Below are 55,644 nucleotides of genomic sequence, written 5' to 3'. Positions count from 1 at the left end.
TGGTGACAGGCCAGGTGACCATCTTGAAATAGCCGTCAAGATCCTGCTTCTCCTTGGCCTCCTTGAAATCAATCCCGCCATCAGCTTTCTGGGCAGGCATGGGATTGCCATCCTTGTCAGTGGCAAAAAGCACGTTGGGGTTGTCGAGATATTGAGGATCCTTCGGACTCACGTTGAAAGCGGAATACTTGCTGACTTGGGACGCCTTGCTGGTCGTGGTAGTCGCCGTATTGGGGGACGGTTGCTGGCCTGTCACCAGGACCGGCTCGGGAGTCAGCTCATTGACAGGCACCCACTCGCTATCCTTCAGAGCCACCCACTGGTAATAATACGAATTGGTCTCAGAACATATGCCATCAGGATTGTCATTAGTACTGCCACGCGGATTCAGCCAGTACACGAAGAAAGACCGTGCCGGAGCTGTTCCCGGAGCAGTGCCGGCGATTGGCCCAGTAGCATTGCTCTTATAGTCAGGAAAACCGTAATCGGTTACCATGCCCCAGTTAGCCTGATTGTTTTGGTAGAGATTTGGGTTGCTGTCCCAACCAACCCAAGAATACGGGCCGCTGCACTTCATATCCGCTTTGCTATCCAGGCAGTAACCCATATACACTTTCATCTGTTTGTCCTGGGACATGCTCGCTGTGATATTTGAATATCTATCCTGAGCCTGTAAATCACTCATGGAAGCCGGATCAAAGCTTGTGCAGTTATCGGTAGTCCAGGACCAGGAAGAATTGCCACAAGACAGGGCCTTGTTCTGGTCACCAACGATGGCAAAGACATTCAAGGGCTCGGGGTGACCGCCAACAGCAAATTTTGCGGGATCTGTAGACGTATCCTTAATGTTCATATCACCCTCGATGGATATGGTCAGGTAGTCATACAAACCAGAATTGATAATCTTATGAACGGTGAAGAACTCAGCCTGGTTCCTGGCCCAGGCTAAGGCACCATCATAAGCGTAGGCATTTTTATTGCTGTCTACGTAATCATCCGGGGTGATAGTGTTCATATACCGCACGCGCCTGTAATAGTCAGGGTTTTCGGAACCAACAAACTGATATATGAAAGATAAATTGCATTGTGACGGATTTTTGGTGTCAGTCCCACCAACACCGACACAATCCGGCTTAAATTCATTGTGCTTCACGCGCAGGATGAAGTCCATGCGCAGCTCATCCTGGTAGGCATCGATCCTGTCGTTGAAGGCCATCATCCTATAGAGCAGGGGTTTTCTGCTGGCCGTTTCGTCCTGTCCATCGATGGCATTGGCCCGATTGGCCGAAAGGGCGCTCAGCCCAAACGGAATAACCATGGCCAGCGTCGCCAGAAGGGTTACCAGAACGGCAATTATCGGACGGCTCACACGCTGTGAACCCTTAGCGTCCCGTTCTTGTAATCGCTTCAATCCAATACCCCCAAATCAAGATATAATTATTCGCCAGAGCAGCTCTACTTTGCTTTTTCATTTGTCCCCAACTGTTTAGACTCTATCATAGAGATAAAAAAATAGCATCTTCGCCTTTTCCATACATGCTCCAGGAGCACTGGAATTGCAAGCATTATCAAGGATTCCCATAGGGTGTTTCACGAAGGGCATTTCACAACCGTTTACGGTCTTCATCTGGCTGGTCTAATTGGACGGGGAGGCCACCTTGTCATGGAAAGGCAGACAGTTCGACGCTGCCAAGCGGCTCTCCCGCCAGCTGTCCTTCAGATGTCTGGGCTCGAGTCCCATCTCGCGCACAGGAAACACAAGCAGGGCCTGCCCTCATCCCCCGAATTCCGCGGAGATGAGCACAGGCCCTGCCTTATGCCGCCCGAAAATCAGTATCGGCTCTCCTGCCTATTCCTCAGGCAGGCCACAAAGCCAGCCAGACCCAGTATCAACATCAGCAGGATCCTGAGCACGGAAAGCGGCCATCCTCCGGCGAAGGGCAGGGATGAGGTGGAGGGCCGGAATTCCAGTGCGTGTGACACCGCAGCCGACTCGTTTCCACCTCGGAAGTTGCTGCTTTGAGTATCAGCGCTTTCGGCATCATCGGAAGAAACCTGAGCGGTGAATTTTCCCTGGTTTATCCCCTCAGGCGGAGTCGCCTGCCATGAACCCTGGTCTCCCACGGCGACATCTGTGCTGCTGTTGCCGGGCCAGGTTATATGGACCAGAGTCCCTTTGGTCTCAGGAACCCTGATGTTTCCGTTGACATACTTATAGGCCTTGCCTGCTACCTGGAAGATATCGTACCGCTCCAAGGTCAGCGTGGTCGGCGTCATGTCGACCGTCCGGTTGATGGAAGCCGGGTCCGAAGGGACATTCAGAGGGTTGATCATCTTGACCTGGAAGGTATACTTTTGCGTTTCGTCGTCGCCGTTGTAACCGGTGAATCTGTCAGCCGATATGGTCAAGGTCCAGGACCAGGTGGAAGCCGCCGTCTTCGTGAGATTCAACGTGAGTCCCGAGGCGGAATCCGCGGCGGAAGAAGCAGTGCCGACCGCCGCATCCCGTTGGAAGGTGTTGGCCGGAGTGGTCAGCAGGGGCGTCCAGTCCGAGGCAGCATTCTGCTTCATGGAAATGGCCAGCCTGGAATCAGTCATCCCCAGCCCACCCGAGGACCAGGCCATATTTATAGGCGAAACAGTGCCTTTGAAGGTGACGACCGAGTTCGCCGGTAAAATCCCGTTTTTCGTATGGGGGACTGTCACAGAGAGCTTGCCGTCCGGAGCATTCTCGTTGGAGACGAAATAGGCTGTCCCTATGTTCGAGAAGAAGGAGGTCAAGCCGAACCCGGAGGCGGACTCAGTCACCCAGGCATGATAGCGCCTGTAACCGTTGTACTTGTTGCCCGGATCCGGCGACGGATACTGCTTATTGGTGTCCTGTATCTGCCAGGAGCCTCCCTGCTTGCTCTTGGGATCGACCTTGCATACGGTCTCTCCCAGCTTGAACCCCCAGGAGTCCGAGCTTTTCACCAGATCGTCACTGCTCTTGCTCTGCCCCTCCTTGAAAGGATTGCCAGGATCCTCTCCGAACAAGGTAACCGTGTTGGGATGTGTGTCATCTTTGGAGGGAGTGCACTCACCGCTGACCACCGGATCAAGCTTGCCAGTATAGACGCTTCCCGAGGCATTCAAGGAGCCATCAGCATTATTCTGGATATTGGTGATGGTCGGATCGTCGGGACGAGGCACATCATACTTATAGAAGGCAGTATCGATAGCCCATCCTGCATCCAGATTCGTGTTTTTCTGGGCTGTAGACATATCGTCTGTTATCCCAACAAGGCTATCCTGTTGAGGGTCATATATCTTAGTGGTGACTTCAGGAGTGCTTGCCGTCGGCTTGCACTGGGTGCCATCGGCATTAGTAGTGACAGGCCAAGTAACTAGTTTGAAATAACCGTCAAGATCCTGCTTCTCCTTGGCCTCTTTGAAATCAATCCCGCCATCAGCCTTCTGGGCAGGCATAGGCTGGCCATCCTTATCAGTCGCAAAAAGCACGTTGGTGGTATTCGCATACTTTGGGTCAGTCGGATCGACGTTGTAAGCCGTATTGTCATTGACCTGATATTGAAGACCCCAGGAATTGGTCAAGCCGTTTACTGCTGGCTTCTGACCAGTTACGAGCACCGGTTTAGGCGTCAGCGCATCGACAGGCACCCATTGGCTATTCTTCTGCGCCACCCATTGGTAGTAATAGGAGTTGGTCGTGGAACATATTCCACCAGCGCTGTTATTTCCACGCAAATTGAACCAGTATACAAAGAAGGACTTGGGGGGCGCTACTCCTGGAACCGGATTGGCTCCTATAGGAAATCCATAATCCGTTACCATGCCCCAATTGGCCTGGTGACCACCATAAAGAGGGGGATTACCATTCCAGCCAACCCAAGAAGCAGGTCCGCTGCACTGAGGGTGGGGACTGTTACCTAGGCAGTTGCCCATGTAAAGCTTGATGCCCTTACCCTGGTCTGCAGTGATATTGGCGACCCTGTCTTGGACGTTGCTGCCGATAGAGCTCGGATCGAAGGATGTGCAGTCATTCGTAGTGTAGTCCCATGGAGAACCTCCACACGAGAGCGTATTGTTTTGTTGACCAACAATTGCGAAGACGTTCAAAGGCTCCGGATAACCGCCAGTCACATAATATTTCGGATCCAAGGAGGTATCCATGTAGGACAAATCACCCTCTATGGATACAGCCAGGAAATCATATAAACCAGAGTTGATCACTTTATGAACCGTAAAGAACTGCTCCTCATTTTCCGCCCATTGCTCAGCACCGCCAGTGGGGTCGTTGGGATTTGTTGAAATAGTATTCAGGTACCGAATCCGGGTATAGTGGGACGGACTTTGCGCTCCTTCATATTGATATGCGAAAGACAGATTGCACTTTACTGAATCATAGGGAGAAGTATCACGCATCGGAACGCATTGCGGATTGAAATCGTTGTGCTTCACGCGCAGGATGAAGTCCATCCGCAGCTCATCCTGGTATGAATCAATCTTGTCGTTATAGGCCAGCATCTTATAGAGCAGAGGCTTCCTGCTGGCCGTCCCGCCCTGCCCATCGATGGCATTGGCCTGATTGGCCGAAAGCGCGCTCAGCCCTAGCGGAACAACCATGGCCAGCGTCGCCAAAAGGGTTATCAAAACAGCCACTATAGGGCGATCCACATGCCGTGGACCCTCATTGACCCCTTCTTGCAATCGGTTCAACACGCTACCCCCCACACCTCAATGCAACCATCTCCAGAATCAGATGGACTGCACGCTTGATTGGTCCCCGGTGCAGGCCACGAAACCCTGGAGCACAAGTACCGTATCCTCACTTATGGCATCTTCTTGTCCCCTTTACATGCTTTAAGAGTACCGAGACTGAAAGCGTGATCTGGGATTCAGAAAGGGTGTTTCGCGACCGTCCTTAGTCTTGACTAAGAACAGTCTGAGTTAGGGGTGCGGGTGACTGGCAACGGCAGGGCCCCACTCATCCTCTCAACTTCATGGGGCGGGGGCGGATCCTGTCTGATGCTGCCGGGGTCAGTGCCGGCTTTCCTGCCTGTTCCTCAGGCAGGCCACGAAGCCGGCCAGGCCGAGGGCTATCAGCAGCAGGATTTTGAGCACGGAAAGCGGCCATCCGCCAGTAAGAGGCAAAGCCGAGTTGGAAGGACGGAACTCCAACTCATGCGACACCGAGGCCGACTGGTTCCCGCCCTGGAACCGGCCCTGGGCGTCAGGGCTCTCGGCATCGTCGGAAAGCACCTGAGCAGAGAACTGCCCCTGGTTGATGCCCTCAGGAGGAACCGCCTGCCACGAACCCTGGTCCCCCACAACGACATCCGTACCACTGCCGCCGGGCCAGGTCACATGCACCAGGGTGCCTTTGGTCTCGGGAACCTTCCTGTCCCCGTCCACATACTTATAGGCTTTCCCCGCCACCTGGAAGACGTCGTACCGCTCCAAGGTCAACGCGGTGGGTGTCATATCGACCTTCCGCTCGATGGATGCCGGGTCCGAACGGATGTTCATCGGGTTGACCATTTCAATGCGGAAATCATACAGTTGTGTCTCGTCGCTGCCGTCGTAGCCGGTGAACCTGTCAGCAGGGATGTTCAGCGTCCAAGACCACGTGGAAGCCGCCGTCTTGGTCAAGCCCAGCGTAAGGCCCGTTGCGGAATCCGCGACGGAAGACGTGGTGCCGGCTGCTGCATCCCGCTGGAAGGTGTTGGCCGGAGTGGTCAGCAGACTGGTCCAATCAGAGGCAGTGTTCTGCTTCATGGAAACGACCATCCTCGAATCCGTCATCCCCAGCCCTCCCGAAGACCAGGCCGTATATATAGGCGACACCTCACCCTTGAACACGACGACCGAATCCGCCGGCAGGCTCCCGTTGACCGTATGAGGCACCGTGACCGAGAACTTGCTGGCATCCGGGACGTTCTCACTCGAAACGAAATAGGCCGTCCCGATGTTCGAGAAGTAGGAGGTCAAACCGAATCCGGAGATGGACTCGATCACCCAGGCATGATAACGCCTGTAGCCGCTGTACTTGTTGCCAGAATCCGGCGACGGATACAGCTTGTTCGTGTCCTGTATCCGCCAGGAACCCCCCTGCTTGCTCTTGGGATCGACCTGGCACTCAGCCTCGCCCAGCCTGAACCCCCACGTGTCCGTCCCTTTCACCAGGTCATCGCCATTCGTGCCCTGCCCCTCCACAATCGGATTGGCTGGGTCCTCGCCGTAGAGAACAACCTTGTTGGGACGCGCGGCATCCTTGGAAGGCGTACACTCACCACTGACCACCGGATCAAGCTTCGACGTATACACACTGCCCGAAGCATCCAAACCGGCATCAGCATCGTTTTCGATCTTCGTAATCGTCGGATCATCAGGACGAGGCACATCGTACTTATAGAAGGCACTATTGATCGTCCAGCCCGCTGAAATATTCCGTTCTATATCCGAGCTGTTCATGCCGTCACGTATACCGACGAGGCCCTTCTGATCAGGGTTGTACACTTCAGGGCTGACGGTACAAGCGCTGCCGTCCCGGTTCGTGGTGACAGGCCAGGTGACCATCTTGAAATAGCCGTCAAGATCCTGCTTCTCCTTGGCCTCCTTGAAATCAATCCCGCCATCAGCCTTCTGGGCAGGCATGGGCTGGCCGTTCTTGTCAGTGGCAAACATCTCATTGGGATTATCCGGCTGTTTGGGCAAGTTGAAAGCCGAATACTTACTGACTTGGGCCGCCTTGCTGGTCGTGGTAGTCGCCGTATTGGGGGACGGCTGCTGGCCTGTCACCAGGACCGGCTCAGGGGTCAGCTCATTAACTGGCACCCACTCGCTATCCTTCAGAGCCACCCACTGGTAATAGTAGGAATTGGTCTCAGAACATATGCCATCAGGGTTAGCTTTGGTACTGCCGCGCACATTGAGCCAGTACACGAAGAACGACCGTGCCGGAGCTGTGCCCGGATCAGTGCCGGCGATTGGCCCAGTAGCATTGCTCTTGTAGTCAGGAAAACCGTAATCGGTTACCATGCCCCAGTTAGCCTGATTGCCTCCGTAGAGATTTGGGTTGCTGTTCCAACCAACCCAAGAATACGGGCCGCTGCACTGAAGATCAGCACCCGTGCCAAGGCATTCTTGCATATATAGGGTGAAGTTCTTGTCGTTCGCCGCTAAAGTTGAAGTAATGTTGGATACCCTGTCCGGCGCATTGATCATGGTGTCAGGGTCAAAATTGCGACAATTATCGATTCCGCTAGACCAACTCCACGAGTTGCTAGGGCGCAGGCAGGACAGTGCATCGTCCTGTTTACCAACGACTGCGTAGATATTCACCGGCTCGTTGGCACCACCAGGTTGGTAATATGACGCATCAGCAGAATTCTTCAGCGCCAGATCACCCTCAATGGAAATGGTCAGATAGTCATATAAACCGGAGTTTATTATGGTGTGCACGGTGAAATACTCATCTTGATTTTGCGCCCACTTGTAGGCTCCGGACCAGGGCTGATCCGAGGATGATGCTGAGGCTATGGTGTTCAGATACTTTATTCTGCGATAAAAGGAAGTGTCATCTGACCCCTTGTACTGATAGACAAAGGCCAGATTGCAATTGCCCTTGGTATCGGCACCAGAAGTGGCGTCGGCGCAAGAAGGGTCAAACTCGTTGTGTTTTACCCGCAGGATGAAGTCCATGCGCAGCTCATCCTGATAGGAATCAATCTTGTTGTTGTAGCCCAACATCCTATAGAGCAGCGGCTTCCTGCTGGCCGTCTCGTCCTGCCCATCGATGGCATTGGCCTGACCGGCCGAAAGCGCGCTCAGCCCCAGCGGAACAACCATGGCCAGCGTCGCCAGAAGGGTTACCAGAACGGCAATTATCGGACGGTTCACACCTTGTGAACCCTTAGCGCCCCGTTCTTGCAAACGCTTCAATACAATACCCCCCAAACCACAATGAAATCATGCTCCAGAACAAATCAAGTCTGCTTTTGACCTACCCCCAATTAAGGCAACTGCACATAGAGCACAACAATGCATATAAATTTTCTTTGCCTTTCCAAGGCTACAGAAATCAAGGGCATAATCTGGGATTCAGGTGGGGTGTTTTGCGTCCGTTCAAGTTCTTGACCACGGCAGGGCCAGTACACAGCTGCGAGAGGCAAAATGTTGTCGTCTTCCGACCGGTCTGGATTGGGGGCGAACACTGCCTTGGCAACGGCAGCAACACGGGAATTAAAAAAACAGGGCCCGCGCTCATCTCCATGAAATTGGAAGGATGAGGGCGGGCCCTGTCTTATACGACCGAGGTCAGTGCCGGCTTTCCTGCCTGTTCCTCAGGCAGGCCACGAAGCCCACCAGGCCTAGGGCTATCAGCAGCAGGATCCTGAGCACGGAAAGCGGCCATCCCCCGGTAAGCGGCAAGGAGGAGGTCGAAGGCCGGAAGTCCAGCTCATGCGACACCGAGGCTGACTGGTTCCCGCCCTGGAACCTGCCCTGCGCGTCAGAGCCCTCGGCATCATCCGAAAGCACCTGAGCAGAGAACTGCCCCTGATTGACGCCCTCAGGCGGAGTTGCCTGCCACGAACCCTGATCCCCCACTGCGACATCAGTGCTGCTATTGGTCTTGCCGGGCCAGGTTATATGGACCAGGGTGCCTTTGGTCTCAGGAATCTTCCTGTCCCCGTCCACATACTTGTAGGCCCTGCCGGCCACCTGGAAGACGTCATGGCGGTCAATGGTCAGTGTGGTGGGCGTCATGTCGATTTTCCGCTCGATGGATGCCGGGCCCGAACGGAGGTTCATCGGGTTGATCATCTCAACATGGAAAGTATAGGTCTGCGTTTCGTCGTCACCGTTGTAACCGGTGAACTTGTCAGCAGGTATGTTCAGCGACCAGGACCAGGTGGAAGCCGCCGTCTTGGTCAGGCTCAGCGTGAGACCTGATGTGGGGTCAGTGACGGAAGGAGCAGCGCCGGCCGCCGCATCCCTCTGGAAGGTGTTGGCCGGAGTGGTCAGCAAGGGCGTCCAGTCCGAGGCAGCATTCTGCTTCATCGAAACGACCATCCTCGAATCAGTCATCCCCAACTTCCCCGAGGACCAGGCCGTATACACAGGCGACACCTCACCCTTGAACGTGACCACCGAACCTGTCGGCAGGCTCCCGTTGACCGTATGGGGCACCGTGACCGAGAACTTGCTCGCATCCGGGACGTTCTCGCCCGAGACGAAATAAGCCGTGCCAATATTCGAGAAGTAGGAGGTCAAGCCGAACCCTGACGTGGACTCAACCACCCAGGCATGATAACGCCTGTAGCCGTTGTACTTATTGCCGGGGTCCGGCGACGGATACTGCTTATTGGTGTCCTGTATCCACCAGGACCCTCCCTGCTTGCTGCCAGTGTCGGTCTCGCAAACAACTTCCCCCAGCCTGAACCCCCACGTGTCCGAGCTTTTCACCAAGTCATCGCCATTTGTGCCCTGCCCATCCGCAATCGGATTGGTGGGATCCTCTCCATATAGAACAACCGTATTGGGATGCTTCTCATCCTTGGAAGGCGTGCACTCACCACTGATTATCGGGTCAAGCTTCGACGTATACACGCTCCCAGAAGCATCCAAGCCGGCATCCGCATCATTCTCGATCTTGGTGATTGTCGGATCATCAGGACGGGGCACATCATACTTATAAAAAGCAGTATCAATCGTCCAACCCGCAGAGAGATTCGTATCCTTTTGCGCGGCGGACATACTATCGTCAATCCCCACAAGACCAGCGCTCTTGGGGCTGTACACCTCAGGGCTGACGGCTGTACATTCCGTGCCATCAGAATTTCTGGTGTCAGGCCAGGTCACCAGCTTGAAATAGCCGTCAAGATCCTGCTTCTCCTTGGCCTCCTTGAAATCAATCCCGCCATCAGCCTTCTGAGCAGGCATGGGATTGCCATCCTTATCAGTCGCAAAAAGCACGTTGGTGGTATTCGCATACTTTGGGTCAGTCGGATTGACGTTATAAGCGGCATTGGTATTGACCATGCCCTGCAGTCCGTAGGTGGTAGTCAAAGTGTTGGGACTCGGCTGCTGGCCTGTCACCAGGACCGGCTCAGGAGTCAGCTCCTTAACTGGCACCCACTGGCTGTCCTTAAGAGCCACCCACTGATAGTAATAGGAACTGGTCTCAGAACATATGCCATTGGTTTTGTTGCCTGGACCACGCAAGTTCATCCAATACACGAAGAAAGACCGTGCCGGAGCCGTGCCCGGGGCTGTGGCATTTATTTTTCCAACCTTACCATCGCTATAAGCCGGAAAACCATAATCGGTCACCATACCCCAGTTGGCCTGGTACATGTTATAAAGTTGTGGCCAATAGTCCCATCCAACCCAAGAATATGGGCCACTGCATTTCAGGTCGTCTCCTCCGCTACCCAAGCAGTCACCCATATACACTTTCATCTGTTTATCCTTCGATAAACTCGCGGTGATATTTGAAGATCTATCCTGCAAGTTACTCATGGAGGCTGGATCGAAAGTTGAGCAGGTGGCGGTACCCCATGCCCACGAAGAGCTACCACAGGACAGGGCATCATTCTGTTCACCGACAATAGCAAAGACATTCAAAGGCTCAGGGTGACCACCAGCCACGAACTTTGCAGGATCTGTAGACTTATCCGCAATGTTCATGTCGCCTTCGATGGATACGGCCAAGTAGTCATATAAACCTGAATTGATTATCTTATGAACCGTAAAACGCTCCACATGATTCCCAGCCCATGATACAGCTCCATCATATGTATGCCCGTTTTTGTTATTTTCAAGATAATTATCTGGAGTTATACTATTTATATACCTTATCCGATAGTAATCTGCAGGGTTATCAGAACCTACATACTGATATATAAAAGATAAATTACATTTCGCCTTGCCACCGGTGTCCGACTTGCCGAGGTCGACGCAATCCGGCTTGAACTCGTTATGTTTCACGCGCAGGATGAAGTCCATGCGCAGCTCATCCTGCCAGGAATCAATCTTGTCGTTGAAGGCCAACATCCTATAGAGCAGAGGCTTCCTGCTCGCCGTCTCGTCCTGTCCATCAACGGCATTGGCCTGACTGGCCGACAGAGCGCTCAACCCTAGCGGAACAACCATGGCCAGAGTCGCCAGAAGGGTTATCAGAACAGCGATGATCGAACGGTTCACGTGCAGTGATCCCTTGTTGTTCCGTTCTTGCAATCGCTTCAATACGAAACCCCCAAATCCCGATGGAATCATCTGCTAGAACAGATCGACTTTACTTTTAACTTGTCCCCAATACCGCCGACTGTATCATAGAGATAAAAAAATCGCACCTTCGCGTTTCTTTGCATGATTCAAGTGCGACCGGCACTCAGAGCATGATCGTCGATGTGTCGCGACCGTTCACCTTACGGAATCCATAAGGATTTATCAGCCTCTAATATGGCCGTCCCCCAGCACCCAGCCGATGAGAATCGGCATGATGGCCGCCAAGGCCTTGCCCCTGTGCGAAATGGCGTTCTTTTCATCCGAAGTCATTTCCGCCGAAGTCAGCGGCTGCTGGTCGCTGGCACGCCGAGGCTGATCAAGGGGCACGAAGATCGGGTCGTAGCCGAACCCATTGTCCCCCCGTGCCTGGCGGATGATGCTTCCGGGCATCTCGCCGACTCTGGTCACTTGACGTCCACGGACGGCATACCCTGGCACATCCGGAACGACCAGGGCGGCAGCACAGACAAACCGCCCTCCCCTCTGTTCGTCGGGAATGTCGTTCAGCTGGTTCAGTAAGAGCTCCAAGTTGGCCTGGTCGTCACCGTGGCGGCCGCTCCACCGTGCCGAAAGGATCCCCGGGGCGGCACCCATCACATCAACGACCAGCCCCGAGTCGTCCGCCAGCGCGGGCAGACCTGATTCACGAGCAGCCTGCCCAGCCTTGATAAGGGCGTTCTCCTGAAAGGTGGTGCCGGTCTCTACCGGATCGGACAGCCCCAGTTGCCCCGCCGAAACCAGCTCGATCCTCTGCCCCTCATCGGCCAGGAAACCGTCGAGTATGCGACGAAGCTCACCTAGTTTGCCCTCGTTGTGCGTGGCCACAACCACTTTTCTGGCATACCCCATACCGGTCCTCCTCGCTGAAATGCCTGTTCCGGACGTCAGTCGGATGCCAGAGCCTTGCGCTGAGCGGCCTGAAGCTCCTTGTTCCCCTTGGATGCCAGGTCCAGCAAGAGGCCGAGCTCCTGACGGCTGAAGGGGCGATGCTCCGCCGTCCCCTGTATCTCGATGAAATCGCCGGCTCCGGTCATCGACACGTTCATATCGGTCATGGCCCTGCTGTCCTCCAAATAGGGAAGGTCGAGCATGGGCTTGCCATCGATGATGCCCACCGAGACGGCCGAGACGCAATCCTTGGTCACCTTGTCGGCACTGCGGATGTGATGGTGGTCCTGGGCCCATCGGAGGGCATCGACCATGGCCACATAGGCACCGGTGACCGAAGCTGTACGGGTGCCGCCGTCGGCCTGAAGCACATCGCAGTCAAGCTGGATCTGATTCTCGCCCAGGGCCTTCATATCCACCACACCGCGCAGGCAACGGCCTATCAGCCGGCTGATCTCCTGGGTGCGGCCGCCGACCTTTCCCCGGACAGACTCGCGTGCAGTCCGGTCACTGGTGGCCCTGGGAAGCATGGCATACTCGGCAGTGACCCAACCCAATCCGGAGTCCTTGCGCCAACGGGGCAGCGTCGGCGTGAAGGAGGCCGTGCACATGACCCGGGTCTTGCCGCACTCGATCAGCACCGATCCCTCGGGGGCCTCCGTCCAATGCCTGGTGATGACGACCGGCCGCAACTCATCAGCCGCCCTGCCGTCAGGCCGCAGCACGGCACCCTCCTGGAGCATGTCCTTGATAGCAACCATCAGTGATGATCCTTTCCCGTTCCGCCCAGGCTCCCCTGGTCTGATCCCATTATTCCGTCAGCCGTCTACCGATCAATGGTCAGTGGTGTCTTGGCTGGCAGGATGCGATCGATCAGGAAGATGACCAGTGACAGGGCGAAGAAGACGACCAGATACTCAGCCAGATTGACCACAAGCTGGGCCCAGCCCAGATGCCCGAGGTCCAAGAAGGCATAGGGATAAGGGTTGCCGTCCGGCTGCGGTCCCGAATGAGGCCAGATGGCGGCCCTGATCAGCACAAAGGCTACATAGAAGGGGAAATAGATCAGCCAAGTCAGCACATTGTGCCAGCGGAAGCGACGATGAGGGTCGAACAAGAGGAAGTCCACCGTTGCCATGATTGGGCTGATGACGTGAATCATCCATGTGGTCCGGATGCCCAGGACCAGTTTGTAGTCCGTGCTGTTCAGCCCCAGGACCAGGATGGCCACCAGCCCGGTGATGACGATGTAGAGCGTCAGGCAGCCCTTGAGCCAGGAGGGGGGCTGGATGCCCTTGAGCAGGGTGGCCGCTCCGGCCCAGAGCATGACCAGACCCAGGGCGATATTGGTCTGGAAGGTAAAATAGACCCACTTATTGCCGATCCCAAGCAGCCAGGCCTCGAAGGTGCCGCCCAGGCAGAAGAAGGCGATCAGCAACCGGTAGATGCCCACGACGAATCTCATGCGGACCAGCTTAGCCCGACCTTGCGAGGACAGGGCGAGCCAGTAGGTCGGCAGAGGATTAGACTGGGGGCCAACCAAGGGCTTTTCCACCCACAAAGGGGAAGATATGAACGCCGAAAACAGTAGTAGGGTCACCGGAACCTCTACGGCTCTGATGACCGACATGTATGAATACACCATGCTGGATGCCGCCCTACAGGACGGTACGGCCGGGCGACGATCCGTCTTCGAGGTCTACACCCGACACCTGCCGGCGGGGCGCCGCTACGGAGTGGTGGCCGGCACCGGACGGATTCTGGATGCGCTGGCGGATTTCCACCCCAGCGAGGATGAACTTCGCTTCCTGTCCGACCGCCACATCGTCAGCCCGACCACCATCGACTGGCTGGAGCACTTCCGCTTCACAGGAACCATCCGCGGCTACAGGGAGGGCGAGATATTCTTCCCCGACTCCCCCATCCTGCAGGTCGAAGGCGGCTTCGGCGAGTGCACCCTGCTGGAGACCCTGATCCTGTCCATACTCAACTACGACTCCGCCGTGGCCTCGGCCGCCTCCCGTATGGTCACCGCGGCCAAGGGCAGGCCCTGCATGGACATGGGCGCGCGCCGGGCCAACGAATATGCGGCCGTGGCGGCGGCCAGAGCGGCCATAGTCGGCGGATTCCAAGGGACCTCAAACCTGCTGGCGGCCAAGCGATACGGCTTCAAGGCCATCGGAACCGCAGCCCACTCCTTCACCCTCCTGCATGACAATGAACGTGAGGCCTTCCAGGGGCAGATCCAGGCCTTGGGCAAGGGGACCACCCTGCTGACCGACACCTACTCCATCGAGGAGGCCGTCAGAACGGCCGTCGAGGTGGCCGGACCAGAGCTGGGCGGGGTCCGCATCGACTCCGGAGACCTGGGCTCGCTGGCCCAGCAGGTCCGCGCCCAGCTGGACTCCCTGGGAGCCACCAAGGCCACCATCACCGTCACCAACGATCTGGATGAATACGCCATCGCCTCCCTGCAGGACGCCCCGGTGGACTCCTACGGGGTGGGCACCATGCTGGTCACCGGTTCGGGAGCCCCCACCTGCGCCATGGTCTACAAGCTGACCGAGCGCGAGAACTCCGACGGGATCATGCAGGCCGTCGCCAAGAAGTCGGTGGGCAAGGCCTCGGTGCCGGGACGCAAGCTGGCCTACCGCTCCTATCACAACGGGGTGGCCGATGCCGAGCACGTCATCTCGGGCGCCGAGGAGGCGCTGGCAGCCTATACGCCTGAACAGGACTGGAGGGATCTGCTGGTCACCTACGTGGACCATGGCCAGAGCATGCCGGAGTTCCAAGGTGGACAGGCGGTCCTGGATGCCCGGGAGCACCGGGCCAAGGCCCTCGAGGAGATGCCCATCAACGCTCTGAGCCTGATGAAGGGTGAGCCGGTCCTGCCCACCCTGGTTAGGAGCATCTGATGAATATGCAAGGCGAAACCTACCAGCCCGACCCGAACCGATATGATTCCACAACCTACCGGCGCTGCGGCGACAGCGGCCTGAAACTGCCGCCAATCTGCCTGGGCTGCTGGCACAATTTCGGCGACACCACGCCACTGGACCGTATGCAGAAACTGTGCACTACGGCCTTCGACCACGGCATCACCCACTTCGACCTGGCCGATAACTACGGCCCCGGACCGGGCGCCGCCGAGCGCAACATGGGGATCATCCTGCGCCGATGCTTCAGCCACCACCGCCAGGAGCTGGTCATCTCCACCAAGGCCGGTTATGAAATGTGGCCCGGCCCTTACGGAAATCTCGGCTCACGCAAGCATCTGCTGTCCGGACTGGACCAGAGCCTGAAACGGCTGGGACTTGACTATGTGGACATCTTCTACCACCACCGCCCCGACCCGGATACGCCTCTTGAAGAGACCATGGGTGCCCTGGCCCAGGCGGTCACCAGCGGCAAGGCCCTCTATCTGGGACTGTCCAACTACGACGGACCCACCATGGCACGGGCTGCGGCGATCCTGACCGAGATGCACGTCCCCTTCGTCATCAACCAGAACCGCTACTCCATCTTCGACAGAACCATCGAGGACAACGGTCTCAAGCAGGCAGTGATGAAAGAGAAGAAGGGACTGATCACCTTCAGCCCGCTGGCCCAGGGGCTGTTGACCGACCGCTACCTGCATGGGATTCCCGAAGACAGCCGGATTCGGGCCGACGGTCGCTTCCTCAAGGAGTCCGCCCTGACCCCCCAGCGGCTGAAGCAGATTCAGGATCTGAACGAGCTGGCCCGCCAACGCGGCCAGAGTCTGGCAGAGATGGCCCTGGCATGGCTGCTCAGGGACCCCGCCGTCACCTCAGTGCTCATCGGCGCCTCCAAGCCAGAGCAGATCCTGGACAATCTCAAGGCCGTCCAGTCGGCCGATTTCAGCCAGGAAGAGCTGGGGATGATCGACCGGATCGCCTTGGGCAAGCAGTCCTGAAGCAGCCTGGACCGCTCAGTGACGTTCAGTGGTTGCCGCCGGTCATTTGTTCATAGATACGCTTGCAGTCCGGGCAGACCGGGTACTGGGAGGGGTCGTGCTTGGGCACCCAGACCTTGCCGCAGAGGGCCACGACAGGCCGGCCGGTCAGCTTGGATTCGGCGATGCGCTCACGGGAGACGTAGTGGGCGAACCGGTCGGCATCGCCCTGGTCGTTCAGCCGGGTCTTCTCAGCGGTCTCGGTGTCCGGACGGTCCAGCACGGCCGTGCCAGTGCCCTGGTCGGGGTTCTGCTCCCGCTCCGGATCCTCCATGCGAATGCTCTTGCTTGCAGTCATGACATCCATGGTACGGCGGTGAGCTACACGTTCGCTCCCTATGACGCGCTACGCTGAGAATCATGACTATCGCTGTATGCCCTGGCTCATACGATCCGGTCACCTCCGGCCACATGGATGTGATCGAACGCTGCGCCTGCTTCTTCGAGACGGTCCACGTGGTTGTGGCCGTCAACGCCGCCAAGACCCCCATGTTCAGCGAACAGGAGCGGGTGGCCATGATCCGCCAGGCCCTGGACGAGGACGGATACCCGAACATCACCGTAGCCTCCACCGATGGCCTGATCACCGACTACTGCCGTAAGGTAGGCGCATCGGTCATCGTCAAGGGACTGAGGCAGAACGGGGACTATGAGGCCGAGCTGGGCATGGCCCTGGTCAATCGCAAGCTGTCCGGGGTGGAAACGCTCTTCCTGCCAGCCGATCCGGTGAGGGAGCACATCTCCAGCACCATCGTCAAGGACGTGGCCAGACATGGCGGGGACATCACCGGCATGGTCCCCGACAGCGTCGTGGACGCACTGATAGGCACATTGCACAGGGACACACCGCACACGGAAAAGAGTCAAAGATGAACGAGCAGACCCAGGAAAGGGACGATGGCGAGCCTATCGACGACTCGACCAGAGCCAGCGCTCCCAAGCCCGCAGTCGACATGAAGGACCTGCCCGACCTGCAGGAGGATCGAAGCGAGAGCGGGAACCCCCGATCGGAATTCACCACCGTCTATGACATCATCGACCGGATCCAGGCCATGCTGGATGAGGCCAAGGCCCCGCTTTTCAGCCCGGGACTGGTCAAGGTGGACAGAGACGAGCTGGCCGACGACCTCAACGAGCTCAAGAAAATGCTGCCGGTGCAACTGGAGCGGGCCTCGGCGCTCATGAGGGAGGCGGAGCGTCGGCTGAACACGGCGCAGACCCAGGCCAACGCCACCGTATCCGACGCCCAGAGCCGGGCTGCAGACATCGTCAAGGAGGCCGGCGAGCAGGCCCGCTTCCTGGCCGGCCAGGAGAATGTAGTGGCCATAGCCCGACAGAAGGCCCAGACCATCATCGACACGGCCCAGGCCCAGGCAGACCGTCTGGTCCAGGGGGCCGATGGGTATGCCGCCCAGGTCATGGGCGAGCTTGACACCCAGCTGGGCAAGATGAGCCAGGATGTGCGTGCCGGCCTGGAGGTTCTCCACCAGCGTGAGCAGGAGGCAGCGCGTAGCATGAACGCGTCAGTCTCGGACCAGGGAAAGGAGACGCAGGGATGAGCAGACCGGAGGATTCCCCCTGGGCGGTGTCAGTGGCCCAGGTGTCGACGCGGGCAGGGCAGAGCACCCGGGTGGACCGCGATTTTCCAGCCCCGGAAGGCATTGGCGACCAGGTGGTAGGCATCCCGGCAGGAACACCCGTGCATGTGAAGGGCGACATCGACTCGCTGGTGGACGGACTTTTATTGCAGGCCCACATCAGCGTGCCCCTGAAGACCGAGTGCACCCGCTGCCTCAGGCCTGTGGATACCAGCATCCAGGACGATCCGGTGGTCTTCTTCCCCTACAAGGAGCCCGAGCCGGAGCCGACCCATGGCAAGGAGGAGATCCTGGCCGAACAGGAGGAGGCCAGCGGCCAGACCTATCCTCTGGCCAGCGGGGGCGCCTTCATGGATCTGGAGGCCCTCTTGCGCGACACACTTGTGGAAGCCCTCCCCCTGCAGCCCCTGTGCCGACCCGACTGCCGGGGCCTGTGCCCCCAGTGTGGCATGGATCTGAATGACCATCCCGATCACCACCACGAGATAATGGACGACCGCTGGGCTGCCCTTGAGGGACTCAAGCAGCGTCTGGAGCAGGAGGAGAACCCCGGCAGCGACGGCCGAACTGGCGAATGACCGGAGGTTGCGGTAGACTGCTCTACGCTTAAGCTCGAAGTATTCGATCGAAACAGAGGACAATATGGCACTGCCAAAGTACAAGACCTCGCGCGCCAACACCCATTCGCGGCGCGCCAACTGGAAGACCCAGGCCGCCGCTACGGTGACCTGCCCCAACTGCGGAGCTCCTGCGCTGCCGCACATGGCATGCCCCAGCTGCGGCATGTACCGTGGGCGCGTCTACCGCGACGCCATTCGCTCGCAGTTCAGCAAGTGAGCCGATAAGCGTTCGACACGCAATGAGAGAACCCCGGCCATCGACGGGTGGCAGGGGTTTTTCCGTATCATCGGACGGCAAGGCCGAGAAAGCAAGGGGGGCCATGCAGACAGGGCACTCCAGGAAGGATCAGGAAGACCATATGCGGCAGGAGGAACAGGGGCAGGCGGATCCCGGCAACCAGGCGGCTGAGGAGCTCTTCCAGGCCTTGGGTGGCAGAATCAGCCCGGAGCTGCTGGTACACGCCCTGACCCATCGCTCCTTTGCCCATGAGCACCCGGGCATGCCCAACAACGAAAGGCTGGAGTTCCTGGGTGATGCGGTTCTGGAACTGGTGGCCACCGAGACCCTATACAAGGTTCATCCGGACATGACCGAGGGCCAGCTGGCCAAGATGCGGGCCAAGGCGGTCTCTGAGGAGGCCCTGTCGGCCATCGCCCGGCAAAAGCTGCACCTGGGGAAGTATATTCTTCTGGGGCGGGGAGAGAGCGAGAACGGCGGGGCCGACAAGGACTCCATACTCTGTGACACCGTCGAATCGCTGATCGGGTCGGTCTTCGTGGAGCACGGCATCGAGGGGGCCAGGACCACGGTCCATACCCTTCTTGACGATACCCTGGCCGAGGTGGCCACCGAGGGGCCGGCACTGGATTGGAAGACCTCGATCACCGTCAAGGCCCACAAGCTGGGCTTGGGCGAACCCCGGTACGCCATGGCGGTCTCCGGGCCGGAATACGCCCAGGTCTTTACCGCCGAGCTGCGCCTGGAGGACGGCGGGACCGTAATCGGCAAGGGCCAGGCCAGCAGCAAGCGGAAGGCCCAGCTGGCTGCTGCCGCCCAGGGGTGGAAGCGGCTGGACGACCAGGATCTGCTTGCAACCCTGCGCGCCGAGCAATCAGCCTGAAGTTCCTGTCGGAATTCCGGTATGCGGTACTTCGCCAACGCCCCGACCAGACCCCTGTTTAGACTATGGGCATAACCCGGAGACACGCCGTCACGAACGGCACAGGTGCCTCCTCCTGATCGGGATTCGTCCGCCCACCCCGCCGACGCTCCGACAGGTTCGTATTTCGACATGCACGGCCGCAGGTCGGCGCGCAGTCTGGAGGTCGAGAGGAAACATGAGTCTGCCGACACCTCTGCAAGCATTCAGCTCGGTACCCAAGAACTGGGACCATGACGACAAGGATGTCCCCGCCCAAGGCGAACCCATGACGGGAGCCCAGGCGCTGATTCGGTCCCTGGAGGATCTGGGGGTCACCCAGGTCTTCGGTGTTCCAGGAGGGGCCATTCTGCCCGCCTACGACGCCATCGACGAGCAGGTCCGCTTCAACTTCACACTGACCCGCCACGAGCAGGCCGCCGGCCATGCAGCCGAGGGCTACGCCGTCTCCACGGGCAAGGTCGGAGTCTGCCTGGTGACCTCCGGCCCCGGGGCCACCAACATGGTCACCCCCATAGCCGATGCCATGATGGACTCGGTTCCCCTGGTGGTGGTGACCGGTCAGGTGGGTGTGGACTCCATCGGCACCGACGCCTTCCAGGAGGCCGACATCGTGGGCATCACCTACCCGGTGGCCAAACACTCCTATCTGGTGACCAAGGCCCAGGACATCCCCCGGGTCATGACCGAGGCCTACCACATCGCCCGTTCGGGAAGGCCCGGCCCGGTGGTGGTGGACCTGAGCAAGACGGCCCAGAACGGCAAAATGCTTTACTCCTGGCCCCAGGAGATGATCCTGCCCGGCTACAACCCGGTGACGCGGGCCCACGGGCACGTCCTGGACGATGCCGCCCGGCTCCTGGTCCAGTCACACAGGCCCGTTCTCTATGTGGGTGGCGGCGCAGTCCGATCCGACGCGCGTCGGCAGGTCCAGGAACTCGTGCGAGCCACAGGTGCCCCCATGGTCACCACCCTGCCTGCGCGGGGCATCGTACCCGACTCCGATCCAGCAGTTCTGGGAATGCCCGGAATGCACGGCACGGTGGCCGCCAACGGGGCCATCCAGCACTCCGACCTGCTGGTGGCCGTGGGCACACGCTTCGACGACAGGGTGACCGGCAGCCTGGAGGACTTCGCACCGGTGGCCCGGGTCATCCACATCGACATCGACCCGGCCGAGATCGGCAAGAACCGGCAGGCGGACGTACCCATAGTCGGAGACGTGGGTCAGGTGCTGGACGATCTGATCCCGGCGCTCAAGGCGGCCCAGCGCACCTGGGGCAAGCCCGACCTCAAGCCCTGGTGGCGGCTGATCGACGGCTGGCGGCACGACTACCCAACCACCTTTGAGCCCAGCCCGGACGGCACCCTGGCCCCCCAGTGGGTGGTACAGACCCTGAGCAACAAGGCCGATCCGGATACCATCTGGGTATCCGGCGTGGGTCAGCACCAGATGTGGGCCAGCCAGTTCATCGACTTCGAGCGCACCCGTTCCTGGGTCTCCTCCTGCGGGCTGGGAACCATGGGCTACGGTCTGCCCGCCGCCATCGGCACGGCAATCGGCACCAGGGAAGAGGAAGATCCGCGGCCCGTCTGGCTGATCGACGGGGACGGATCCTTCCAGATGACCTCCGAGGAGCTGGCCACGGCCGGGCAGGCGGGACTGCCCATCCGCATCGCCATACTCAACAACTCGGTCTACGGCATGGTCCGTCAGTGGCAGACCCTCTTCTATGGCAGCCACTACTCCCAGACCAACCTGGAGGACGGCGGCGCCAAGCCCACAGACGGCAACGGCATCCCCGACTTCGTCAAGCTGGCCGAGGCCTATGGCTGCCTGGGACTGCGGGCCTATACCCAGGAGCAGGCCCTGGAGGCCATCGATAAGGCCAACGCGGTGACCGACCGGCCGGTCCTGATCGACTTCCGCGTCTGGAAGGATGCCATGGTATGGCCCATGGTCCCGGCAGGCGCTTCCAACGACACCATCATCTACAAGCCGGGCGTGCAGCCCCTGGCCGGCATCCGTCCGGAGCAGGAACAGCCCGAGCCGCGCGAGCAGACCGGAGCCGACCGTGCAGCCATGGCCAGCGACGCCGCCGGTCGGATGAACAAGTAGGAAAGGGGCACCACATGGCCAATTATCCAGCATCCAAGCCCGGTTCCGAACGGCACACCCTTTCCGTCCTGGTCGAGAACCGCCCCGGCGTCCTGGCCAGGGTGGCCGGCCTGTTCGCCCGGCGCGCCTTCAACATCAACTCCCTGTCCGTCTCGTCCACTGAGCGGGACGACATCTCCCGGATCACGGTCACTGCAGACGTGGAGGCCGTCCCCCTGGAGCAGATCATCAAGCAGCTCAACAAGCTCCTGCACGTGCTCAAGATCGTCGAGCTCAAGGGCGACGAGGCCGTGGAGCGCGAGTTGGTCATGATCAAGGTCAAGGCCAACGAACGCAACCGTTCCGACGTGCTGGAGATCGTCAAACTCTTCCGCGTGCGCGTGGTCGACGTCCACCCTGAGTCCCTGACCATCGAGGCCACCGGGGCCGAAGGCAAATTGGAGGCCCTGCTGCGGCTGCTGCGGCCCTTCGGCATCATCGAGCTGGTCCGGTCGGGCGCCGTGGCCGTCACCCGGGGTCCCCGGGCCCTGAGTGAGAAGGTGCTGGGCTCCCAGATCACCGATCGCTGATTCCCGGGACTTCCATCCAAGGCTGGCGGTAGATTGGGGAATCATGCCCATCTATGATCTCGGTCTGGAACACGTCGCTCTGTCATTCGCCACCAAAACCATCTTTACGGATGTGACTCAGGGCATCTTCGAGGGTGACCGGATCGGCATCGTGGGCCGGAACGGCGACGGCAAGTCCACCCTGCTGCACCTGCTGAAGGGCACCCAGGAACCCGATCAGGGCCGGGTGACCATGCGCAATGGACTCACTTTCGGCATGCTGGACCAGCGTGATCCCCTGAAGGACGAGGACACGGTCCGCAAGGCAGCTTTGGAGAACCGACAGGACTACGAGTGGGCTGCCGACCCCAGATCCCGCGAAATCGTCGAGTCCCTCCTGGGCGGCATGGAGCTGGAGGCCAAGGTGGGCACCCTGTCGGGCGGTCAGCGCCGCAGGGTGGACCTGGCACGGCTGCTGCTGCGGGACTGGGACATCCTGGCCCTGGATGAGCCTACCAATCACCTGGACCTGCTCACCATCCACTGGCTGGCCGAGCACCTGAAGAACCGCTGGGCCAAGAATTCCGGAGCCCTCCTGCTGGTCACCCACGACCGCTGGTTCCTGGACGAGGTCTGCAGCTCCATGTGGGAGGTGCATGACGGAACCATCGACCCCTTCGAGGGCGGCTACAGCGCCTACATGCTCCAGCGGGTCGAGCGCGAGCGCCAGGCGGATCTGGCCGAGACCAAGCGCCGCAACCTGGCCCGCAAGGAACTGGCTTGGCTGACCCGGGGCGCCCGGGCCCGCTCGACCAAGCAGAAGTTCCATGTCAAGGCCGCGCAGGAACTGATCGCCGACGTACCCCCCATGCGCAACAGCCTGGAGCTCAAGCGGATGGCCACCTCCCGCCTGGGCAAGCAGGTGGTGGATCTGGTCGACGTGACCAAGATCTATCCGGAGGCCGACTCTGATGCCGATGGGAACAAGAACGACCGGGTCCCCTCCCCTCATGCCGAGCGCCCTCTGATGGGCTCGGTGACCGTGGCCGTTGATCCCGACAAGGATGGCGAAGACGACCAGGACCGTCCGGGCACTGCAGCGGCCGACACCCTGACCATCAGCGGACACAAGGTCCTGGACGATGTGACCTGGCTGATCGGCCCTGGCGACCGGTTTGGCATCGTAGGCGCCAACGGAGCGGGCAAGTCCACCCTGCTGGGTCTGATTGACGGCAGTGTGTCCCCCACGGCAGGACATGTCAAGGTGGGCAAGACGGTCCGCTTTGCGGTGCTGACCCAGCGTCTGGATGAATTGGAGAAACTGGGCCGCTATCGCATCAAGGAGGTCCTCAGCCGTTACAAGCCCACCTATCTGGTGGAGGGCAAGGAGGTGTCCCCCAGCCAGCTGATGGAGCGCCTGGGCTTTGAAAGCTCCCAGTTGATGACCAGGATCAGCGACCTGTCTGGCGGACAGAAGCGCCGCATGCAGCTCCTGCTCATCCTGCTGGACGAACCCAACGTGCTGATCATGGACGAGCCGGGCAACGACCTGGATACCGACATGCTGGCCGTCATGGAGGACATGCTGGACTCATGGCCGGGCACCCTGATCGTGGTCTCCCACGATCGCTACCTGCTGGAGCGGGTGACCGACCAGCAGTTCGCACTGATCAACGGCAAGGTGGTTCATCTGCCCGGCGGTGTTCAGGACTACCTGGATATGGTCGATTCGGACGACCGGAAGGCTGCCGATGCACCGGGCCGGGCATCAGCCAAGGAGACCGGGAATCCCGATCAGGCCAAGGCCGAACGTGTTGCCAGGCGAAATCTGAACAAGCAGGCCTCCGCCATCGAACGCAAGCTGTCCAAGCTGGCCGATCAGCGCAAGGATCTTGAACGACAGATGGCTGAGCACGATCCCGGCGATTACCAGGGTCTCAACGAGCTCAACAGCAAGCTCAAGGAGCTTACCGGGCAGTCGGACCAGCTGGAGGAGGAGTGGCTGACCATCGGGGAGGAGCTGGAGTAGTCTCAGGCGGCAGCCAGCTGGGCGGCCTGGGTCGAGCACCGGGCCGCAAAGGCAGAGAAGATTGCGTCGGCCAGGGGTTGCATCTGCGGCAACCCTTTGATGAATTCCTCGCGCATTTTAGCGATCTTGGACTTCTTCATCGTGCCGACCATGCTCGGCACCTGCATCCACTCCTCGAAGATGGGTGCCGTAACCTCCAGGTGGAATTGCAAGCCTAGAGCTGACCCAAGCCGAAAAGCCTGAACCTTGGTTGCCTGGGAGCGGGCCAGGAGCTTGGCCCCAGGCGGCAGGGTGACCTGGTCGGCATGCCAGTGCAGCACATCCGTGTTCTTGCTCCACATGGCCACGTCGTCGTCCTGCCCCACCCAGCGGATGGGCCCCATGCCGTATTCGGGCTCCTGGTCCCGCATCAGGGTGCCTCCCAGGGCCCGCGCCAGAATCTGATGACCCAGGCAGATCCCCAGAATGGGCTTGTTGGCAGCCATTGCCGCCTTGGCCAGCTTGGTCTCCGCCTTGAGTCCGGGGTGATGCTCATAATCGTCAGCCGACATGGGCCCGCCCATGATGACCAGTCCCGCTAACTCACGCGAGCGCGGCAGCCTGGGCTTCTTCTCGTCCACGATATTGGTGATCTCGGTGTCCAGCCCGCACTCCTGGAGGTTGTCGAGAATGCGACCCGGCTTCTCCCAATCAACATGCTGGAGCACCAGCACCCTAGGTTTCGCCATGATTCCATTCTTGCACACATGCCGTCGGACCAGGTCCGTAGGCTCGGCATTTCCCCTGGGACGGTCAGCAAGCCTTGATAGGCTCAGTGATATGGATACGAGTTCGCAACCGCATGATTCCAAGGCTTCAGTCGGCCTGGCCGCAGCTGGTCTGCGTCTGTATGACACGGCTGATCACCAGGTGACCCCCTTCAGACCCATCGAACCGGGCAAGGTCGGCATCTACGTGTGCGGGGCCACGGTGCAGAGCTCGCCCCACATTGGCCATATCAGGACCACACTGGCCTTCGACGTGATCCGACGCTGGCTGCTCAGGCTGGGATACCAGGTGACCCTGATCAGGAACGTGACTGACATCGACGACAAGATCCTGACCAAGGCCGCGGCCAACGGCCAGCGCTGGTGGGAGCGGGCCTACATCTACGAACGCGAATTCACCCATGCCTATGAGACCATGGGGGTTCTGCCACCCACTTACGAACCCAGGGCCACCGGACACATCCCCGAGATGATCGACCTCATACAGCGCATTATCGACCATGGCCACGCCTATGTGGTGCCGGACGAGCAGGGCCGTCCATCAGGCAACGTCTACTTCGATGTGGCCTCCTGGCCTGAGTATGGTGCCCTGACCCACCAGCAGACCGGCACACAGCCGACCGACGAACAAGCCGCCGCCAACGACCGGCTGGGACCCAGCATCGACACCGATGAGCAGACTGCCGACACCGATGAGGAGCCCGGCAAGCACGACCCCCGCGACTTTGCACTTTGGAAGGCGCCCAAGCCCACCGATCCGCCCACGGCTCGCTGGCAAACCCCCTTCGGCACAGGTCGGCCAGGCTGGCATCTGGAATGCTCGGCCATGAGCCACCGCTATCTGGGTGCGGAGTTCGACATCCACGGAGGTGGCCTGGACCTGCGATTCCCCCACCACGAGAACGAGATGGCCCAGTCGCACGCGGCCGGCTGGGGATTCGCCCATCGCTGGATGCACACGGCCTGGGTGACCCAGAAGGGCGAGAAGATGAGCAAGTCCCTGGGCAACGGGCTGTCCGTGGACCAGGTCCTGTCGCAGCATCCGGCCTGGGTGGTGCGCTACGCCCTGGTCTCTGTGCAGTACCGATCCATGCTGGAATGGTCCGACCAGTCCCTGCAGGAGGCCCAGGGCGCCTACGAACGCATCAGCAACTTCGTGGACCGGGCCGGACGAATCCTGGGAGCACAGCCCGAGCGTGACCGAGTGGCTGGACTGGGCGCGGACGATCTGCCAGAAGACTTTGTGCAGGCCATGAATGACGACATCAACGTCTCCGGCGGTCTGGCTGCCCTCTATGCGCTGATCCGTCAAGCCAACGCGGCCATGGATGCCCATTCTGAAACACTGGACCGGAACTGGCTGGCCAATACCCTGCTCCAGGTCAGAGCAATGCTGGATGTCTTCGGACTTGATCCACTCGACCCCCACTGGGCCAGGGCGGCAGCCGACCATGACGATCGGGCCATGGACACCCTGGATGCCTTGGTAGGCCAACAGCTGCAGGAACGCGAACAGGCGCGAAAGAATCATGACTTCGCCCGTGCCGATGCCATCCGGGACCAGCTAACGGCGGCCGGCGTGGCCGTTGCGGACACACCCGCTGGCAGTACCTGGGATCTGAGCCGCTGAACCCATGTCCGACATACGCGACGTCGCCAGAAGGGCCGGGGTCTCGGTCAGTACAGTATCTTATGCCTTCTCCGGCAAGCGCCCCGTCTCTCCGGAAACCTACCAGCGGATCATGCAGGCCGCCGACGAACTGGACTACGCCCCGGATGCCGGCGCCCGGATGCTGCGGGCCAAGCGCAACCAGATCGTCGCCCTGAGCGCCCCCCTGCGCCCCGGACAGAACCGGGCCTCCTACGCGGATTACTTCATCGAAATGGCCAGCTGCGAGCATGCTCGCGGTTACGACTCCCTGCTGCTGACCGCTGAGAATGGTGTTGAAGACATTCGGCGGGTCACCCGTAGCAATCTGGCTGACGGGGTGGTCCTGATGGATCTGGTGGACGATGACATCCGTGCCGCCCAGGCCGCCTCATATGGACGCCCCTGCGTGGCCCTGGGAGTGCCTCGGCAGCACGCGGCCTGCGCCTGTGTGGATTTGGACTTTGATCTGATGGGCCGCATGGCGGTGGAGGCCATGGCCCGAGCGGGGCGCAGACGCCTGCTCTTTCTGGAGGACCTGGAGGGCGAATACCGGCGCGGGTCCGGCTTCCGCCTTATCCTGCTACGCAGTCTCAAGACCTGGGCCCGTCGCCTGGGCATGGATCTGCAGCTTCAGCCGGGACCTGCCGGCAGCGATCTGGCCTACACCCAGCAGGTGCTGGACGTCATCCATCACGGCCGCATCGATGGCCTGATTGGTCAGATCCGCCCCTCCCTGCTGGACACTGTGGTGGTCCGCATGCGCTCGGACGGCATGAGCATTCCCGATGACGTGGCCGTTCTGTCCTGCGCTGCTGGCAAGGTCAGCCCTACTCTTGAGCTTCAAGGCATCTCTGAGATGCCCCTTACACCCCGTTCACTGTGTGCCAAGGCTGCGGATCTGCTGACCCAGGCTGTGGAGGAGGGGGCTTCCCTGGCCGGTCGGGTCCAACTGGAGCGACCCAGGCTGATCGACCGCTCCTCCATCAGCCGATAGACTCAACGGGGCCGACGATCCCGCTCCCCTGTCTCCAGCACATTGTGCGGGAAGGGCTGATGGGGCTCCTGCTGGTACCAGTAGGCCACGCTGGCCAGGTCGTCCTGACGCTCGAAGTAACCCTGTTCGTCCACACCTATCTGTTGCAAGGTCACCTTGATGTCGCTGCTGAAAATAATGGGGTCGGGGATGTGCCAACGGTAGAACCCCCTGGTCACCGGGGTATCAGCATCCCAGTACTGGGATTCGCGGTTGTCCAACTGCCGGGAATGGAAGGGAAATCCCATGTATGCCCCGCTGTAGGTGACCTCGTGCATCCGGCCATCAGGATCCTGCCCGGCAAAGCTCCAGGCACCGCCGAAGTAATCCTCGCTGCCTGTGGAGCACCAGGTGGGATAGTCCTTGTCCCCGTCCAGGTAGACCTTGACCTCGCCCTCGCCCCACCAGCGGCTCTCCAAAGCGGTCAGAGCCAGATAGGTGCCCACGTAGGAGCCCCGGCCATGCACCCCATCCAGGATCACGTAGTCCTGACCCAGTTCGGTGACACGCTGACGGCGCCACTGGGCATGGAAGGTCATGACCTCCTCGGGCAGCTCGTCCTTCTCCACGTAGTCGATCTGGTAGAAGAAGGCCTCGATGGGTTCGTTGTGCCGGTTGCGCAGGACGATCCGGGCCCCGTCGTGGAAGGGCATGGGCCAGTAGCAGTTGAAACCCCGGCGCGGGTAGACGGCCACAGGCACGGACTCCACCCTGCAGGCCTGGGCGTGGCCGCAGCAGAAGAAGTCGCCCAGAGGCACGCAGACGGAGGGTGTCTGCTCGCCATCCCAGTAGCATTCCAGGATCAGATTGCGCAGGACGTTGGGCCCGGTGGGCGAGGTGGCATCGGTCACGGTCATCCAGATATGGCGGATCTCGCCCGCGCCGGACAGGTCGGCCAGGACCATGTCCTGCCCGGGAGGAATGTTCCTGAGGCAGGGGGTCCCCTTTCTGGATGGACCGAGATTGCTGGCCGTCATGGCTGCACTGCCCTTGCCTCCCCGAGGATTCTCGGCGTTGATGCAGCGGGTGCGGTCTGCGGATGGGCGGGTCAGCGCCTCAAGACCGTTGGTGATGTTCGGCATGGTCATACCCATGGTTGTGATTGCCTTTCGTATTCGGGCCGCCCGCTCCCCTCCTCTGCCTTCTTGCAGCAGGCGGCCATGTTCAGTGTACTTATGCAGCGGCGATTACTTGACGGCGCCCGCCACTATCCCCTGCGAGAGCTTCCTCTGGAAGAAGATGAAGAAGATGATGGTGGGGATGATACTGAGCAGGGAGGCGGAGGCCAGGTCGGTGGCAGCCATGGTGTGCTGCCCCTGCATGGTCGCCAGGGCCAGCGGGATGGTCTGCGTCTTCTCGCTCATCAGGAAGGCCATGGGAATCATGTACTCGTTCCAGGTCCAGATGAAGAAGAAGACGAAGAGGACGCTGATGGTCGACCAGGACACCGGCAGCACGATCTTGCGCAGAATCTGCCAGCGCGAGGCCCCGTCGACGGTGGCCGCCTCCAGGATGGCCTGGGGGAAGGTCCCGTAGACCGAGGAGAGCAGGTAGGTGCCGTAGGCGCTCTGGATGATGGTGAAGATGATGATGATGGACCACTGTGAGTTATAGAAGCCCATCCACTTGAACATGACGTAGAGCGGGTAGAGCAGGGCCTCTTGGGGAACCATGTTGGCCAGCATGATGAACAGGAGGATGACCGTGTTGCCCTTGACCCTGCCGATGCCCAGGGCGAAGGAGTTGAGGACCGAGAGCAGGACCCCGACCACGGCAACCACCAGGGAAATCAACAGGGAGTTGCCCAGCTTGAGCGGGAAATTGCTCTTGTTCCAGAAGGAGATGATGCCGTCCATGCTGAAGTGGGCGGGCACGGACAAGGGGCCCGTGGCGTTGTAGTCTGCCGTGGTCTTGAATGCGTTCAGGACCAGGATCAGCAGGGGGAAGAGCATGATTACGGCTCCTGCAATCAGCAGGACCAGACCGACCCAGTTCCCCCAGGTGCGGATTCTATGGGCGTGCCGGGAGGACACCCGGGCGTCGGCTTGCAGTGTGGCTTGATTATTCATGATGTGCTTCCTAGCCTTCCTCAGGCGATGCTTTTTTGCACGCGCTTCTGCACGATGGTGAAGACGATGGAGAAGATGACGATGACCACGGTCAGGGATGTCGAGATGGCGGCACCGTAACCCACCTGCTGCACCTGGAAGAACTGGTTGTAGGAGTAGTAGGAGGGAACCATGGTGGATGTTCCGGGCCCACCCTTGGTCAGCAGATAGACCGGGGCGAAGGTCTTCAGTGCGCCGATGGTGGAGGTGAGGATGACCACCAGCAGCTCGGGAATGATCGAGGGCAGGGTGATGACGCGGAACTTCTGCCACCAGTTGGCCCCGTCCAGACTGGCCGCCTCGTAGAGCTCGGGGTCCACCCGCTGCAGTCCGGACATGAAGATGACGATGGGGTAGCCCAGCTGGATCCAGATCAGGATGACCATGAGGATGGGCAGGGCCGTGGTGGTCGAACCCAGCCAGTTGTGGGCCAGGCCGCCCAGGCCGATCTTGGTCAGCAGGTCGTTGACCGCTCCGTCTTCAGGCCGGAAGATCCAGCCCATGATGATGGTGGCCACGGCCACAGGCAGAACCTGGGGCAGGTAGTAGAGTGCCCGCAGGGTCGAAGAGGTGTGGGGGCCGAACTTCTTCTGGATCACGTCGGTCAGGGCCGAGGAAATCAGCAGGCCCAGGACCGTGGGAATGATGACGATGGCCACGATGATCCAGAGGGTGTGCCCGAAGGAGACCCAGAAGGTCGAGTCGCCCATGAGCCGTCGCCAGTTGCGCAGACCCACCCATTTGGTCGGCCCCACCCCCCTCCAGCGGGTGAAGCTCAGATAGATGTTCCAGAAGATGGGCACGATGACGATGGCCACGATGCCTATCAGGCCGGGAATCAGGTAAGGAACGAACCGCGAGGGCGCACTGCCCGGGATGCGGGACTGCGCCTTCTTCCTGCTATGTGTGTCAGACATGCTTGTACTCTCCTTGGCGGATTGACGCAGCTCAGTCGTCATCCAGATCGAGCTGGGCGACGCCGTCGTCGTAGTTCTTATGCAGGGTGTCCAGAACCTGGTCGGGGCTCTTGGTGCCGTTGACCAGCTCTTGGAAGGCGGCCGGCATGGCGTCGGTCAGGTTGGGCGCAGGGTAGTCGGGATAGTAGCTCATCCGGCTGGCGTCCGAGGCTTTGGTGTACTCCTTGACCAGATCACGGCTCTTGGGGTTGGTGATGGCTGCCGTATCGGCCGCCACCGGCACGCCGCCTTTGTTGCCGATGTAGTTCTGGACCTCCTTGGACAGGACCACGTCGATATAGCGGGCCGCGGCATCCTTGCGCCGGGACTTCTGCGGGATGACCAACAGGTTGCCCGCGCAGCCCTCGACCATCTTGGCCCCTGGGAAGATAGAGGCAGTCCAGTCGAAGTTCTTCACCTGTTCCATGAAGCGGGTCTGGTTCCAGGTGCCGGTCTGGTAGATGGGATAGGTCCCCTTGATGAATGCCGTGGTCGTGTCCTCGGCCTTCATGCCGGTGGCGTTCTTGGAGATGTATCCCTTGTCGATCCAGTCACGGATGGTGTTGGTTGCGAAGGTCAGCGGCTTGCTTCGCCAGTTGACCGGATGCTTGTAGAGCTGCCAGTCGTCGACGAATTTGGCATCGGCCTTGGTCATGGCCAGCTGCCACCAGAGCCAAAGCACCCCGTATTCCTGGGCATCGGCCGCTATGGGCGTGACCCCGTGGCTCTTGAAGGCCTTGAGGGCTGCCACGAATTGGTCAAAGGTTTGCGGGATGGGTATCTTGTACTTGTCAAAGAGATCCTTGTTGTAGTAGACCCGCTGCATCTCCGCATAGGAGGAAACCCCGTACCAGGTATCCCCGTCCATGACGCCGCGCTTGTCGTACTTGCCCACTGCCGCCGCCTGGCCGCGCACCTTCTTGTCCCAGCCGTACTTCTGCACATAGGGCTTCAGGTCGGTCAGCAGCTGCAGGGTGGACAGGACCCCGGCCGAGCCGTTGCCGCGATTGGACTCCATGACGTCCGGGGCGTCGTCCGAGTTGAGGAACTGGCTGCCATTCTGGGCAATCTGAGTGAAAGACTTGACCTCGAAATCCACCTTGATGCCGGTCTGTCGGGTAAAGATATCGGCAGCCTTCAGCCAACCCTGGGCCTGCCCGCTGCTGGGCTCCTCGTAGTACCAGATCTTGATGCTGGACGGATGGGCTTCCTGGGGGGCATCGCCCCCAGATCCGCAGGCCGCCAGCGGCAGGATCGACATGGCCAGGGCCAAGGCCGCCCCGATCCCTCTTCTGATCTTCATGATGGCTCCTAACTTCCTTGCATCCTTGCATCCAGTTACCGCGATTCGACTTGTCGAAAGGTTTCGACTCCGGGCGGACTGCAGGGCACTGACCATCTCCGTCGATGCACCCGAGATGTCGAATCGTTTCGACTCAGTATAGAAGACGGTCATGGGTCATGTCAACAGGGCACGCAGAAGAAGACCGCCTCAAAACCAAAAATCCCTTCTACATCGCCCGATGGCTTCGAACAATGTAGAAGGGATTGGAAGCGCAGCGATCAGGGGCGCCGCAGGCCCCAGGAGCTGGTCACCTTCGACTCGACGAGATCCGGCGGATGGTCTTGTTCCTGGCTATATAGGTGACAAAGGCCAGGCCGTAGGCGATCAGCGAAAGCCAATCCGCAGTGGCCAAGGAAAAGACCATGCAGAAGATCATCCAATACTGCACCCCCCGAACAATCGTCGAGGGCCGCATGGCCCGCAGAGCCACAATGAAGGAGACCGCCCCAAGAATGAGCAACAGAAAACCGTAGGACTGGGCCACGGTGGCCGCGCCGTTGACTGTGGCCATATCGTCGGCCAGACGTCCGGCCCGGCCGAGGATGGCATAGCCCTCGTCCTTGAACCAGGGCGAGTAGATGAACATGGTGACCGAGGCCATGATCACGTTGATGGCTGCCGCCACCAGGAGGATGATCTTCTCGGTCCTTCTGCTCGTTACGTCCTTGCCCGCCGGATGGTCGCTACGGTTTTCCTTTGCCATTGTTGCCGCCTTTCCTGATTCAGCCCTTGAGGCCCGAGGTGATGTTCAGCGACTGCAGGAAGTAGCGCTGGGCGAACACGAAGAGCAGCAGGGTGGGGATGATGGCCAGGCAGGTGGCCGCGCAAAGCGTGCCCATCTGGTTGTACTGCATCATCTGGTTGCCCAGCAGCTGCAGGCCGGCCGTGACCGGGGTCTTCTTGATGTCGTTGAAGACCAGGGTGGGCCAGAGGAAGTCGTTCCAGGCACCGGTGAAGGCGAACAGGAAGATCACGATCAGGATTGGGCGGATGGAGGGCAGCATGATGCTGCGGAAGATGCGGAAGTCGCCGGCGCCGTCAATCTCGGCGGCCTCGTCGATCTCCTTGGGGATCCCCTTCATGAAGTTGCGCACCAGGAAGATGTTGGCCACGTTCCCCAAGCCGGGGATGATGCAGGACCAGTAGGAGTTGATCCAGCCGAAGGTGGCCACGATGCGGTAGGAGGGAATCATGTTGACCACACCCGGGAACATCGAGATGAGCAGAAGGACGAAGAAGAGCGTGTCCCTGCCCTTGAAGTTGATGCGGGAGTAGCCATACCCTGCCAGAGCCACCACGCAGACCGCCAGGATGCCGTGCGACAGCGAGATGATCAGCGAGTTGCCCAGCCAGTTGAAGACCGGGTAGGAGGCCGAGGCCTGCAGGAGGGTCAGGTAGTTGACGGTGACCCAGTGCGCGGGCAGGAAGTTGTAGGCGTTCTTCAGGAACTCCTGGGGTGACTTGAATGACGTCGTTATGGTGTAGACCACGGGAATGATCCAGACCACAGCCAGGACGATCAGCACCGCATAGATGGCCACCAGCGAAGGCTTGAGCACCTTGTGGTGGTTTTCGGGCACGTTTTCGCCGCCGGGAACCGTTGCGCTGGGGCCAGGAGCCTTGAGCCCCTTGCCCAGGGATGACATATCAAGGGTTGCCGAACTCATTGTCAGTCCTCCTTGTTCATGAAGAATATCTGGACCAGGGAGATCAGCATGAGGATGATCCCCAGCAGCAGGGCCATTGCGGAGGCCATGCCGGCGGCCGAAGGCCCCTGCGGGAAGGCCAGGTTCCTGATGTCCATCAGCAACACCTGCGAAGTGTAGGCAGGACCGCCGCCGGTCAGCATTTGTGGCTGACCCCAGACGTTGAAGGCACCGCCCGTGGTCATGATGGTCGTATAGAAGAGCGGCAGCTTGATGGCTGGCAGGGTGATGCTGAAGAACTGCCGGATGGGTCCGGCGCCGTCCACCGAGGCCGCCTCGTACAGATCCTGGCTTACCCCGGACAGGGCCGACCGGTAGATGATCAGGTTGCCGCCGATGCCTCCCCAGAGGCTGAGGACGAAGATGGCGATCCAGGCCCAGGGCTGCTTGCCCAGCCAGTTGATGTCCCACCGGAAAGTGGTGTTGAGCAGGCCGAACTGGGAGTTGAAGACCAGCCGCCAGACCAGGGCTCCTGCGGCCACGGAGATCAGCCCGGGCACGTAGAAGATGGCCTGGAACAGCCCCACTCCCTTCAGGTGCTTGGTCTGCAGGGCCCAAGCCAGCAGCAGGGGGACGATGATGGTCAGGGGCACGCTGATCAGCACGAAGATGATCGTATGCCACATGTCCCTCCAGAAGATGGAGTAGAAGTAGGTGGACTTGTCGAAGATCAGCTTGAAGTTGTCCAGGCCGACCCAGGTGGGGGAACCGACCAGGTTCCACCTGGTGAAGGCCAGGTAGATGCCGAAGAAGATCGGGATGACTCCGAAGATGGCGAAGACCACCATGTGCGGGGCGATGTAGGGGAAGGCATGCCAGAAGGACTTCTGCCCCAGCGGACGACGCTTGCCCCGTCCACCCATGACTGCGGTTGTGCCGTGTGCGCTCATGATTGCTCCTGAATCTGGATCTGGCCCTGGGTCATCAGATCAAGCGTCTTCAGACCTTCCTCCAGGGAGATGTTCCGATAGACGATGTCCATGAAGGATCCCCATCCGGCTGTGGCATAGCCGCCATAGATGTAGTTGGATGTCTTGATCCATTGCCGTTCACGCTTGTCGTTGGTGAAGGAGGCCTGGATGAGCTTCTGGTAATCCGGGTTGTTCAGGTCACGGTAGGCCGGCGATATGGATCCCACGTCCGACCACATCATCCAATGCTTGTAGACGAAGTCCACAAAGTCGGCGGCCGCTTTGACCTTGGCCTCGGGCCGGTTCTTGTCCTTGAGCTGGAGCCAGTTCTGCTGGTACAGGAAGTTGGAGGGATGCTCGGTGCCGTACTGGAGGGTGTTGATCTCGCCAACCTTGTCCTTGCCCAGGGTGGAGGACATGTTGCCCTGCGCCCAGGTGCCCAGCATGCCGAAGACCGCATGACCGGAGGCGAAGACCTGCTCGCCGTCGCTGTCGATGGGCGAGAGCATGCCCTGGTCGTTGAGGTCGCGCAGTGCCTTGAGCGGCTTGCGCCAGCCTGGACCGGTCATGTCCTTGACACCATCCTCGATGTTGGTGCCGGTGCTGTATAGCAGGGACATCATGGCCCAGGGCAGGTTGCCCAGGCAGAGCCCGTAGACGTCCTTGGGCAGCTTGCCCTTCATGGAGGCGATCTCATCGGTGGTGACCAGCCGGTCGTCCAGGATATAGTCCAGGCCGTACTTGTGGATCAGATCCTTGTTGTAATAGATGGCCATCTGGAACATGTACAGGGGGATGCCGTAGGACTTGCCCTTGACCACGGTGTTCTGCCAGGCCTGCGGCAGGAAGCTCGATTCCTTGAGCTCCGGGTGGTACTTGGTCCACACCGTCGAGGGGTTGAGCAGCCCCTGGCTCTGCAGTACCGAAGTGGAGAACGAGTCGTTGATGACCAGATCGGGGATATTCTTCCCGGTCTGCATGACGCTGTAGATCTTGGTGGTCAGATCCCCGCCGTTCATGGGTTGGAAGACCACCTTGTACTCGGGGCTCTGTGCATTGAAGGCCTTGATGATTTTCTGCATGGCCGGGCCGTCATCGCCGGTCAAACCATTCCAGAAGTAGATTTCCTTGGCGGATTGATCGCCGCCGCCACAGCCTGCGGTCGAGACCACCATGCCACATATGGCCGCCAGGCTCAGCAACAGCCTGAGCCAACGCCGCGCAAACAGGGGCATGTGGGTTCCACCTCCCCCGTGTCTTTCTTCCTTGAAGACACTCACAATCCCTCTTGCTCCTCTCGATGGGACCGGCACACCCGTATGCCGGCAACCCTGCATCGTTTCTTCGGAACCCGTCGGCCCCCGGGCATCGAACATCGACACCCTGCGAGCCGGACCGACCGGTTCATAGTGATTTGCAACGTTGCAAATTCAGGGTAGCATGCATTCTGCAACCGAACAAAATCGTTGTTCCATATCAGAACCATCCAGGTAGGCCTTACTGAATCAACAGCCAATCTCCCGGCTGACAGGTAGACTTGGGGCACTATGGCAGCATTTTCATCTTTGACCGATCGGCTCTCCCAGGCCTTCACCCACCTGCGCTCCAAGGGGAAGCTGACCGAGGCCGACATCGACGGCACAATCCGCGAGATCCGCCGCGCCCTTCTGGATGCCGATGTCTCCCTGGACGTTGTGCGCTCCTTTACCGGACGCATCCGGGAACGCGCCCTGGGCGAGGAGGTCTCCAAGGCTCTGAACCCGGCCCAGCAGGTGGTCTCCATCGTCTATGACGAACTGACCGACATCCTGGGCGCGGGAGTGGATCGACCGCTCAATTTCGCAAAGAACCCGCCCACGGTCATCATGCTGGCCGGCCTGCAGGGTGCAGGCAAGACCACACTGGCCGGCAAGCTGGGCTACTGGCTCAAGGACGCCGGCCACACCCCCCTGCTGGTGGCGGCCGACCTGCAGAGGCCCAACGCGGTCACCCAGCTCCAGGTGGTCGGCGAGCGCGCCGAAGTGCCGGTATATGCACCCGAGCCGGGCGTGCAGACCAGCGGATCCGAGCTGGCGGCCCCCGGACAGGTCACGGGCGATCCCGTCAAGGTGGCGGCCGACTCGATCAGGGTGGCCAAGGACAAACTCTACGACGTGGTCATCATTGATACGGCCGGACGACTGGGTGTGGATCAGGAGCTGATGGAGCAGGCCCGCAATATCCGCGACGCCGTCCACCCCGACGAGATCCTCTTCGTCATCGATGCCATGATCGGCCAGGACGCGGTCGCCACAGCCAAGGCCTTCGACCAGGGTGTGGACTTCACCGGCGTGGTCCTGTCCAAACTGGACGGCGATGCCCGCGGCGGCGCTGCCCTGTCGGTGGCCTCGGTGACCGGCAAGCCCATCCTTTTCGACTCCAACGGTGAGGGACTCAAGGACTTCGAGGTCTTCCACCCTGACCGGATGGCCTCCCGCATTCTGGACATGGGCGACATCCTGACCCTGATCGAGCAGGCCCAACGCCAATTCGACGAGGAGGAGGCCCGCAAGGCCGCCGGGAAGATGTCCGAGGGCAGCTTTGGTCTGGACGACTTTCTGGAGCAGCTCCAGCAGGTTCGCAAGCTGGGCTCCTTCAAGAGCATCCTGGGCATGATCCCAGGCATGGCCCAGCACCGTAAGGAACTTGAGCAGTTCGACGAAAAGGAGGTGGATCGGACCCAGGCCATCATCCAGTCGATGACTCCCCAGGAACGACGCGACCCCAGCATCATCGACGGCTCACGACGGGCCCGGATCGCCTATGGCGCCGGCACCACGGTCTCGGCCGTCAACGGCCTGCTGCAGCGGTTCGAGCAAGCGGCCAAGATGATGAAGCGGATGACCAATGGCAGCCGTTCGATCCCAGGCATGGGCGGCATGGGCGCCGGCGGCGGCAAGAAGGGCAAAAAGGGCAAGAAAGGCCGCAAGGGTTCCCGTTCAGGCAATCCCATGAAGCGGGAGGCCGAAGAGAAGGCTTTACGCGAGCGCCTGTCCGGCAAGGGCAAATCCTCCGGCGGTTCGGCCTTCGCCAAGCGCCCCGAGACTCCGCAGATGCCCGAGGGCCTGCCGGACCTGCCCCCCAACCTCGGCGGCGGACTGGGCGGTCTCTTCGGCGGCCGCTGACCCCTCACTCCTGCAGGAGACAATGCCACGTGAACACCCTTCTCTGGATTCTCCTCGGGCTCATCGCCTTGTGGATGGCCCTGCGCTTCCTGCCAGCCGGAGCTGACCGGCACCGCCCCCTGGTGGAGCTGATCGCCCTGATCGACCTGCTGACCGCTCCCCTGTTGGTCATACTCTTGTGGACGGTCTTCGCGCGCGCCTGGCCCCAATGCCTGCTGGCACTGATAGAACTCACTCTGGTCAGCTGCCAGCGCCTACGCTACCGGCTGCCTCCAGCAGACCGGACCAGCCATTCATCATCCGACCATGGACTGAGCGTCATGACTCTGAACTGCCGCTTCGGCCGGGCCGATCCTGAAGAGGTCGTGCGTTGCGTGCGCGCCTATGGGGTAGAAGTGCTGGCCCTGCAGGAGGTAAAGGGGAAGCTGCTGGAATCGCTTCAGGCTGCGGGCCTGAATCAGCTCCTGCCCTATCTGACGCAGGGGGTTGCGAGCCCTGACGACAACGGCGGCCACAACGTTATTTTCTCGGCCAAGCAACCCGTCAAAGCCTCGCCATCGGCCCTGGTCCTTCCGGCGGCTGCAGTCCCCCTGGTCGAGCTCAAGACCAGCTCTGGACCGATCCGAGTGGCCAGCGTCCATCCCAAATCACCCCAACGAGGCGCCAGACAGTGGGGCATGGGCATCGCCGCCCTGGCCAGGCTGACCCATCCGCCCGTGCCCACCATCGTCATGGGCGATTGCAACGCCACCCTGCAACATCCGACCTTCCGGGCCATGCTGGCCAAATCCGGGCTGCATGACGCTTCTTTGCATCTGAAAGCCGGCAGCCATCCGACCTTCCCCTCCGTAAGCGCGCTGCCCCCGTTAATTGAAATCGACCATATTCTTACGGACGGTGGCCTGGTCCCGCAGTCCATGCATGCCCTCCGGATTCCTGGCAGCGACCACCGGGCTCTGGTGGCCCGGCTGACTCTGCCGCGTCGGCTCTGAGCACCATACAGGTTCACCACCCGCCATATCCCCCGGTTGAGGTATACTTTTGCTGTTATTCATGTCCGGAGGAGCCCTCTCATTCCGACGGTCGTGAGGAACACGCCAGGAGCGCCACCATGCCCCACATGGAGACGCCGCCGGGCACACCAAGTACCAAGGAGAGCCGTTTTGGCAACCAGAATTCGTCTGAAGAGAATGGGCAAGAAGTTCTACCCCTTCTACCGCGTGGTCGTGGTCGATTCCCGCAAGAAGCGCGATGGCAAGGTCATCGAGGAGATCGGCACCTACGATCCCAACACCCAGCCCTCTTCAATCAAGATCGACTCCGAGCGCGCCCAGTACTGGCTGGGTGTGGGCGCTCAGCCCAGCGACCCTGTCTTCAATCTTCTGAAGATCACCGGCGACTGGCAGAAGTTCAAGGATCTGCCCGGCAAGGAAGGCACCCTTAAGGTGCCGCAGGCCGAGGTCGATGCACAGGCCCGCATCGAGCAGGCACAGAACGAAGCCCAGAAGCTCAAGGCCGCCAAGTCCGAGGCTGACGCCAAGGCCAAGGCTGAGGCGGAGAAGGAAGCCCCCAAGGCCGATGAGTCGGCGGATGCCGCCCAGGCCGAGCAGGCTGCTGAGTAAGGCACATTCACCAAGGATTGGAAGGACCGGCTATCATGCTTGCACAGGCCGTTGAGCACCTGATCAGGAACATCGTGGACTTTCCCGATGACGTGTCGGTCAAGTCCCACGAGAACTCTCGCGGAGAGCTGTTGCGGGTGCGGGTCAACCCCGAGGACATCGGCCGCGTGATCGGCAGGGGCGGCAGGACCGCCAACGCCATCCGCACCGTGATCCAGGCGCTGGCCGACCACAAGGTGCGCGTCGACATCATGGACGTGCGCCGGTGAGCCCCAGCCGGTCCACCAATCACGACCCGCAGGGTCCGGACCCTCAGCAGCAAAGGTTGCTGAGGGTCTGCCGTATCGGCCGCGCCCAGGGACTCAAGGGCGAGGTCAACGTGTATGCCTACACCGATGAGCCCGAGCGGCGCTTCGCCCCCGACACCCAGTTGCAGACCAAGGACGGGCAGGTTTTCACGGTGGTCTCATCCCGCCGCTTCAAGCAGCGTTGGATCGTCCTCTTCAAAGGGGTGGAAGACAGGAACGCATCCGAAGCGCTGAACGGCATCGAACTGTATGTCCGGGCTGATCCAGCCGAGGAGCTGGCACAGGAGGATGCCTGGTATCCCGAGGATCTGATCGGGCTCGAGGTTCGCATGGCCCCGGGCAACTCTCTGGGTGAACCATCCGGACGAGTGGTCGGCCAAGTCAGCGACGTGCTGGACGGTGTAGCCCAGCAGCAGCTGCAGATTCGCATGGCCGCCGAAGAAGGCGAAGAGGAAGCGGAAGGGCTGATACCCTTCGTCGAAGCCCTGGTGCCCCAGGTTGATATTGAAAAGGGGTACGTGGCCATTGATCCACCTGGAGGACTCCTGCCCGGACTGGGCTGAACCTATCTTTTAGCACAACCGTATGTGGGGAGTCAGCGGCTCGGAAAGGACACTGACTCCCCACTTACGGGAAATGCGCCCTGCCTAAGCAGGAAATCTTATTGAGCTACATGTCTTCGACCACAAGATATGTCATATCCAGGGGGCCATGCACGCCCACCACAATCACCATCTCGATGTCGCCCGTGTTGGAGGGGCCGGTGATGAAGTTGATGTTGGAGGTCTTGAGCTCGCCTGAGACCAGAGCCGGGTCGTAGTAGTCCATGGCCTGCCGGGTTCGGGGCAGGATCTTGGACTTGCGGATGATGCTCAGGTAGTGCACCGGCAGGAAGTGGAAGGCACGGCCCTGACCCGGGGTGGTAGCCACGGTGATGGTGCCGGACTCGGCCAGCAGGAAGTCCGCAAAGGCGATGGCCGTTCCGGACTCGTCGGCGGTCCTGATGTTCTCCTCGCGACTGGCCCCCGGCTTCCAGAAAGTGGCGGGCGGGTTCAGGCCGTCCCTCCACTCCTCAAGACCGAAGTCCGCAAACAGGTCGGAGGTGGGCAGCATCACGTGGTCGCTGTCGTCCTTGCGCGAGTCGATGAACTCATCCAAGGCGGTGGGCAGACCAGCCTTGGTGCAGGTGCGGAAGTCCACATGGACGGCCTCGCTGCTCTTCCGGGCGATCTCCAGCAGCTCGTCCTGGGTATGACCCGACAGGGTGGTCTCCGGCAGATCGTTGACCGGCACCAGAGGATGATCCTTGAGCTGGTGGCGGGGCCGACCGCTCTTCTTGGCCAGATAGTCCAGGAATACCTCACGATCGGTCATGCCTGCTGCTCCTTCTTGTGATGAGCGAACCAACTGCGGAAGTTCTCCCCGTGCTTGGGCGGATCCGGCAGATCACGTACCTTGGTCCATCCGCCGAAGACGAAGGGCATCCATTCCACATGCCGATCACTGGCGAAGAGGTTCTTGGCCGTCTCCGGCTGCTGCTTGGATATGGGGGTCAGCATGGCGTGATCCACACCCAGGGCAGTGCGGAAGAGCGAGGAGTGGCCGGTTCCCAGACCCATGACCCTCATGACCGTGTCGTCGATCAGATTGGCTTGGGACTGGTCATCCATCATGATCCGCCGGTGCTCGATCATGAGCTGATGCAGGGGAATCTTGACCGGACAGGTGGCCGTGCATGCCGCACACAGGCTGCAGGCGTAGGGCAGGTCCCCGAAGTCGTCGTAACCCCCGTCCAACACCGGCGAGAGCACCGAGCCCACAGGGCCCGGATAGATGGATCCATAGCCGTGGCCGCCGATGTGCCGGTAGATGGGGCAGACGTTCAGGCAGGAGGCGCAGCGGATGCACTGGAGGATGGGCTCAAAAACCGTTCCCAGCGCGTTTGAACGGCCGTTGTCCAGAATGACCACATAGACATCGTCCGGTCCATCCGACTCCTGGTCTGTGCGTGGCGCAGTGTAGGTCAGGTAGGAGGTCAGCTTCTGGCCGACAGCGGACCGGGCCAGCATGTTGTCCATGGTCTCGGCCTCCTTCATGGTCGGCACCAGACGCTCCATGCCCATGACCACCACCTGGGTCTTGGGGATGCACATGGCCAGGTCGGCGTTGCCCTCGTTGGTCACCAGGTTGATCATGCCCGTGTCGGCCACGGCGAAGTTGCAGCCGGTGATGCCCATGTCCGCCTCAAGGAAGTGCTTGCGCAGAACCTTGCGCGAGAACCGAGCCATGTGCTGGGGGTCGTTGTCACCCTTGTAGCCCAGCTTCTTTTCGAAAACCTGCCGAACCTGCTCGCGGTTCTTGTGCAGGGCGGGGAAGACCAGATGCGTGGGCTGGTCCCAGTCGTCCTCCTCCAGGATGAACTCGGCCAGGTCGGTCTCCAGCACCTCCAGGCCGGGCACAGTCATCAGCGTGGGGTCCAGGTTGATCTCACTGGTCACCATGGACTTGCTCTTGACGACGTGCTTGGCCTTCTTTTCGATGGCAATCTGCTTGATGTACTGGGCAGCCTCATCGTCGGTCTGAGCGAAGAAGACATGACCGCCGCGCTTCTCCACGTTGTCGGAGAACTCCTCCAGATAGTCAGGCAGGTAGCGGATGACGTGCTGGCGAATCTGCTCGCCCAGGTCGCGCCACTGTTCCCAGTTACCCAGTTCCTGACGGGCGGCCTCCCGCTTGACCCACTGGGCGTCCTGGGCCTTGGCCACCGCCTGCTGGGCGAATTTGTCCTGCTCGGACTCCTTGACCCTGGTCAGGAAGGGAGCCTTGCTGGTCCGCAGATATTGCGCGGCCTTCTTGCCATTGACCATGCTGCTCATACCAGAGCCCCCTCTTCCTTGGCAGCCCTGACCGAGCCCACGGCCCCATCGCCGGCAGAGCGGCCTTCCACATACTTGACGCGGCTCATGTCCACCTTGTGATTGAGCACCTCAGCCAGGTGCATGATGGTGATCTTCTCACCGCGCCGGTTGAAGCGGCCGCCGATGTTCATCAGGCAGCCCGGATCGCAGGAGATGAGGACGCTGGCCTTGGTGCTGAGCACGTCGTTTACCTTCTCATCGACCATCTGCTTGGAGATCTCAGGCTCCTTCATGGAGAACATGCCGCCGAACCCGCAGCAGTTCTCGATGTGGGGCAGGGGGACCATGGTCAGTCCCTTGACATGGTCCAGCAGGACGAAGGGGCTGGTCCGCTCCCCCAGCAACCGGGTCATGTGGCAGGAGCGGTGGTAGGTGGCCACGGCATCGAGCTCGGCACCCGCGTCCAGCACACCCAGCACCCTATAGAGGAACTGCGAGAACTCATAGGTCTTGTCAGCCATGGTCTGGGCCTTGGCCGCATAGACCGGGTCGTTCTTCAGATGGAAGGGCAGCTCCTTGAGCATGTTCACGCAGGAGCCCGCCGGACCCACGATGTAGTCGGCATCCACGCTCAGCAGAGCATCGACCTCGTTGCGCATGACCTGCATGCTCTCCTTGACATACCCGCTGTTGAAGGTGGGTTGGGCGCAGCAAATCTGCTCCTTGGGAAGATAGGTGTCGCAGCCGAACCGCTCCAGTACCTCCACCATGGCCTTCCCCACGTTCGGAAACATGAGGTCCACCACGCAGGTGGAGAATATCACTACTTTCATTACCGCACCTCTCTACAACCTTGCACGCCAGGTCCGAACCATCCCCGGATCGTGGAGAAACCCAACATCACTTGAACCCCTAATCCTTCCAACACATCGCTGCCTTGCGACCGACCACGCCTATGCGGACACCGATGTGCAATCCCGAAAGGACCCATCATTATCATGGTCTCGACCTGGAATTCGCACCGTCGGGAATCGCCCACCCTCAGCTTTTGAACGTGTGAGATTTACCACATATATGTTACCACGGCGGTCTGGGAACCTTTGGCATGTCAAGGATGGGAGGTGACTGGCCGGTTCGCTACAGTGGAGTCAGACCCTGCGCGGCCATTCTCGTGAAAGGGGCAATCAGCGCATGTCCAACCACCTGCAACTCCTCCTGCTCTATGCACCCGCCATCATCTTCGGCCTGCTCTTCCTCTGGGACCTGCACAAGGAGCCACGGCAGTTCCGCAATGCCATCTGGCTCCTGCTCCTCCTGCTGACCCTGGGGGGAGCGCTTCTTCTGCAGTTCGGGATGCGCTGGCTGATCCTGCCTCTGGTCATCCTGCTCATCCTCTCCCCCCTGCTGGTGATCTGCTTCCTGCTGGCCAACACGGTCATCGTCATCCGGCACGAGGGGGTCTCCCTGACCACTCTGCTGCCCGGACTGCTGGCGCTGGCCGTGGTGGCCTACATGATTCTTTCGCCCCTCCTGGCTGGATTCGGCGCTCCCTCATGGCTGCAGAAACTGGCCGGGCTGATCGACCTGGAAGCCACCTGGTTCTTCTTCTCCTTCCTGGCCCTGCTGCTCTATTCCAACTTTTACAGGATGCTGCCCCGCAAGCGTCGCTACGACTACATCATCATCCATGGAGCCGGTCTGCGCGGCGAAGAGCCCACACCCCTGCTCCGGGGACGGTTGGACAAGGCCGTAGACCTCTGGAAGCGGCAGGGACGAAACGGGCGCTTCGTGGTCTCAGGCGGACAGGGCCCGGACGAGGCCATCAGCGAGGCCAGGGCCATGGCTCAGTATCTGCGCAACTCCTGTGGGGTGCCGGCCGAGGCCATCATCATGGAGGACCGGTCGACCACGACCCTGGAGAACCTGCGCTACTCCAAGCAGATACTGGATGACCGCTACGAGATGGGCACCGGGCCAGAGCATTACCGGGTGGCCCTGGTCACCAGTGACTACCACGTCTTCCGAGCCAGCGAATATGCCAGCAAGGTCGGGCTGAATGCCGACGGAATCGGCTCACACACCAAGGGCTACTACTGGCCGACTGCCTTCATTCGGGAGTTCGTGGCCATCACCCGCATGCACTGGTGGCCCTACCTGGTCCTTGCAATAGGCTGGGCCGTCTGGGTCGGCATCTCATTGCTGAATTGAAACCATTGCCTTTCGGAAGCAATCAGAGGTCATACAACCTGAACCTCGCCCTTATCCTGACGGGCCAGGCTGCGCTCCAGGAACCAGGCCACCAGGAGGATGCCCAGGACGATCAGAAAGACGAAGACGAAGGCCCAGACTGCTCCGAACTGGAAAGCCTGAGCGCCGACATGGATCCCCCGGGCCTTGGGCATGCCCGTGATGATGGCAGCCAGGACCCCGGTCGAGGCGGCGCCGGAATACTGCTGAAGGGTGTTGAAGAGGGCATTGCCGTCAGGCACCAGTTTGGCTGGGATATGCTGCAGTCCGACCGTAAGCAGGTTGTTGAAGACGCAAGCCTGACCGACCATGTAGCAGGCGTAGAGAAGGACCATCAGCGGAACGGTCAAGTGCCGGCTGAGGACCAGGAAGCCCAAGGCCGAGAGGAAGAAAGCAGTGCTTCCCACCGCGAGCAGTCCCCGCAGGCCATGGCCGTCCAAATAGCCTCCTGTTATGGGCTGGCAGAGGGCCGAGAGCAGGCTCCCCGGCAACAGAAGCAGGCCAGCCACGGTGGAGGTCTCTCCCAGTACGGACTGGGCCATGTTGGGCAGGATGAATGTCAGGCCGATCTGAACGAACTGGACCAGGAAGTAGAGGATCAGGGCCAGGGTGAAGGTACGGTTCCGAAAGACCGCGATGTCGATCAGCCTGGTGCTCTGGTGGGCAAGAGCCCAGACCCCTGCAACAAGGGCCAGGGCCCCGATAAACAAGGAGAGCCAGGTTATAGGACCATGCACATCCAAGGTGCTCAGACCCATGGTCAGACCGGTCAGGAAAATACCCAGAAGAAGGAACTGGAGCCAGGCGAAGGGACCGACGTGGGCGCTCTCCCTGTCAACCGAGATGAGGGCGATGAGCCCGAAGACCAGCTCGATGGGCAGCACGATCAGGAAGATGGCCCGCCAGGAAGAGGCTTGGATAACGGCTCCGCCGAAGGTCGGGCCCAGGGAGGGCGCTAGGGCCACCGCCATGCCGGCGCTGCCCACGTAGCGGCCCTGGATGTGCAGAGGAACCTTTTTCATAATCAGGGAAAAGACCAAGGGAAGAGCGATACCGGTGCTGATGCCCTGCAGGAGGCGCCCCGCCATAAGAACGGGAAAGCATGGGGCGAGAATGCACATCAGATCGCTGCCCAGGAATATTCCCACGCTGGTCAGAATCAATGCGCGGGTAGTGAATGAATGTTCCAGCCAGGCGGCCGCCAGAACCGTCAAGGCCACCACGAGCAGATAGCCGGTGGTCAGCCATTGGACCGTGCCCAGCCCGGTTTTGAAGTACCGGGTCATCTCCGGAAAGGTGACGTTGAGCGAGGTCTCCAAAAGGACCCCGCAGAAGGCGAGCCCGGCTGTGCCGGTAATCAGCAGTTTTGTTTTCTTATCAACATGGTCGACCATGGACCGTCCGCTCCTCACACATCAGACTGTTCGCATAGCCATCACCACGGATCCGTACGGCATGGCATCATCCGATGCCGCTCTCATTGCTGTTTACGCAACGGTTATAGCTCTCTGGCTGCGTTGATGACATCTTCCAAGCCGGATTCATACGCGACTTGAAGACCCAGACAGTGTAACACTCATAGGTGTACCAATCCGCGCCCGATCCCGACCCGAACAAGCTTGGGTAGAGTTGGTCACATGCAAATCGATATCGTTGCCGTCTTCCCCGAATATTTTGACGTAACCGGACTCAGTCTGCTGGGCAAGGCCCAGGAGAAGGGCCTGGTGACCATACGTGCCCACAATCTGCGCGATTGGACCTATGACGTGCATCACTCGGTGGATGACACTCCGGTGGGCGGCGGAGCGGGCATGGTGATGAAACCCGAAGTCTGGGGCCGATGCCTGGACGATTTATTGAACGTTCCAGAAGGATCGGCTCTGCAACAACCCACCACCGACCAAACAGTCGACACTGCCGATGCCGAAGAACGAAAAGAAGCAAGGAAGAGTTCCGGCGACGAAAGCTACGGCATAGCATCCGAGGCAGATTCATCTGCAGACAACCACGAGGCCGGCGCGGCCAAACCAGTCCTGATCTTCCCCAACCCATCCGCTCCCCTGTTCACCCAGGCCGACGCGACCGAGCTGTCACGGGCGAAGAGGCTGGTATTCGGCTGCGGCCGCTACGAAGGGTATGACGCACGCATCCCCGTCTACTACCGGAATCAGGGGGTCGACGTCAGAGAGTATTCCATCGGCGACTACGTGCTCAATGGAGGCGAGGTGGCCGTCTCGGTCATGCTGGAGGCCATCACCCGGCTCCTGCCCGGCTTCATGGGCAATCCTGAATCCATCTTGCAGGAGTCCTACACCGGGGATGAGCCGCTGCTGGAATACCGCCAGTACACGCGTCCCACCACCTGGCGTGGCATGGCCGTGCCCGAGATACTGACCAGTGGCGACCACGGAAAGGTGGACAGGTTCCGACGCGATGAGGCCATCAGGCGAACCAGTCGAATCCGTCCCGACCTGATCGCCCGATTGGACTGCTCAGCCCTTGATAAGCATGACCGCCGTCTCTTGGAAGATCTGGGCTGGGATACACATGGAACCCATCCGGGTCCTCTGGATCGGCCATCGGATTGCAGGGCTGATCAGCGGGCCGTCAGATAGTAGACTGCTGTCTCGCCGTAAGTGCGAGCCTGATCAATGGCCCATCCGTCAGGAGCCGTGGGCGACGGGGTGCGTGTCGATCGCTCCAGAACGATCATGCCTCCATCGTCCACCATTCCTCGACCGGTCAGACCGGTCATGATGCTTTGGCAATCCTCCGTCGACAGATTGTAAGGCGGGTCCATGAAGACCAGGTCGAAGCAGACCTCGGACAGACCTGCATCCTCATGACCGGAGGAAAGAGGACGAACAAAGCGCTCGGCACGGTTTCTGCTGACCCGAATATCCATGGCTGAATCCCAGGCCGGATGGTGACGCAGCCCAGCGGCCGAACGTGACAGGAGCCCAGCGACACGACCGGAAGACTCCACAGCCACCAGGCTCTGGGCCCCGCGGGATAGGGCTTCGAATCCCAAAGCCCCGGTACCGGCGAATAAATCCAGAACTCGTGCACCGGGCAGCAGGCCTTCGGACTCCAGGTGGGAGAAGATGGCTTCCTTGGTCCGATCGGTGGTGGGCCGGGTGCCCTTGAGGGCTGCGGGAATGGGGAATCCCTTGAAGCGGCCGGCGATGATGTGCATATGGTCCGTTGTCCTTTCAGCTAGAGACCAGGAAACCTTCGTTGCCCCTCATGAAGTCCAGGACGGCGCCAGCCAGCTCGGGCTGCCCGGCCAGGGTGGGATCGGACTCCAGGAGTTGGCCCGCCTGGGTTCGAGCACGGGCGATCATGGGTGCGTCGGTGACCACCCGCAGAAGTTTCAACGAGGAATGACCACCGGACTGGGCATCGCCCAGCACGTCGCCGGCTCCCCTGATGCGGATGTCCTCCTCGGCGATTTTGGCCCCGTCAGTGGTGTCGCGGATGACATTAAGCCGCTCTGCAGCCGGGGAATCCGCAGGGGCGCGTGAGATCAGGAAGGCCCAGGAGTCTGTGCCGCCGCGCCCCACCCTGCCGCGCAGCTGATGAAGCTGGGAGAGTCCGAACCGATCGGCATCGAAGATGACAATGCAGGAGGCTTGGGGCACATCCACCCCCACTTCCACAACCGTGGTGGCCACCAGCAGGGGGGTGCGACCCGAGGCGAAGTCCCCCATGACGGCATTCTTGGTGGCATCGTCATCTCGTCCGGTCAACGTGGCCATGGCAATGCCCTGGAACTGCGGCAGGGCGGCCAGGCGCTGGCTCATTTCGACCACCGAGTGCAGAGGCGGACGCTGGCCATCACCTTGGTCCTCCTCAGCAAGAAGCTCAGGTTGGGAATCGGATCCGCCGGATTGGCCGGGGCGGTCTGAGGAGGCCGAGGAATCGTCCTCATCGTCGATGCGGGCGCAGATCACGTAAGCCCGCTCCCCAGCCTCGATCCGTCGACGCAGGTGCAGGAACATGGCGCCCATGGTCGCTCCGTCAGACTCGGCGATGACATGCGTGCGGACTGGCTTGCGGTTGCTGGGCAGCTCGGTCAGGGCGGAGATGTCAAGATCTCCGAACCAGGTCATGGCGGCTGTACGCGGGATGGGCGTAGCGGTCATGATCAGCAGGTGGGGAACTCGCTCGGATTTGCGACGTAGCTCCTCGCGCTGCTCAACCCCGAAACGATGCTGCTCGTCTATAACGGTCAAGGCCAGGTTGGGAGCCTGGAAGGTCTTGGAGAAGGCCGCGTGGGTGGCGATGACGATGCAGGGACGGCCCGAGGCTGAAACAGCCAGGGCGGAGCGGCGCTGGGCCAGTCTCATACCTCCGGTCAGCAGTACCAGAGGCAGGACCAGCTGATCCGTCATACGGATCATGGTGACGTTATCCACAGGCTTATGGCGGCCCGCTACGGCAGTGGCGGTCACATCGGTGCCCATGGCCTTGAGCATGCCGCCGATGGAGGCATAGTGCTGCTCGGCCAACACCTGGGTGGGAGCCACCAAGACAGCCTGATGACCAGCCTGGACCGCCTGGAGCATGGCTGCCAGGGCCACCACGGTCTTGCCGGAGCCGACCTCGCCCTGCAGAAGCCGCTGCATGGGCTGATCCTTGGCCATGTCGACACCGATATCATTGATGACCTGACGCTGGCCATCGGTCAACTGGAATGGCAGAGAGTCGATGAAACGGGCAGTCAAGGTGTCTGGACGGTCGGCACCCGAATCCGCGCATGGATAAGTGGGCTGTTGCTGGGTCTGTCGGCGGGTCTGCAGAAGGGCTGTCTGCGAGACGAAGGCCTCCTCATAGCGCAGGGTCTTGCGTGCCGCAGCGAAGTCGTCAGGGCTGTCGGGCGCATGCATGCCCAGCAGGGCACGAGCACGATGCATCAGCCCTTGGTCGACACGGACCTGCTCGGGCAGCACATCGGGTATGGACCGACCCAGCGCTTTTGGATCGATGCGGACCTCGGCGCTGGGCTGACCCTCTTCGGCGGCACCGGCCACAGGAGTGGGGTCAGATGCATCCTCGGCCTGCACCAGCAGACGCAGAAAACCCAGAATGACATCGTGAATATGGTCCGAGGAGATGCGGGAACTGGCGTGATAGACCGGTCGCGGCCGACGGACACGTTCCAAGGCCTCGTCAAGGCTGGCAGCATCGGGCCGAGAAGCGTCCGCCGAAACCCCCTGATCGGCATCGGCCACAACCAGGGTCTCTGGATGGGTGAACTGGAGCTGGTCCATGTAGACACCGGGCTCACCGGCCACGACCAGATCCGCCCCCACCTGCAGCCGACGGACCATCCAGTCCATATAGGGCTTCTTATGAGAGAAGAAGACCAGCCTGACCGCCAGCGGAGTGCCGCCCCGACCACTGACGAAAACTGCATCGTCCACCATCACGTCCAGCCGAAAGCCCCGGTGCCCGCTCAATGGCACCAGACGCACCTGATCAACACGGGCGGCGAAGGCGCAGGGCTGGCCAAGGCGAATGCCGGCAATAGTGGTGACTTGCATGGGATCAGTGATGCGGAAAGGATAGTAGGTCAGCGCATCCCCGACTGTAACCACACCCAGAGCCTTGAGAGCGCTCACCCTACGCCTATTGGCCACCAGCGAGGCCACGGTGCTGTGCAGACCAACTCGAGCCACTGCCGACATACCCGATCACCTCCCGCAAGCAAGCGCCGACCATCATCCCCCGGGATGACAAGAACCCCCGGAGCTTTGCCCCCGGGGGTCCCAATACGACCGACGAACCGCACTCAGGCGGCGACGCGCTGCACCTTGCCGGCCTTGAGGCACTTGACACAGACGCGCAGACGCACGTTCTGGCCATCAACGGTGGTGTGCACCGACTGCAGGTTGGGGCGGAAGATGCGCTTGTTCCGGATATGCGAATGAGAAACACTGTAACCGGTCTGCGGGCCCTTGCCGCACACCGCGCAACGAGCTGCCATGATGACTTCCTTTACGTTGTTTTCCAAGTCGTCCCAGGTGTTCCGGCCCGCAGCACAAGGCCACGGATGAACACACAACTTTGTTAGACTACTACATTCCACCAGGGAAGGCAAATCAACAGTCTCAGGCACGAGGAGGCTTGCGGAAGATGCCGATCAGAGACTGGAGCACCCCGCAGAACACCCCGCCGATGATCCAGATGGCCCAGAATGGGATGCGCCAACCGAAGAGGTTGTCGTAATTGCCCGAGAAGAGCATGGTCAGGGCCACCAGCGTGCAAAGGCCCATGATGGTTCCGCTGATGGCATTGCTTACCCGGTGCTCGTAACGATAGGTATCCCAGCGACCGTCATCGACGGAATCAACCTGCCTGTTGTAGGCACGGAGGTTCATCATCCTATGGCTTGTTCCAGCGTGGACCAGTAGGAAGACCCCCAGAGCCAGAAGAAGGAAGAAGACAAACCCTCTGACCTGATCGGACCAGCCCCAGATCAGGTATCCGGCAGAGTTGATACCCACATCCAGGAGCACGACAGCCAGACCGCAGACCAACTCCCAGGTAGTCTGCCGATAAACTCGCGAGCGCTCCTCATCGGTATAGAAATCCGCCACATAGGGATGCCTGCGGCGAAAGTCCTTCCTGGTGGAAATCGCCGGTATGAGACAGGCCAGGCCCAGGACGATGCCAATCATCAGAGCAAGAAAGGCCAGACCATTCTGGGCGTCGGTCGGTTGACTGACTCCGGCGAAAAGACCACCGAAAGCCAGTCCCAGCATGATAAGGGCAATTCCGAAAGCCATCCGAAGACTGTAGACATTGCTGAAGGAGGCGTAGCCGGTAACGTCTTCCATAGCAGACGGGACAGGCGGCATAGTCGCATGGATTGGCGGAGTCGCCTGGGTGGTTTCCTGATGGTCCGGCCTGGATGCACGCTGCCCGGAACCCGGGTGCCGAACATCACCCAGGACCAGGTCATCAAGGGTGCAGCCGAAGAGGTCACAGATGGCCAGAAGCTTGTCCATCTCAGGATAGGCCTTGTCCGACTCCCACTTGGACACCGCCTGACGGGACACCCCCACCAGCATGGCCAGCTGCTCCTGAGTCATGTTGCGCTGCGAACGCAGATACTGCACGTTGGTTCTGAAACTCATAACGTTCTTTCTCCCGATCGACAGAATGCCGATTCAACCAGCAACGAGACCATGATGAAACGTGCAGGCCCCCGACCACCACCAGCTTTGGGTTGCGCCCGGCAAAGACACCGATATTCTCCGTCAACCGACGGTTGCATCCTTGCTATTCCAAGGAAGCAACCAGCCACTTCACCCCAGCCAGCCTGATGACGGCCCACCATCGATTCCCCCTTCTGGCAAGAAATACACCCTCTATCCGTTCACGATACATACCCTTCGGGTGGGAGATACTGCTCCCCCACCCTGAATCATCCCCGATTCGACCCTGAAAACACCCTGACAGGAGCTCTCGCCATGGTCTTATAGAAGAAGAGACCAGACAGGCGACGACCGAAAGGAAGGCAAGGATGCAGCATCGGAAGGCTAAGGATCCATACGCACAGACCCCACTCATTCTGAATAAGATCTGCTATGACTATGGAACGCGGCAGAAGCAGAGCACCAGGGTGTTGGACGAAATCAGTCTGGAATGTCAGGCTGGGACCTGGACGGCCATCATGGGTCCTTCAGGCGCCGGCAAATCGACCCTTCTCTATTGCGCCGCTGGATTGCTCCAAGTCAGGCAGGGCAGTGTGGCCATCGCCGGTGAGGACCTGACGCGAATGAAAGAGAAGGAGCTGACCCAACTCCGGCGCGACCATATCGGCTTCGTCTTCCAGGACTACAACCTGGTCAACGCCTTCACCTGCCTGCAGAACACCATGCTGTCCAGCCTCTTCGGCGGCAGGAAAATCTCCACCCAAGCGGCCCTGTCTGCCCTGTCCAACGTCGGATTGGAGGGATATGCCAACACCTATCCGGCAGACATGAGCGGAGGCCAGCAGCAGCGCGTGGCCATCGCCAGATCCCTTGCCGCCAGCCCGGAGATCATCATGGCCGACGAGCCCACCGGCGCCCTGGACACCCATAGCTCGCGGGAGGTCATGGACCTCTTCGAACTGGCCGTCCGAAGCGGCCAGACCATCCTCATGGTGACCCACGACCCCAACGTCGCCGCCCGGGCCCACCGCGTCATCTTCCTCCAGGACGGACGCATTCAGGCAGCATGCCCGGGCGGAGACCCACAGACCATAGCCCAGCAGCTGGCCAGCATGGATGCTGTCCCAAACGAGGAGGCCTTCAGCCCTCCTCTGGCAGTTCCATCCGATCAGCCTCGGTGATGGTACGAATTACCCGGCAGGGCACACCCACAGCCAGGGAGTCAGGGGCAATGTCATGGGTGACCACGGATCCGGCACCGATGACCGCACCATCGCCGATGGTCACTCCCCCGGCCACAGTCACGTTTGATGCCAGCCAGCAGTTCGATCCGATGGTGATCGGAGCGCCCAACTCGTAGTCGTAGAGGGAGCCATCCTCATGGCGCCTCAGATTCCGCTCCTGCCACCGCAGGGGATGCAGTGGGGTGGCCAGGGTGACATTGGGGCCGATCATCACATCGTCGCCGATCTGCACCGGGCAGGTATCCAAAACAGTGAAGTTGAAATTGGCGAAGATGCGCGAGCCAAGCTTGGTGAAGCACCCATAGTCGAAGTAGATAGGCCCCATAAAGTCGACGTCCTGGCCATGCTCGGGCACCAGATCGTCCAGAAGCCGGCTGCGCAGGTCCCGCTCCTGCTCAGAAGATGCGTTGAAAAGACGGCAAAGTTCGTGGGCCTTGACCCGCAGCTGGCCCAGTTCGGGATCCGAGGCATCATAGAGCTCGCCAGCAAGCATCCGCTCCCTCTGCGAGCGCCGATTCCCTTTACCGGCTCCGCCAGCCGAATCTGTCAGTTTTGAATCTTTGTCCATAGTCATCCAATCATTCCCGCGTCACTTCACTGTCACTGCTATAAGTTTGTACTGCTTGCAGATGCCCTATCCATGTAATCGTCTGGGTCAGACAGCCGACAGCCACACGTACATTCGTCATCCGGTTGCGGACATACGTTCACTCCCAGGGTCAAGCTTGGTAGATTGGAGGCAGCTGAGGACCATGGCGAGGAGGAAACATGCGGTATGAGGTGAGCGAGACCATCCCCGATGATGCCAGGGCCATTCGTACGGCCGTATTCGTAGAGGAGCAGGGCTTCCACAACGAATTCGACCAAACCGACGATGCCAGCCTCCATATCGTGGCCTATGACGGGGATGAACCCGTCGGGGTATGCCGGATCTTTCCCGACCGTGACAAGACATGGACCCTTGGCCGGTTGGCGGTTCTGAAGCCCTACCGCGGTCAGCATCTGGGCGCCAATTTGGTAGGCAAGGCTGAGGAAACCGCTCGGAACCAGGGGGCTGACCGGCTCACACTCCACGCTCAGGAACGGGTGGCAGGCTTCTATAGAGCTTTAGGATATAGGGACATGGGCATTCACGACCAGGACGAGGGATGCCCGCACATGTGGATGGACAAGCCGCTAACGGACAGCGATGGAAACGAGCCGGAGGACAAGGCCTCATGAATCTGACCGTCGATTTTGCCAGCACAAGCATCGCTACGAATAAGGATCCCATGGGAAGGTCCGAACAGGCCATCTCCAGCTTCAGCGATGCCGTCATCTTCTGGTTCCGTCAGAATTTCGGAAAAATCATCCTACTAATTGTCGTGGCTGTCTGCGCTGCCTTGATCTCCAAGATTGTAGCAGCGGCCATGCGACGTGCCCTGGAACGGACCAACCTGCCCAGTGCCTCCATCTTCGTCAACATCGTTCGCGCCCTGATCTGGATCTTCGCCGCTGCCACAGTCCTGCAACCCGTCTTCGGAATCAACCCATCCACTGTGGTCGCCGCCCTGGGCGTCAGCGGCCTGGCCCTCTCCTTCGGATTGAAGGATACAATCGCCAACATCGTCGGCGGCTTCGGACTGATGGTCAGCAAGGTGGTCCAGCCCGGCGACATCATCACCATCCAGGGCACCACCGGAACCGTCCGCGACGTGACCTGGCGTCATACCATCGTCATCGACAGGACCGGCAACCAGCTGCTGATCCCCAACTCCATCCTCAACACCACGGCGCTTGAGAAAATCACCGAGGCCGGCGAGGCCGCCACCACCGTTCCCTTCACCCTGCGAGGGGATGCCGATATAGCCAAGTCCTCCCGTTCCATTGCACAGGTGGTTGCCCAGGCAACCAAGGGCATGGCCATGCCTGCCAACCCGCCCATTGTCCAACTTCAGGGCTTCACCCCTTATGGCATCAAGGGCCAGGTGGTCATGTTTGCCAAGCAGGGTGTAATCGCCGCCGATATGCAGGATGCCGCCACCCGCGCTCTGGCCGGCCAGGACTACCTGGTCCAGGAGGCGGAGCTCCCATCGGGGAAAGGCGTAGACCAAGCCAACTGATTGCTGTAGGTTTTCGTCTTGAATGACTAGCGGACGTACTGGCTGACGCTTTTCATCTTGAGCAAAGCGTCAGCCAGCCAACGATAGATATCATCCCATTGGTCTTGCTTGTAATCAGTATGCCTCGTCAGAGTCAGGTGGCGTGACTTCTTGTCTGCATCCTTATCATCCCATTCCAAATCACCCTCCTGGCCTGACAGGTCGCTCTCGACCTGAGACTTTTGCTCAA

Annotated in this window: 49 protein-coding genes and 1 pseudogene (1 of these 50 only partly in view); 23 read left to right on the top strand and 27 right to left on the bottom strand. The window is 60.4% G+C overall.

The annotated features are described in order from the left end of the window. From H3S97_RS07240 to H3S97_RS07230, 3 genes and pseudogenes are all read right to left on the bottom strand, one after another. Positions 1 to 1,369, bottom strand: a pseudogene (locus tag H3S97_RS07240) (hypothetical protein); the annotation flags it as partial. 461 nt (positions 1,370 to 1,830) lie between these two features. Next, positions 1,831 to 4,641, bottom strand: a complete 2,811-nt coding sequence (locus H3S97_RS07235) for a hypothetical protein (RefSeq protein ID WP_232342376.1) — start codon at positions 4,639 to 4,641, stop codon at positions 1,831 to 1,833. A gap of 399 nt (positions 4,642 to 5,040) precedes the next feature. Then, positions 5,041 to 7,902 carry a hypothetical protein gene (locus H3S97_RS07230; protein ID WP_332461951.1) on the bottom strand — a complete coding sequence of 954 codons (2,862 nt, stop codon included), beginning with the start codon at positions 7,900 to 7,902 and terminating at the stop codon, positions 5,041 to 5,043. A 71-nt stretch (positions 7,903 to 7,973) separates the two neighbouring features. On the opposite strand from H3S97_RS07230, the gene H3S97_RS07225 reads away from it, so the two are divergent. Further along, complete coding sequence (locus tag H3S97_RS07225) at positions 7,974 to 8,291, top strand: hypothetical protein (RefSeq protein ID WP_198178741.1); 318 nt, start codon at positions 7,974 to 7,976, stop codon at positions 8,289 to 8,291. A gap of 28 nt (positions 8,292 to 8,319) precedes the next feature. Here the strand turns inward: H3S97_RS07225 and H3S97_RS08610 are convergent, their stop codons facing one another. From H3S97_RS08610 to H3S97_RS07205, 4 genes are all read right to left on the bottom strand, one after another. Further along, positions 8,320 to 11,280 carry a hypothetical protein gene (locus H3S97_RS08610; protein WP_198183727.1) on the bottom strand — a complete coding sequence of 987 codons (2,961 nt, stop codon included), beginning with the start codon at positions 11,278 to 11,280 and terminating at the stop codon, positions 8,320 to 8,322. Positions 11,281 to 11,454: 174 nt separating this feature from the next. Then, positions 11,455 to 12,141: an RdgB/HAM1 family non-canonical purine NTP pyrophosphatase gene (gene rdgB / locus H3S97_RS07215; RefSeq protein WP_198183725.1), complete on the bottom strand. Its 687-nt coding sequence runs from the start codon at positions 12,139 to 12,141 to the stop codon at positions 11,455 to 11,457. A 35-nt stretch (positions 12,142 to 12,176) separates the two neighbouring features. Then, positions 12,177 to 12,941, bottom strand: coding sequence for a ribonuclease PH (rph, locus tag H3S97_RS07210; RefSeq protein ID WP_045935052.1), 765 nt, complete (start codon positions 12,939 to 12,941; stop codon positions 12,177 to 12,179). A gap of 65 nt (positions 12,942 to 13,006) precedes the next feature. Beyond that, positions 13,007 to 13,645: a Pr6Pr family membrane protein gene (locus tag H3S97_RS07205; protein ID WP_198176834.1), complete on the bottom strand. Its 639-nt coding sequence runs from the start codon at positions 13,643 to 13,645 to the stop codon at positions 13,007 to 13,009. A gap of 106 nt (positions 13,646 to 13,751) precedes the next feature. Here H3S97_RS07205 and H3S97_RS07200 point away from each other — a divergent pair, with 106 nt between their 5' ends. Together H3S97_RS07200 and H3S97_RS07195 are read left to right on the top strand one after the other, a co-directional pair. Next, positions 13,752 to 15,098 (top strand): nicotinate phosphoribosyltransferase, encoded by a 1,347-nt coding sequence (locus H3S97_RS07200; protein WP_198220114.1) that lies wholly within the window; start codon positions 13,752 to 13,754, stop codon positions 15,096 to 15,098. After that, on the top strand, positions 15,098 to 16,117 hold the full coding sequence (locus tag H3S97_RS07195; RefSeq protein WP_045935049.1) for an aldo/keto reductase: 1,020 nt from the start codon (positions 15,098 to 15,100) through the stop codon (positions 16,115 to 16,117). Before H3S97_RS07200 ends, H3S97_RS07195 begins: the two co-directional genes overlap by 1 nt. A gap of 25 nt (positions 16,118 to 16,142) precedes the next feature. On the opposite strand, the gene H3S97_RS07190 is transcribed toward H3S97_RS07195, so the two are convergent. Next, on the bottom strand, positions 16,143 to 16,454 hold the full coding sequence (locus tag H3S97_RS07190; protein ID WP_045935048.1) for a DUF3039 domain-containing protein: 312 nt from the start codon (positions 16,452 to 16,454) through the stop codon (positions 16,143 to 16,145). A 62-nt stretch (positions 16,455 to 16,516) separates the two neighbouring features. Here H3S97_RS07190 and coaD point away from each other — a divergent pair, with 62 nt between their 5' ends. The 8 genes from coaD (at position 16,517) to H3S97_RS07150 (ending at position 24,230) form a co-directional block, all read left to right on the top strand. Beyond that, a complete protein-coding gene (coaD, locus tag H3S97_RS07185; RefSeq protein WP_154313169.1) occupies positions 16,517 to 17,029 on the top strand; it encodes a pantetheine-phosphate adenylyltransferase in 513 nt (170 codons plus the stop codon). Next, positions 17,026 to 17,715: an SPFH domain-containing protein gene (locus H3S97_RS07180; protein ID WP_154313170.1), complete on the top strand. Its 690-nt coding sequence runs from the start codon at positions 17,026 to 17,028 to the stop codon at positions 17,713 to 17,715. The genes coaD and H3S97_RS07180 overlap by 4 nt, the downstream gene beginning before the upstream one ends. Continuing rightward, a complete protein-coding gene (locus H3S97_RS07175; protein WP_154313171.1) occupies positions 17,712 to 18,332 on the top strand; it encodes a YceD family protein in 621 nt (206 codons plus the stop codon). Before H3S97_RS07180 ends, H3S97_RS07175 begins: the two co-directional genes overlap by 4 nt. Positions 18,333 to 18,396: 64 nt before the next feature. Continuing rightward, positions 18,397 to 18,591 (top strand): 50S ribosomal protein L32, encoded by a 195-nt coding sequence (gene rpmF, locus H3S97_RS07170; protein ID WP_015021378.1) that lies wholly within the window; start codon positions 18,397 to 18,399, stop codon positions 18,589 to 18,591. Between the two features lie 142 nt (positions 18,592 to 18,733). Beyond that, positions 18,734 to 19,495 carry a ribonuclease III gene (gene rnc, locus H3S97_RS07165; protein WP_198220128.1) on the top strand — a complete coding sequence of 254 codons (762 nt, stop codon included), beginning with the start codon at positions 18,734 to 18,736 and terminating at the stop codon, positions 19,493 to 19,495. A gap of 217 nt (positions 19,496 to 19,712) precedes the next feature. Then, the gene (locus tag H3S97_RS07160; protein ID WP_198220113.1) at positions 19,713 to 21,653 is read left to right on the top strand and encodes an acetolactate synthase large subunit; all 1,941 of its coding nucleotides are present in this window, start codon (positions 19,713 to 19,715) and stop codon (positions 21,651 to 21,653) included. A 14-nt stretch (positions 21,654 to 21,667) separates the two neighbouring features. Continuing rightward, entirely contained in the window at positions 21,668 to 22,222 is a 555-nt protein-coding gene (ilvN, locus tag H3S97_RS07155; protein WP_029677724.1) for an acetolactate synthase small subunit, read from the top strand. 43 nt (positions 22,223 to 22,265) lie between these two features. Beyond that, positions 22,266 to 24,230: an ABC-F family ATP-binding cassette domain-containing protein gene (locus H3S97_RS07150; protein ID WP_198220112.1), complete on the top strand. Its 1,965-nt coding sequence runs from the start codon at positions 22,266 to 22,268 to the stop codon at positions 24,228 to 24,230. 2 nt (positions 24,231 to 24,232) lie between these two features. On the opposite strand, the gene H3S97_RS07145 is transcribed toward H3S97_RS07150, so the two are convergent. After that, entirely contained in the window at positions 24,233 to 24,958 is a 726-nt protein-coding gene (locus H3S97_RS07145; RefSeq protein WP_198178727.1) for a type 1 glutamine amidotransferase, read from the bottom strand. A gap of 91 nt (positions 24,959 to 25,049) precedes the next feature. On the opposite strand from H3S97_RS07145, the gene cysS reads away from it, so the two are divergent. Together cysS and H3S97_RS07135 are read left to right on the top strand one after the other, a co-directional pair. After that, the gene (cysS, locus tag H3S97_RS07140; RefSeq protein ID WP_198220111.1) at positions 25,050 to 26,627 is read left to right on the top strand and encodes a cysteine--tRNA ligase; all 1,578 of its coding nucleotides are present in this window, start codon (positions 25,050 to 25,052) and stop codon (positions 26,625 to 26,627) included. A 4-nt stretch (positions 26,628 to 26,631) separates the two neighbouring features. Beyond that, complete coding sequence (locus H3S97_RS07135; RefSeq protein WP_198220110.1) at positions 26,632 to 27,642, top strand: LacI family DNA-binding transcriptional regulator; 1,011 nt, start codon at positions 26,632 to 26,634, stop codon at positions 27,640 to 27,642. A gap of 2 nt (positions 27,643 to 27,644) precedes the next feature. On the opposite strand, the gene H3S97_RS07130 is transcribed toward H3S97_RS07135, so the two are convergent. The 8 genes from H3S97_RS07130 to H3S97_RS07095 form a co-directional block, all read right to left on the bottom strand. After that, on the bottom strand, positions 27,645 to 28,769 hold the full coding sequence (locus H3S97_RS07130) for a glycoside hydrolase family 172 protein (RefSeq protein WP_232356358.1): 1,125 nt from the start codon (positions 28,767 to 28,769) through the stop codon (positions 27,645 to 27,647). Positions 28,770 to 28,868: 99 nt separating this feature from the next. Then, positions 28,869 to 29,750 (bottom strand): carbohydrate ABC transporter permease, encoded by an 882-nt coding sequence (locus H3S97_RS07125; protein WP_154313179.1) that lies wholly within the window; start codon positions 29,748 to 29,750, stop codon positions 28,869 to 28,871. Positions 29,751 to 29,770: 20 nt separating this feature from the next. Continuing rightward, a complete protein-coding gene (locus H3S97_RS07120) occupies positions 29,771 to 30,706 on the bottom strand; it encodes a carbohydrate ABC transporter permease (protein ID WP_024627639.1) in 936 nt (311 codons plus the stop codon). A 31-nt stretch (positions 30,707 to 30,737) separates the two neighbouring features. Continuing rightward, the gene (locus tag H3S97_RS07115; protein WP_198220108.1) at positions 30,738 to 32,048 is read right to left on the bottom strand and encodes an ABC transporter substrate-binding protein; all 1,311 of its coding nucleotides are present in this window, start codon (positions 32,046 to 32,048) and stop codon (positions 30,738 to 30,740) included. Positions 32,049 to 32,337: 289 nt separating this feature from the next. Further along, positions 32,338 to 32,793, bottom strand: a complete 456-nt coding sequence (locus H3S97_RS07110; RefSeq protein WP_198220107.1) for a hypothetical protein — start codon at positions 32,791 to 32,793, stop codon at positions 32,338 to 32,340. A gap of 19 nt (positions 32,794 to 32,812) precedes the next feature. Further along, positions 32,813 to 33,757, bottom strand: coding sequence for a carbohydrate ABC transporter permease (locus H3S97_RS07105; RefSeq protein ID WP_231578789.1), 945 nt, complete (start codon positions 33,755 to 33,757; stop codon positions 32,813 to 32,815). 2 nt (positions 33,758 to 33,759) lie between these two features. Next, positions 33,760 to 34,686 carry a carbohydrate ABC transporter permease gene (locus H3S97_RS07100; RefSeq protein WP_232356357.1) on the bottom strand — a complete coding sequence of 309 codons (927 nt, stop codon included), beginning with the start codon at positions 34,684 to 34,686 and terminating at the stop codon, positions 33,760 to 33,762. Next, the gene (locus H3S97_RS07095; protein WP_198220106.1) at positions 34,683 to 35,942 is read right to left on the bottom strand and encodes an ABC transporter substrate-binding protein; all 1,260 of its coding nucleotides are present in this window, start codon (positions 35,940 to 35,942) and stop codon (positions 34,683 to 34,685) included. Before H3S97_RS07095 ends, H3S97_RS07100 begins: the two co-directional genes overlap by 4 nt. 312 nt (positions 35,943 to 36,254) lie before the next feature. On the opposite strand from H3S97_RS07095, the gene ffh reads away from it, so the two are divergent. The 5 genes from ffh (at position 36,255) to rimM (ending at position 40,364) form a co-directional block, all read left to right on the top strand. After that, positions 36,255 to 37,871: a signal recognition particle protein gene (gene ffh / locus H3S97_RS07090; RefSeq protein WP_029676245.1), complete on the top strand. Its 1,617-nt coding sequence runs from the start codon at positions 36,255 to 36,257 to the stop codon at positions 37,869 to 37,871. A gap of 29 nt (positions 37,872 to 37,900) precedes the next feature. Then, positions 37,901 to 38,863: an endonuclease/exonuclease/phosphatase family protein gene (locus tag H3S97_RS07085; protein WP_198220105.1), complete on the top strand. Its 963-nt coding sequence runs from the start codon at positions 37,901 to 37,903 to the stop codon at positions 38,861 to 38,863. A gap of 171 nt (positions 38,864 to 39,034) precedes the next feature. Next, the gene (gene rpsP, locus H3S97_RS07080; protein ID WP_029677710.1) at positions 39,035 to 39,493 is read left to right on the top strand and encodes a 30S ribosomal protein S16; all 459 of its coding nucleotides are present in this window, start codon (positions 39,035 to 39,037) and stop codon (positions 39,491 to 39,493) included. A gap of 35 nt (positions 39,494 to 39,528) precedes the next feature. Beyond that, a complete protein-coding gene (locus H3S97_RS07075) occupies positions 39,529 to 39,762 on the top strand; it encodes an RNA-binding protein (RefSeq protein WP_015021362.1) in 234 nt (77 codons plus the stop codon). After that, positions 39,759 to 40,364 carry a ribosome maturation factor RimM gene (gene rimM, locus H3S97_RS07070; protein WP_198220104.1) on the top strand — a complete coding sequence of 202 codons (606 nt, stop codon included), beginning with the start codon at positions 39,759 to 39,761 and terminating at the stop codon, positions 40,362 to 40,364. The genes H3S97_RS07075 and rimM overlap by 4 nt, the downstream gene beginning before the upstream one ends. 106 nt (positions 40,365 to 40,470) lie before the next feature. Here rimM and H3S97_RS07065 read toward each other — a convergent pair whose 3' ends face one another. The 3 genes from H3S97_RS07065 to H3S97_RS07055 are packed head-to-tail and all read right to left on the bottom strand — an operon-like array spanning position 40,471 to position 43,492. Next, entirely contained in the window at positions 40,471 to 41,175 is a 705-nt protein-coding gene (locus H3S97_RS07065) for a LutC/YkgG family protein (protein WP_045935029.1), read from the bottom strand. Further along, entirely contained in the window at positions 41,172 to 42,677 is a 1,506-nt protein-coding gene (locus H3S97_RS07060; RefSeq protein ID WP_232356356.1) for a LutB/LldF family L-lactate oxidation iron-sulfur protein, read from the bottom strand. The genes H3S97_RS07065 and H3S97_RS07060 overlap by 4 nt, the downstream gene beginning before the upstream one ends. After that, a complete protein-coding gene (locus tag H3S97_RS07055) occupies positions 42,674 to 43,492 on the bottom strand; it encodes a (Fe-S)-binding protein (protein WP_198220103.1) in 819 nt (272 codons plus the stop codon). Before H3S97_RS07055 ends, H3S97_RS07060 begins: the two co-directional genes overlap by 4 nt. Positions 43,493 to 43,850: 358 nt before the next feature. Here H3S97_RS07055 and H3S97_RS07050 point away from each other — a divergent pair, with 358 nt between their 5' ends. Next, positions 43,851 to 44,867, top strand: a complete 1,017-nt coding sequence (locus tag H3S97_RS07050; protein WP_232356355.1) for a YdcF family protein — start codon at positions 43,851 to 43,853, stop codon at positions 44,865 to 44,867. Between the two features lie 29 nt (positions 44,868 to 44,896). On the opposite strand, the gene H3S97_RS07045 is transcribed toward H3S97_RS07050, so the two are convergent. Beyond that, positions 44,897 to 46,300 (bottom strand): MFS transporter, encoded by a 1,404-nt coding sequence (locus H3S97_RS07045; RefSeq protein WP_198220102.1) that lies wholly within the window; start codon positions 46,298 to 46,300, stop codon positions 44,897 to 44,899. 243 nt (positions 46,301 to 46,543) lie between these two features. On the opposite strand from H3S97_RS07045, the gene trmD reads away from it, so the two are divergent. Next, positions 46,544 to 47,521 (top strand): tRNA (guanosine(37)-N1)-methyltransferase TrmD, encoded by a 978-nt coding sequence (gene trmD / locus H3S97_RS07040; RefSeq protein ID WP_198220101.1) that lies wholly within the window; start codon positions 46,544 to 46,546, stop codon positions 47,519 to 47,521. On the opposite strand, the gene rsmD is transcribed toward trmD, so the two are convergent. The 4 genes from rsmD to H3S97_RS07020 all read right to left on the bottom strand — a co-directional run bounded on the left by rsmD (position 47,503) and on the right by H3S97_RS07020 (position 52,048). Next, a complete protein-coding gene (gene rsmD / locus H3S97_RS07035) occupies positions 47,503 to 48,102 on the bottom strand; it encodes a 16S rRNA (guanine(966)-N(2))-methyltransferase RsmD (RefSeq protein ID WP_198220100.1) in 600 nt (199 codons plus the stop codon). The genes trmD and rsmD overlap by 19 nt on opposite strands. A 16-nt stretch (positions 48,103 to 48,118) precedes the next feature. After that, the gene (locus H3S97_RS07030) at positions 48,119 to 50,596 is read right to left on the bottom strand and encodes an ATP-dependent DNA helicase RecG (RefSeq protein ID WP_198220099.1); all 2,478 of its coding nucleotides are present in this window, start codon (positions 50,594 to 50,596) and stop codon (positions 48,119 to 48,121) included. Between the two features lie 104 nt (positions 50,597 to 50,700). Then, on the bottom strand, positions 50,701 to 50,895 hold the full coding sequence (gene rpmB, locus H3S97_RS07025; protein WP_029677698.1) for a 50S ribosomal protein L28: 195 nt from the start codon (positions 50,893 to 50,895) through the stop codon (positions 50,701 to 50,703). Between the two features lie 124 nt (positions 50,896 to 51,019). Further along, positions 51,020 to 52,048 (bottom strand): helix-turn-helix transcriptional regulator, encoded by a 1,029-nt coding sequence (locus H3S97_RS07020; protein ID WP_198183689.1) that lies wholly within the window; start codon positions 52,046 to 52,048, stop codon positions 51,020 to 51,022. A 389-nt stretch (positions 52,049 to 52,437) separates the two neighbouring features. Between H3S97_RS07020 and H3S97_RS07015 the strand changes: the two genes are divergently transcribed. After that, on the top strand, positions 52,438 to 53,250 hold the full coding sequence (locus tag H3S97_RS07015; protein ID WP_198220098.1) for an ABC transporter ATP-binding protein: 813 nt from the start codon (positions 52,438 to 52,440) through the stop codon (positions 53,248 to 53,250). On the opposite strand, the gene H3S97_RS07010 is transcribed toward H3S97_RS07015, so the two are convergent. After that, on the bottom strand, positions 53,210 to 53,887 hold the full coding sequence (locus tag H3S97_RS07010) for a sugar O-acetyltransferase (RefSeq protein ID WP_198220097.1): 678 nt from the start codon (positions 53,885 to 53,887) through the stop codon (positions 53,210 to 53,212). The genes H3S97_RS07015 and H3S97_RS07010 overlap by 41 nt on opposite strands. Positions 53,888 to 54,081: 194 nt before the next feature. Between H3S97_RS07010 and H3S97_RS07005 the strand changes: the two genes are divergently transcribed. Then, positions 54,082 to 54,534 (top strand): GNAT family N-acetyltransferase, encoded by a 453-nt coding sequence (locus H3S97_RS07005; RefSeq protein ID WP_198220096.1) that lies wholly within the window; start codon positions 54,082 to 54,084, stop codon positions 54,532 to 54,534. Beyond that, a complete protein-coding gene (locus tag H3S97_RS07000) occupies positions 54,531 to 55,415 on the top strand; it encodes a mechanosensitive ion channel family protein (RefSeq protein WP_232356354.1) in 885 nt (294 codons plus the stop codon). Before H3S97_RS07005 ends, H3S97_RS07000 begins: the two co-directional genes overlap by 4 nt. A 26-nt stretch (positions 55,416 to 55,441) precedes the next feature. Here the strand turns inward: H3S97_RS07000 and H3S97_RS06995 are convergent, their stop codons facing one another. After that, positions 55,442 to 55,644: the 3' portion of a DUF4268 domain-containing protein gene (locus H3S97_RS06995; RefSeq protein WP_198220095.1), read on the bottom strand. It continues 2,326 nt past the right edge of the window; only the last 203 of its 2,529 coding nucleotides appear in the window; its start codon lies beyond the right edge, outside the window; it ends in the stop codon at positions 55,442 to 55,444.

Source organism: Bifidobacterium choladohabitans (assembly GCF_016102005.1).
Lineage (GTDB): Bacteria > Actinomycetota > Actinomycetes > Actinomycetales > Bifidobacteriaceae > Bombiscardovia > Bombiscardovia choladohabitans.
This window is presented reverse-complemented; position numbering and strand designations above follow the sequence as displayed.

What these genes read in the sequence shown, in the direction of transcription:
- H3S97_RS07110 (WP_198220107.1), bottom strand. Translation starts at nt 32,793, where the DNA reads ATGGCAAAGGAAAACCGTAGCGACCATCCGGCGGGCAAGGACGTAACG.
- rdgB (WP_198183725.1), bottom strand. Translation starts at nt 12,141, where the DNA reads ATGGGGTATGCCAGAAAAGTGGTTGTGGCCACGCACAACGAGGGCAAA.
- H3S97_RS08610 (WP_198183727.1), bottom strand. Translation starts at nt 11,280, where the DNA reads ATGATTCCATCGGGATTTGGGGGTTTCGTATTGAAGCGATTGCAAGAA.
- H3S97_RS07075 (WP_015021362.1), top strand. Translation starts at nt 39,529, where the DNA reads ATGCTTGCACAGGCCGTTGAGCACCTGATCAGGAACATCGTGGACTTT.
- H3S97_RS07000 (WP_232356354.1), top strand. Translation starts at nt 54,531, where the DNA reads ATGAATCTGACCGTCGATTTTGCCAGCACAAGCATCGCTACGAATAAG.
- H3S97_RS07225 (WP_198178741.1), top strand. Translation starts at nt 7,974, where the DNA reads ATGCTCCAGAACAAATCAAGTCTGCTTTTGACCTACCCCCAATTAAGG.
- H3S97_RS07030 (WP_198220099.1), bottom strand. Translation starts at nt 50,596, where the DNA reads ATGTCGGCAGTGGCTCGAGTTGGTCTGCACAGCACCGTGGCCTCGCTG.
- coaD (WP_154313169.1), top strand. Translation starts at nt 16,517, where the DNA reads ATGACTATCGCTGTATGCCCTGGCTCATACGATCCGGTCACCTCCGGC.
- H3S97_RS07015 (WP_198220098.1), top strand. Translation starts at nt 52,438, where the DNA reads ATGCAGCATCGGAAGGCTAAGGATCCATACGCACAGACCCCACTCATT.
- H3S97_RS07095 (WP_198220106.1), bottom strand. Translation starts at nt 35,942, where the DNA reads ATGCCCCTGTTTGCGCGGCGTTGGCTCAGGCTGTTGCTGAGCCTGGCG.
- H3S97_RS07065 (WP_045935029.1), bottom strand. Translation starts at nt 41,175, where the DNA reads ATGACCGATCGTGAGGTATTCCTGGACTATCTGGCCAAGAAGAGCGGT.
- cysS (WP_198220111.1), top strand. Translation starts at nt 25,050, where the DNA reads ATGGATACGAGTTCGCAACCGCATGATTCCAAGGCTTCAGTCGGCCTG.
- H3S97_RS07190 (WP_045935048.1), bottom strand. Translation starts at nt 16,454, where the DNA reads ATGACTGCAAGCAAGAGCATTCGCATGGAGGATCCGGAGCGGGAGCAG.
- rpmF (WP_015021378.1), top strand. Translation starts at nt 18,397, where the DNA reads ATGGCACTGCCAAAGTACAAGACCTCGCGCGCCAACACCCATTCGCGG.
- H3S97_RS07145 (WP_198178727.1), bottom strand. Translation starts at nt 24,958, where the DNA reads ATGGCGAAACCTAGGGTGCTGGTGCTCCAGCATGTTGATTGGGAGAAG.
- H3S97_RS07150 (WP_198220112.1), top strand. Translation starts at nt 22,266, where the DNA reads ATGCCCATCTATGATCTCGGTCTGGAACACGTCGCTCTGTCATTCGCC.
- H3S97_RS07205 (WP_198176834.1), bottom strand. Translation starts at nt 13,645, where the DNA reads ATGAGATTCGTCGTGGGCATCTACCGGTTGCTGATCGCCTTCTTCTGC.
- H3S97_RS07180 (WP_154313170.1), top strand. Translation starts at nt 17,026, where the DNA reads ATGAACGAGCAGACCCAGGAAAGGGACGATGGCGAGCCTATCGACGAC.
- H3S97_RS07135 (WP_198220110.1), top strand. Translation starts at nt 26,632, where the DNA reads ATGTCCGACATACGCGACGTCGCCAGAAGGGCCGGGGTCTCGGTCAGT.
- H3S97_RS07160 (WP_198220113.1), top strand. Translation starts at nt 19,713, where the DNA reads ATGAGTCTGCCGACACCTCTGCAAGCATTCAGCTCGGTACCCAAGAAC.
- H3S97_RS07115 (WP_198220108.1), bottom strand. Translation starts at nt 32,048, where the DNA reads ATGAAGATCAGAAGAGGGATCGGGGCGGCCTTGGCCCTGGCCATGTCG.
- H3S97_RS07175 (WP_154313171.1), top strand. Translation starts at nt 17,712, where the DNA reads ATGAGCAGACCGGAGGATTCCCCCTGGGCGGTGTCAGTGGCCCAGGTG.
- ilvN (WP_029677724.1), top strand. Translation starts at nt 21,668, where the DNA reads ATGGCCAATTATCCAGCATCCAAGCCCGGTTCCGAACGGCACACCCTT.
- H3S97_RS07050 (WP_232356355.1), top strand. Translation starts at nt 43,851, where the DNA reads ATGTCCAACCACCTGCAACTCCTCCTGCTCTATGCACCCGCCATCATC.
- H3S97_RS07060 (WP_232356356.1), bottom strand. Translation starts at nt 42,677, where the DNA reads ATGAGCAGCATGGTCAATGGCAAGAAGGCCGCGCAATATCTGCGGACC.
- H3S97_RS07010 (WP_198220097.1), bottom strand. Translation starts at nt 53,887, where the DNA reads ATGACTATGGACAAAGATTCAAAACTGACAGATTCGGCTGGCGGAGCC.
- H3S97_RS07125 (WP_154313179.1), bottom strand. Translation starts at nt 29,750, where the DNA reads ATGAATAATCAAGCCACACTGCAAGCCGACGCCCGGGTGTCCTCCCGG.
- H3S97_RS07195 (WP_045935049.1), top strand. Translation starts at nt 15,098, where the DNA reads ATGAATATGCAAGGCGAAACCTACCAGCCCGACCCGAACCGATATGAT.
- rph (WP_045935052.1), bottom strand. Translation starts at nt 12,941, where the DNA reads ATGGTTGCTATCAAGGACATGCTCCAGGAGGGTGCCGTGCTGCGGCCT.
- H3S97_RS07005 (WP_198220096.1), top strand. Translation starts at nt 54,082, where the DNA reads ATGCGGTATGAGGTGAGCGAGACCATCCCCGATGATGCCAGGGCCATT.
- trmD (WP_198220101.1), top strand. Translation starts at nt 46,544, where the DNA reads ATGCAAATCGATATCGTTGCCGTCTTCCCCGAATATTTTGACGTAACC.
- H3S97_RS07055 (WP_198220103.1), bottom strand. Translation starts at nt 43,492, where the DNA reads ATGAAAGTAGTGATATTCTCCACCTGCGTGGTGGACCTCATGTTTCCG.
- rsmD (WP_198220100.1), bottom strand. Translation starts at nt 48,102, where the DNA reads ATGCACATCATCGCCGGCCGCTTCAAGGGATTCCCCATTCCCGCAGCC.
- H3S97_RS07045 (WP_198220102.1), bottom strand. Translation starts at nt 46,300, where the DNA reads ATGGTCGACCATGTTGATAAGAAAACAAAACTGCTGATTACCGGCACA.
- ffh (WP_029676245.1), top strand. Translation starts at nt 36,255, where the DNA reads ATGGCAGCATTTTCATCTTTGACCGATCGGCTCTCCCAGGCCTTCACC.
- H3S97_RS07100 (WP_232356357.1), bottom strand. Translation starts at nt 34,686, where the DNA reads ATGAGCGCACACGGCACAACCGCAGTCATGGGTGGACGGGGCAAGCGT.
- rnc (WP_198220128.1), top strand. Translation starts at nt 18,734, where the DNA reads ATGCGGCAGGAGGAACAGGGGCAGGCGGATCCCGGCAACCAGGCGGCT.
- H3S97_RS07200 (WP_198220114.1), top strand. Translation starts at nt 13,752, where the DNA reads ATGAACGCCGAAAACAGTAGTAGGGTCACCGGAACCTCTACGGCTCTG.
- rpmB (WP_029677698.1), bottom strand. Translation starts at nt 50,895, where the DNA reads ATGGCAGCTCGTTGCGCGGTGTGCGGCAAGGGCCCGCAGACCGGTTAC.
- H3S97_RS07105 (WP_231578789.1), bottom strand. Translation starts at nt 33,757, where the DNA reads ATGAGTTCGGCAACCCTTGATATGTCATCCCTGGGCAAGGGGCTCAAG.
- H3S97_RS07020 (WP_198183689.1), bottom strand. Translation starts at nt 52,048, where the DNA reads ATGAGTTTCAGAACCAACGTGCAGTATCTGCGTTCGCAGCGCAACATG.
- H3S97_RS07130 (WP_232356358.1), bottom strand. Translation starts at nt 28,769, where the DNA reads ATGACCATGCCGAACATCACCAACGGTCTTGAGGCGCTGACCCGCCCA.
- H3S97_RS07120 (WP_024627639.1), bottom strand. Translation starts at nt 30,706, where the DNA reads ATGTCTGACACACATAGCAGGAAGAAGGCGCAGTCCCGCATCCCGGGC.